Below are 56499 nucleotides of genomic sequence, written 5' to 3'. Positions count from 1 at the left end.
CTGAAGTTCCACCTTGACCTGGCTCAAATCTGCCAGGCCCCCAGCAGACTGCGAAATCGCCGCGGCGTTTGCCACGTCCCGGAAATTGGAACTCCCTATGATGTTACCCATACGCATTTTGCAATTGTGCCGCGGTGCGCCTGAATCTAAGTCCCCGATGATCCCCGAGACGAGAATTCGGATCGCGGATCGCGTTTGGAGATTTGTTTTTGAGATTGAGAGCTTCCGCGGCTGAATTGGATTTCGGAGCGCGTAGCGTCGGCGGATTTAAACAAAGTTTGAGGCTGCCGCCCTATGCCGCTCGAAATGCGATGCGTCGGATGGAGCGCGGCGGGCCACAGTGACGCTTCCCAGCGGAATTGGTAATCGACTTCTGGCAGCATTACCGGCGGCGGACTTCGATCTGCTGGCGCCAGAGCTGGAGACGGTCGCGCTCGAGCGGGATTCGGTCGTGTCGCAGGCGGGTGACCAGACCGAACACCTCTTCTTCCCTCATAGTGGCGCCATCTCGGTGATGGTCGACATGGCGAACGGGCAGACGGTCGCCAGCGCCGCGATCGGGCGCGAGGGAGCGGTCGGCACTCTATCCGTGCTGGGGCCGTCCCCTGTAGCCGTTACCGCCATCGTTCGTGCCGCGGGCACCGCCTCGCGGATCCCCGCATCGCGGTTCCACACCGCTTTCGGCCGGAGTCCCGCGATCCGCCACGCAGTCCAGATTCACTTCAAGGCGATGCTGATACAGTTTCAAATCGGCGGGGCCTGCAATGCGCTGCATCCGGTCCAAGCTCGCATGGCACGCTGGCTGCTCCAGCTTCGCGATCGCATCGACGATGACGTCCTCCCGCTCACCCAGGAGGCGCTGTCGCAAATACTGGGTGTGCGACGGCCGACGGTGACGCTCCTGATGCGCAATCTGCGCGCTTCCGGAGCGATCAGATCCGAACGGCGAGGCGAGATCGAGATCGACCAATTGCGGCTCGCAGAGGCGGCATGCGAATGCCGCGATACCATGCGTCTCGAACTCGAAGATATCTTCTCGACGAACCTCGCCTGATCTCTTATCCACCTCCAGGTGCGTTCCTGCCGATCAGACCAAAGACGATCATGACGAGGCTGATGGCGCCGACAGCTCCCGAGGCCTGCCCGACGGTCCGCATCAGGGCGACAGGATCATTGGACCACGGCGTCATGTCCCACATGGACAGGAAGTACAAGACGGCGAGCACCAGCAGCACCGTGCCGAGCAAGCAAAGAAGATCGAGCCCGCACCCTCCTCGGAGTCACCGGATCGGACGGCAGGCACGGTCGAGCAGACCCGTCCCGCCCCCACTGAACAGTCAAAGAAAATGACGGCCGGTGAGGCCGAGCAAGCACCATCCCAGCAAAAGGTGGGGCAGGACTGCGACTAAGCGCGGGGACAATGATTTCGGTTTGCGATTAGGGGGCCGAAAGGCCCCCTTTGAGAGTCCAATCGCGCTCCCCAAAGAGACCAAGAGGGAGGCCGCAAGCGGCCTGCCTGAGAGCCTTCACTTAAGCTTTGTTCCGGCGTCGTTCCGGGTGCATACTGGTTCCATCACCGCACACGGCACCGTTGCGTCGATCGGTGATGAGAACGCCGGTTGCGCTCCCGCCCAATTCACGTAGGGAAAGGAGAGTGCCATGGGACGACGCTCACACTCCCACACATTTGACGACAATCTGAATGCGGAGAGAGCCCGCATCATCGCGGAACTGGAAAACACACAGCCAGGACCGCAACGTGATCTTCTAGAAAGCAAACTGCGCCAGCTCGAAACCGCTTCTAATATAGACGAGTGGCTGACGTCGCCGGGCCTGCAACCTCCTGAAGAATAGGGCCGCCTCAGTTGGTGGCCTCTCGTTTGTGAAAGGGGGTCAGCAGATGCAAGAGTACCGCGCACATGTCATGGACCTCGACGGGCATATCGAGCTTATCATCCAACTGGTTTGCGAGGACGAAACCGCAGCCAAGAAGCGCGCCCGAGCCTTGGCTGACGGGTACGACGTAGAGCTATGGAGCCAAGATCGAAAGGTCGCGGAATTTAAGAGTGAGTAAGGCCGCCTCAGTTGGCAGCTTCTTCCTGCTCGACGACCTCTACGTCGACGTGCGCGATGCCAAGTCCGACCAGGCCAAGCTCGCGTGCCGGCGCCAGCGCCAGGTCGAGGACGCGCCCACGGACGAAAGGGCCGCGATCATTGACAGTGACCACGACCGACTGGCCGCCGCGCGACACCCGCAACTTGGTGCCGAAACGGCAGGCAGCGATGCGCCGCTGTCGGTAGTCGATCGTCGAAGCGCCCGCCGGAGGACGTGCGACTGCCACTTTCGTTGGAGTAGTAGGAAGCCAAACCGGAAAAGGAGCGCTCGCACAGGGCGCCAGGGCTGACAAACAGGCATAGCAGCGCCATCGCTGCTAACGGCGTTTTCATAAGACCTCTCGGGTTTGGAATTAGCAGCCGCCGTCTCTCGAGGCGCAGGTCGGGGCGCCCCCGAGCACGATACGGCCGATGGTCCAGACGTTCGGGCCAGCTATCACAGCCGCGGTGACAGCAACGCCCGCCGCGACCATGCAGCCAATGGTCTCAAACAAGTAATGTTCCTAGCAACCCCAATGGGAATGGGTTGGAAGTTCGTGGCTGGCATCGAGTACCGAGGCATCCACTTCGCGCGTGCCCGCTTAGTGATCGAATAGAGCGTCCCCGCTGCGATGCATGAGTCCGTTTGTGGCCCCGGAGCGGACTTGATCAATATTGAAGTGAATTCTTAAACGCCCGCGAACAACGGGATGTTAAAGGCAGGGCATCTAGACAAGGGCATACTTAGATGACAGGTCGCGTGTTAGCGCTCGCCGTTGCGATATAAGCCGTCGTCCTCGGCTTTGCTGCCGCGACACTGGGATTTTCAGCCGCGACCAATGTCGAGCGCAGGGCTTGCGCGGACCGGAACGCAACCGCGCGCGACGAGGTTGCGGCCTGCACGATCGTGTTGAACGATTCCTCCGATCCGTCGCAGCACGCAAATGCATACCACCACCGCGGTATAGGCTACCTCCGACTTTGGAGTTTGGATCGCGCTATCGCCGACTTTGACGCGGCAATCCAGTTGGATCCGAAGTTCACCTACGCCTACGCAGCGCGCGCTTTGGCTTATTGCTCGAAGGGCGAGCACGGCCGCGGGATAGAGGATGTGGAGCAGGCGATCAGGCTGGAGCCGCAGTCCGCCGAGATGGTTGCAACCCGCGGCACTTGCAACGAGAGCAAGGGCGTGTGGGGAGAGGCCCTTGCGGATTTTACCGCGGCCATCAGGCTGAACCCGAGCAACTATCAGTACTACAATTCCAGGGCCGACATCTATCGGGATCACGACAATGAGCGTGCCGCCCTGGCGGATTACGCCACGGCTATTCGACTGAGCCCCGGCAGCATTGCGTCTTACCGCAAACGCGGCAGTCTTTTCTTCGATAAGAACGAGTTCGACAGCGCGCTTGCAGATTACGATATAGTGATCAAGTTGGATCCAAAGGACAAGACCGCTTACGCGGCGCGAGCCTATCTTTACGAACAGAAGGGGGACATCGCCCGCGCGGTGGCTGACCTCGAACAGGCCAAAAAGCTGGGCTGGAAAAACTAGACGCGGGAGGCATCGTCCACCCGGTGTTACAATAGAGCATGGAATCCCTGTCGGCGTGGATCGCAGCATATCTAATCGGCGAGTCCGATGATTGGATACCGCGAACACTATTGGGCTGGACCAGAGTCGGGCTGCTTGCCGGTCTCATCGGGCAGGTTATTTACCTGATCCACGCATGCATCGCGTTGTCGGTCCCGACGATCCTTTGGTTTGGCCTCCCAGCAAATGTATTGGCGCTGGTTGTCATCCGCCGCGCTCTGCGTTGGCGCTACCCCGTCTAGCAAAACTTGAGTGACGGACGGCTTATTGTCCGCTTGTGGCCCGGCCTCGGACCTCGGGCGAGGTCCGCTCTTGCGCCGCTGCCGAGACCAAAGCAGACGTCAAACGCACTCCGATCAGTCGTGTCCCGATTGATCTATGACGACGCGCCCTAACCGGCCGGCGCCTTGCGGCCGATCAGGCCGAACACGATCATGACAATGCTGATGCCGCCGACAGCGCCGGAAACTTCTCCGACCGTGCGCATCAGGGCGCCGGGATCGTTGGACCAGGGCGTCATGTCGCGCATGGACAGGAAGAACAGGACGGCGAGAACCAGCAGCACTCCGCCGACCACGATCAGACGCCAGTTTCGCTTTCGCATGACAGGCTTTCCTCTGGACCGCGCTGAGGCGCAGTCGTGCGACTTGCAGAGGTAGTGTCGTCGATTCCGGTTCGGGTTCGATAAGCCCACGAAATTATGGGGGCTTCCGGCTTCGGCGCGGCAAGGCTTTCTTCAGTGCAACAAGGCTTCCGTCGGAGGTCGCAAGGTCTCACCGGCTGCGATGATGCCATCGTGCCGGTGTTTTGCCCGACGTGTCAAATGGATTTCGCAAAATCGAAAAAAAGAGCAGTGCCGACAAGCCGCCGGCTACTTTGCATGGGGTTGTTTTCGAGATTTTTGTTGTCCGTCCACGGGAGGTGGCGCCGCGTCATTCCGGGGGCGCGCGAAGCGCGAGCCCGGAATCCATGGTGCAGCATGGAAAGGCGGAGAAATGGACTCCAGGCTCGCGCCAAGTGGCGCGCCCCGGAAATGACGAAATCGCCTCAGCTATCCACCTTCAGCGCGGCAATGAAGGCTTCCTGCGGGATGTCGACCTTGCCGAACTGCCGCATCTTCTTCTTGCCTTCCTTCTGCTTCTCCAGAAGCTTGCGCTTGCGCGTGATGTCGCCGCCGTAGCACTTCGCGGTGACGTCCTTGCGCAGCGCGCGCACGGTCTCGCGGGCGATCACCTTGCCGCCGATCGCCGCCTGGATCGGGATCTGGAACATGTGCGGCGGGATCAGCTCCTTCATCTTCTCGACCATGGCGCGGCCGCGGCCTTCGGCGCGGGTGCGATGCACCAGCATGGAGAGCGCATCGACCGGCTCGGCGTTGACCAGGATCTGCATCTTGACGAGATCGGCCGGCTTGTAGTCGGTGAGATGATAGTCGAACGAGGCGTAGCCCTTGGAGACCGACTTCAGGCGGTCGTAGAAATCGAACACGACCTCGTTGAGCGGCAGATCGTATTTCACCATCGCACGGGAGCCGACGTAGGTGAGCTCCTTCTGCGAGCCGCGGCGGTCCTGGCACAGCTTCAGCACGCTGCCGAGATATTCGTCGGGCGTGAGGATCGTGGCCTCGATCCAGGGCTCGTCGATCTCGGCGATCTTGACCACGTCGGGCATGTCGACGGGATTGTGGATCTCGATCTCGGTGCCATCGGTCAGCTTCATCTTGTAGATGACGCTCGGCGCGGTCGCGATCAGGTTGAGATCGAATTCGCGCGACAGCCGCTCCTGGATGATCTCGAGGTGCAACAGCCCGAGGAAGCCGCAGCGGAAGCCGAAGCCCAGCGCAGCGGAGGTTTCCATCTCGAAGGAGAAGCTGGCGTCGTTGAGGCGCAGCTTGCCCATCGCGGCGCGCAGCGTTTCGAAGTCGTCGGCGTCGACCGGGAACAGGCCGCAGAACACCACCGGGATCGCCGGCTTGAAGCCGGGCAGCATGTCCGCGACCGGCTTCCTGTCGTCGGTGATGGTGTCGCCGACGCGGGTGTCGGCCACTTCCTTGATCGCGGCGGTGATGAAGCCGATCTCGCCGGGGCCGAGCTCCTCGACCTGCTGCATCTTCGGCGTGAAGAAACCGACGCGCTCGACGTCGTAGGCCGCGCCGGTGCCCATCATGCGGACGCGGCTGCCCTTCTTCATGACGCCGTCGACGACACGGATCAGAACGACGACGCCGAGATAGACGTCGTACCAGCTGTCGACCAGCAGCGCCTTCAGCGTCGCGTCGCGATCGCCCTTCGGCGGCGGCAGGCGGGTGACGATGGCCTCCAGCACATCGGGAACGCCGAGGCCGGTCTTGGCCGAGATCATCACCGCGTCCGACGCATCGATGCCGATGACGTCCTCGATCTGCTGCTTGATCTTCTCAGGCTCGGCGGCCGGAAGGTCGACCTTGTTCAGGACCGGAACGATCTCGTGGTTGTTGTCGAGCGCCTGGTAGACGTTGGCGAGCGTCTGCGCTTCGACGCCCTGGCTGGCGTCGACCACCAGCAGGGAACCCTCGCAGGCCGCCAGCGACCGCGAGACCTCATAGGCGAAGTCGACATGGCCGGGCGTGTCCATCAGGTTGAAGATGTAATCCTTGCCGTCCTTGGCGCGGTACGAGAGCCGCACGGTCTGCGCCTTGATGGTGATGCCGCGTTCGCGCTCGATATCCATGGAATCGAGCACCTGCTCCTTGCCCGCCATTTCGCGGTCGGACAGGCCGCCGGTCATCTGGATCAGGCGGTCGGCCAGCGTCGATTTGCCATGGTCGATATGGGCGACGATGGAGAAATTGCGGATGTTGGAAATGGGGACGGTCGTCATGGGCGCGGGATACCACTCACATCCCCGTGCGGCAACCATATTGCTGTATTTTCAGGGCGTTTCTTCACGCCAAGCTGATTCCATGGCGGCCAAAAACGCGCTACGCAACGCCCCATGTCGACGACCTCAATCCCCTCTGCCAGACCGCGCGCGAAGACCCGGGTGAGCTTTGGCCGCTTCAAGGCCTGGCTGGTTGCCTGCGCGACCCGGCCGGAGGCCCGCCTGTGGCTGGTGATCCAGCTTGCCATCCTGCATGCGGTGCTCTGGACCTTCATCCTGATCAATCTCAAGGCCGCGCAGGACGTTCATATGGACGTCGCAGAAGCTTATGCATGGGGCCAGAAATTCCTGCTCGGCTACGGCAAGCACCCGCCGCTGTCGGGCTGGATCGCCGGCCTCTGGTTCAAGGTGTTTCCGGCGACGGACTGGGCGACCTATGCGCTGGCGATGGCGACCGTCAGCGTCGGCATGGTGATCTGCTGGCTCATTGCGCTGCGGGTGGTGGACGCGAGGCGCGCGTTCCTGGTCGTGGTGATGGTCGCGCTCTACCCGATCTTCAATTTCAAGGGTTTCAAGTACAACGCGGACCTGCTGCAACTCGTCACCCTGCCGCTCGTCGTGCTCGCCTATCTCAATGCGTTCGAGAAGCGGAGCTGGCAGTCCGGCATCTGGCTCGGGCTTGCGGGCGCGCTGGCGCTGATGACCAAATACTGGGTGCTGACCATGATCGGCGCCATCGGGCTCGCCGCGCTGATCCATCCCGACCGGCTGAAATTCCTGCGCTCGCCGGCACCCTGGGTGGCGATCGCGACGCTTCTCGTCGCCATGATCCCGCACATCGCCTGGCTTGCCGATGCGCATTTCGTGCCGCTGACCTATGCGGGGGACACCTACAATCTCGAGGGACACGGGAACTACGTGCGGGAGCTCGTGCTCGGCTATGTCGTGCACAATGTCGCGCTGCTGGCCTTGCCGGTCGCGCTCGCTGCGCTCGCCTTCGCGCTGGTGCCGCCGTGGTTCACGCTGCTGCTGCGCGCGCCCTTGCGCATCGTCACGCGCGCCTGGGCACGTGGCGCCAATCCCGGCGTCAACCGTTCGCAGGCGCTGCACGTCTGGATCATCCAGATCGTCGTTGCGGTCGGCCCGCCGCTCGGCGCGCTGGTCTTCAGCATCTACCTGAAGACCGATTGGGGCATCTCGCTGTTCTTCCTGGTGCCGCTGGCGCTGGTCGCCATCCCGACGCTGCGCGTGCCGAGCGCGACGTTGTTCAACATCGCCGCGATCTGGCTTGTGCTCAGCGTCACGACGCTCGCCGCCTCGCCGTGGATCGAAGCGCGCGAGATGGCCGCCAATGCCGGCAACACGGCGACCTATGGCGCGCGCTCTGAGCTTGCGCGCGAACTGACGCAGGCCTGGCGCACCCGCTTCGGCTCGCGCTGGGCGGTGGTTGCCGGCACCATGGAAACGATCCAGCCGATGGCGTTCTACAGCCCGGATCATCCGAGCCCGTTCACGCCGAACGAGGCCTGGAGCTCGGGGCTGACCTCGCCCGAGGACGTCAAGAAATATGGCTTCATCGGCGTGTTCGATCCGACCGACGGCCGCCTGCCCGCGTTCGAGAAATGGGTGTCGGAAACCGCGCCGAATGCCGAGCGCATGGTGATGACGACACGGCGCTTCACCCACGGCAAGGCCGGCCCGGCGATGACCTGGAACGTCTACATCGCGCCGCCGGAGAAGTGACCGAAGGTCCCGTAGGGTGGGTGAAGCGACTTGTCCGCCGTAGCTCGGCGAGCGAAGGCGGAAGCGTGCCCACCGTTTCTATTGCGATCATCGAGAGATGGCGGGCACGGCGCTAAGCGCCTTCCACCCTACAGCTGAGTGCGTGGCGAGAGACGGCTTTACGTCCCTTCCTCGTTGAACTTGCTCTCGACGAGTTCGGTGATCGCGGCGAGCGCGGCTTCGGCATCGGTGCCGGCGGCTGCCACCGTGATGGTGGTGCCGGGGCCGGCAGCGAGCATCATCAGGCCCATGATCGAGGTGCCGCCGACGGTCTCGCCGCCGCGCGTCACCCACACCTGCGCATCGAAGCGCTCGACGGCCTGGACGAATTTTGCGGAAGCGCGGGCGTGCAGGCCGCGCTTGTTGATGATCAGGAGCTCTTTGGAAATCGCACCCGCGGGCACGCCTGTCCCGGCCTGGCTTCCGAGCGGCGTGTCGTCGCTCATTTGCCGGCGAGCACGCGGCTGGCGATGGTGACGTATTTGCGACCTGCTTCCTGCGCCATCGCGATCGCGTCGGGCAGCGAACGTTCCTCGCGAACCTTCGCGAGCTTCACCAGCATCGGAAGGTTGATGCCCGCGAGCACTTCGACCTTGGGCCGGCTCATGCAGGATATGGCAAGGTTGGACGGCGTGCCGCCGAACATGTCGGTGAGGATCGCAACGCCGTCGCCGGAATCGACGCGGTTAACCGCCTCGATGATGTCGCTTCGACAGAGATCGGAATCATCCTCGGCGCCGATCGTGATCGCTTCGATTTGCTTTTGCGGACCCATGACATGTTCAAGCGCCGCCTTGAATTCATCGGCAAGGCGCCCGTGGGTCACAAGTACTAGACCAATCATCGGAAAACTCCTCGCGGGCGCTCTTGGTGCGCCGCACGAACGCGCCACTTTGACCATCCAGAGCCCTCGCGCAAGAGGGGATGTTGCGTATCTCCCTGAATCTAGACGGATGGATGAGGGGAGCTGCGCCGGTCTATTCGGTCGCGATAGTGGGGTTCATATGGTTACCATTTCCCTTCAAACAATCGCCTGAATGGTTAACCGAAGATGAACTTTTGGTAGTGGTCAAGGCCGCGACAACCAAAGGGAGCGGCGAATAGCCGCTGGCGACCGGGATTCGCGGTATTTCGACACCAAAAATGCGTGTTTTCAGCGCTTCGGGCGGCGGCAGGCGTTCGGCGTCGCTTGCGTCCAGATCGACCACGAGGCCGACAGTCGCATGCTCCACGTAGTCGCATTGACGGATTCCGAGGCCGCGGATTTCGATCAGGCCGGCCAGCATGCTGCTCGGGCGGACTTCAATTTCGTCGCCGACTGTCGCCAGATGGACACGGTCATCACCGACCAGAATCGCCTTTTCGACCACCCCTGCGCGCCCGGCCAGGATCAAATCGAAGGCAAGCCGCGACTTGCCGGCGCCCGAAGGCCCGCGGATCAGCACCGCCAGATGTCCGACTTTGACCGCGGAGGCGTGAACGCTCTGGCCGCCATCGCTCATAGCGCCGGCAGCCTCACCACGAAGTGCGCGCCGGCAACGGTTGGGGTGCCGTCCTCATCCGGCGGGCCTGCGCGGTTCTCGGCCCAGATGCGTCCGCCATGTGCATCGACGATCTGCTTGGAGATCGAAAGTCCGAGGCCGGAGTTCTGGCCGAAGCCCTGATGCGGCCGGTCGGTGTAGAAGCGCTCGAAGATGCGCTCGAGCGCGTCATCGCGGATGCCTGGGCCGTCGTCGTCGACCACGATCTCGATCTCGGCGCGCACGCGGCGGCAGGTGAGGCGCACCTTGCTGCCGCGCTCGGAGAAGGATTGCGCGTTGGAGAGCAGGTTGGCGACCACCTGTCCCAGCCGTGAATCATGGCCGGGGACGGAGAAGTTGTCGCTCGGGCCGCGGCCTTCGAAGCGCGCCTCGACGGCGACGTCGTGGCCGAGCTTGGTCTCATTGGCGACCGACACCAGCGTGCCCAAAAGGCGCCTGAGATCGACCGGAATCGCATCCTGCCGCTGCAACTCGGCATCGAGCCGGCTTGCGTCCGAGATGTCCGAGATCAGCCGGTCCAGCCGCTTGACGTCGTGCTCGATCACCTCGAGCAGGCGTGCGCGGCTGTTCTCGTTGCGCGCCAGCGGCAGCGTCTCGACCGCCGAGCGCAGTGAGGTCAGCGGGTTCTTCAGCTCATGGGCGACGTCGGCGGCGAACATCTCGATCGCCTCGATGCGGCTGTAGAGCGCGTTGGTCATGTCGCGCAGCGCGCCGGAGAGATGGCCGATCTCGTCGCGGCGGCGGGTGAAGTCGGGAATCTCGACGCGGGTCTTGATGCGGCGGCGGACCCGTTCGGCGCTGTCGGCGAGCCTGCGCACGGGCCCTGCGATCGTGCTCGCGAGCAGCAGCGACAGCATGATCATGACGGCAGCCGCGACGCCGCCGACCTTCAGGATCGCGAGGCGTTCGGCGGTCACCATCTGGTCGATGTCGTCGCCCTGCGTCGACAGCATCAGCGCGCCGTGGATCGCGCGCGAGCGCAGCACCGGGACCGCGACCGAGACGATCACCTCGCCGCGCGAATTGACCCGCACCATCGAGCGCTTCTGGCCCTGGAGCGCATCGGCGACCTCCGAATAGCCGTTGCCGTTCTCGGGCCCGAGCTCGCGGTAGAGCGGCAGGTCGCCGCGGTTCAGCCAGGTGCGCACCGCGGTCATGCCGCGCTCGACGATGTTCGGCTTCTCCGCGGAGGGCGGCGGCAGTTCGAAGCGCAACACGTTCTCGAGGTTGCGGCTGTCGAGCAGCAGGCTGCCGTTCGGATCGTAGATGCGGGCGCGCGTCTTGGTCGGCGAGATCAGCGTGCGCAGCACCGGAGCCACGCGCTCCGGATTGATCGGGAAATCCAGCGGCGAATACTCGTCCGAGCCGCCATAGGTCTCGCCCGGCTTGAGGTCGAGGAGCCGGTCTGGATCGATGGTGATCGCGTTGGTCTGCACGGTCGCGGAGGCCGCGATCGCGCCGGCAATGATCTCGGCCTGTACGAGCAGGCTCTGCGCGCGGGCGTCGATCAGGCCGGCGCGGAATTGCGACAGGTACAGGATGCTCGCGACCAGCGCGACGAGGCCGGCGAGATTGAGTGATACGATGCGGCGGGTCAGGCTCGAGAAGGAGAGCGCAAAAAAGAACTGTCCGGCGCGCTTGAGCCAGCTCAGCGGCCGCCAGCCCTGCGCGGCCGGCGTGTCCCCGGCAGCATGATCCGGGACGCCGCGGGCGGCGTCCTCGGTGGTCAGGCTCGAATCAGGCTGCGTTCGGTCAAGCAATGCTTACGCCCGGTTTTGACAGCTCGTGCGATGGGTCCTTCGCATCCTAAAGCCACATCGGTCCCGATGGAATCAGAACCGACCGGGCCCCTTTCGCTTTCGTGAAGCCGCGGTGCGCCTCAGGCTTCCTTGAAACGGTAGCCGACGCCATACAGCGTCTCGATCATCTCGAACTCGTTGTCGACCACCTTGAACTTCTTGCGCAGCCGCTTGATGTGGCTGTCGATGGTGCGGTCGTCGACATAGACCTGATCGTCATAGGCGGCGTCCATCAGTGCGTTGCGGCTCTTCACCACGCCGGGACGGGTCGCCAGCGCCTGGAGGATGAGGAATTCGGTGACCGTCAGCGTCACCGGCTCGTTCTTCCAGGTGCAGGTGTGCCGTTCGGGATCCATGCGCAACAGGCCGCGATCGAGCGCCTTGGCGTCGTTCTCCTTCGGCACGGCGGTCGGATCCTTCGGCGCCGAGCGGCGCAGCACCGCCTTGACGCGCTCGACCAGCAGCCGTTGCGAGAACGGTTTGCGGATGAAATCGTCGGCGCCCATCTTGAGGCCGAACAGCTCGTCGATCTCTTCATCCTTGGAGGTGAGGAAGATCACCGGCAGGTCGGATTTCTGCCGCAGCCGACGCAGCGTCTCCATGCCGTCCATGCGCGGCATCTTGATGTCGAGGATGGCAAGATCGGGCTGGGTCGTGCGGAAACCGTCGAGCGCCGAGGCGCCGTCGGTGTAAGTCATGATGCGATAGCCTTCGGCTTCCAGCGCGATCGAGACGGATGTGAGAATGTTGCGGTCGTCGTCGACCAAAGCGATTGTGGGCATGAGCCTCTGCTTTCTGCTTTCCGTTTTGGGTCGTGGCTTGAAACGGCGAGCAATCCAGTGATGCGCCGCATACATGGGTCCCGAACTCGGGGTTCGACAAGGTCACCGAGCAATGCAAGCTAGGCTGAAGTGTGACCAAGTTCCACGAAACACGGCAGATTCGCCGCGTTTCGACCCATAACCGGACCCCCGTTTACCCGAAAAAAGGCCCCCCTTGCAACCACCTGAGCCGAGAAAGCCAATGCAGCCGACCCCCGATTTCGACCCCGGAAAGCTCGCCAAATCGCTGTTGCGGCGTTCCCGCCAGGGCGCCCTGGCAACCCTGATGGTCGGCAGCGGCGATCCCTATTGCTCGCTGGTCAATCTGGCGAGCCATCCCGACGGCTCGCCCATCCTGCTGATCTCGCGCCTCGCCGTTCACACCAGGAACATCCTCACCGATGCGAGGGTCTCCCTGATGCTGGACGAGCGCGCCCCCGGCGATCCCCTGGAAGGCGCCCGGATCATGCTGTCCGGCCGCGCCGAACAGGCCGATGCCGAGAAGGAATTGCTCCAGCGCCGGTATCTCAATGCACATCCCTCGGCGGAAGGCTTTGCTTCCTTTAAGGATTTCTCGTTTTTCCGGATCCATCCCACGGGAACCCATCTGGTCGCCGGCTTTGGCCGGATTGTCGACCTCAAGCCTGAGCATTTCCTCACGGACCTCACCGGTGCCGAGGACCTATTGGCCGCGGAAGAGGGGGCGGTCGAGCACATGAACGCCGACCATCGCGACACCATGAAGCTCTATGCGACGAAGCTGCTTGATGCCGCGGAGGGCGACTGGCGCTGCACGGGGTGCGATCCCGAGGGGCTCGACATGCAGGCCGAGCAGACCGCGTTGCGGCTCGAGTTCCCCGAACGGGTCACCAGCGGCACCGAACTGCGCAAGATGCTGGTCAGGCTGGCGGGCGAGGCGCGGGGTAATACCAAATAGTCGAGCGCGGATAGTCGCGCTCGCGCTTGAACGGCGGCGCGGATCGCTGCGACCCATGCTCGGGCCCGGAAGGCCAGGGTCGGCAGCGAGAGTGCTTCATGGCAAGACGTAATCGATTGGCGCTGGTGGCGGGCTTGACGCTCGCGGCTGGTGCACTCCTTTCCACGACCGCCTTCGCGCAGAACGGCGGTCTCGCCGCGCAGAGTGCCAGGATCAACCAGCTCAATCAGGCCGGCAAATACTCGGAAGCGCTTCCTCTGGCGCAGGCCATGGTCGCAAGTCTGGAGAAGAGCGATAACGGTCGCGAGCTCGCCGCCGCGCTGAACAACCTCGGTCAGGTCTATGCCGGTCAGGGCCGCGACGATCTGGCCGAGCCGATCTACAAGCGCTCGATCGCGCTGATGGAAAAATCGCTTGGCCTCGAAACTCCGCTTGTCGCGGCCGAACTGACCAATCTCGCCGCGCTTTATCAGCGGCAGGGCCGCTTTGCCGAGGCCGAGCCGCTGTTCAAACGCGCGCTCGCCGTTCGCGAAAAGGCGTTGTCGCGCGAGCATCCCGATGTCGGCCAGGCCCTCAACAATCTCGCCACGCTCTATGTCAAGCAGGAGCGCTATGCCGACGCCGAACCTTTGTTCCAGCGGGCGCTTGCCATCTATCAGAAGGTCGCTGGACCCGAGCATCCGGCGGTCGCCACCATCCTGAACAACATCGGCCAGCTCGATCGCGATCTCAACCGCGACGCCGACGCCGAAGCGCCCATCAAGCGCTCGCTTGCGATCCGCGAAAAAGTGCTGGGGGCGGATCATCCCGATGTCGCGCGCTCCCTCAATAATCTCGCCGGCCTCTATGAGCACCAGCAGCACTATACCGAGGCCGAGCCGCTCTATCGCCGCGCGCTGGCGATCCGCGAGCGCGCGCTCGGGCCCGATCATCCTGATGTTGCGACCTCGACCAGCAATCTCGCCTATTTCCTCCAGGCATCAGGACGCACCGCGGACGCGTTGCCGCTCGCGGAAAGGACGCTCGCCGGCAACCGTGCGCAGCTGCGCGTCGTGCTGCCGGTCCTGTTCGCCGCGCGACAGCAATCTCTGCTGCCTTCGGACAAGGCCCTCGACGACGCGCTCGCCACAATCCAGCGCGGGACGCAATCCTCTGCCGCGTCCGCCGTGAACAAGCTCGCGGTGCGCCTTGCCGCCGGCAATGACCGGCTTGCCGAACTCGTGCGCCGGGATCAGGACCTCGCGACTGAAGACGAGACGCTCGACAAGGCCATCATTGCCGCGGTGTCGAAGCCGTCCGCCCAGCGCGACGTCGCCGCCGAGCAGCGCAGCCGCGCGCGGCTCGTGGCGATCGCGAGCGAGCGTTCAGGCTTGCAGAAGACGCTCGCCGTCGAATTCCCCGACTACGCCTCGCTCTCCAACCCGCTGCCGCTCGCGGCCAGGGACATTCAGGCGCTGCTGTCGGCCGACGAGGCTATGGTGATCTATTCGGTCGTCGACAAGCGAAGCTATGTCATCGCGATCACGCGCGAGAGCGTCGACTGGAAGGAAATTCCGCTTGGCGCGGACGCGCTGGCGCAGAAATTGTCCGACTTCCGCAAAGGGCTCGATGTCGGCAAGGCGAGCGATGCATCGGGCAAGTCCGGATTGTTCGATCTGGCGCTCGCCAACGAGCTCTATGTCGCGCTGCTCGGCCCGGTCGAGGCGCTGACGAAGGACAAGCGCAGCCTTTTGGTGGTGCCATCGGGCGCACTGACCGCATTGCCGTTTCATCTGCTCGTCACGGAGAAGCCGCAGGCTGCCATTCCCGACAAGATCGAGGGCTATCGCAACGCCGCCTGGCTGTTGCGGCGTCAGGCAGTGGCGGTGCTGCCGTCGGTGGTCAGCCTGAAATCGCTGCGCGCATTTGCGCGCAAGGATCAGGGCGCAAAGCCGATGACCGGCTTTGGCGATCCCGTGTTCAACCCTGCCGAGGCGGGGCCGGCCGACCGGCGCGCGACAAGTGGGAAGATTGCTGCGCGCAGCCTGGCGGCTGGCGCCTATACCGATTTTTGGCGCGGCGCGGGCGTCGATCGCGCGCGGCTTTCGCAAGCGCTGCCGCAACTGCCCGACACCGCGGACGAGCTCAACGCGGTGGCGAAGGATGTCGGCGCCGCCGCGGCCGACATCCATCTCGGTCGCGACGCCAGCGAAACAACGCTCAAGCGTGCAGCGCTTGCTCAATACAGCATCATTTATTTCGCGACCCATGGCCTCGTCGCCGGCGACGTCAAGGGACTGGGCGAGCCGTCGCTCGCCCTCTCAATTCCCGACCAGCCCTCCGAGCTCGACGACGGTCTGCTCACCGCGAGCGAAGTCGCGCAGCTCAAGCTCAATGCGGATTGGGTGGTGCTGTCGGCGTGCAACACGATTGCCGGCGACAAGCCGGGCGCCGAGGCGCTGTCGGGATTGGCGCGCTCATTCTTCTACGCCGGCGCCCGCGCGCTTCTGGTCTCGCATTGGGCAGTCGATTCCGAAGCTGCCACCCGCTTGACCATTTCGACCTTCGATCTGCTCAAGAGCGAGCCCGGAATGGGGCGCGCTGAAGCCTTGCGACGCGCGATGCTGGCCTATCTCGACGACGCATCGTCACCGCGCAATGCCTATCCCGCTATCTGGGCACCGTTCGCACTCATCGGCGAAGGCGCGGTGCAATAGACCGCGCGGTGATTGTGCGTCGCAAAAATCCGGGATAACGCTGAATCACGCGTTTGGTTGCGCGACCATTTGCGATTTTTCGAGGCGTCTGCACAGAGCTGACATGCGCGACGTTTGGCGCGGTCCTTGAATAAACCAATTCCTGCGGGATCGGCTTGGCAACGCCAGCGTTCATCATTATTAGGTCGCCCAACCGAGGCCGGATGGCCTATTATTCACGGTAACCGCGATGGCGCCAAAGCTTGGTCGCGCTGAATGTCGCGGGTTCTAGGAGGATCTTTCGTGCAAGAGACGGGCGTGCGCAACGGTGCCTTCGGCGCCGACAAATTCGGCTTAAAGAAGCTCAAACAAGTTCACTGGAACCTCGGCGCGCCGCAGCTTTATCAATATTCGCTTTCTGCGGGCGAGGCGGTTCTGTCTGCGGACGGTGCGCTGTGCGCCGACACCGGCGAATTCACGGGCCGTAGCCCGAAAGACAAGTTCACGGTGCGTGATGCCACCACCGACAAGAAGATGTGGTGGGGCGGCAATCAGTCGATCACCGCAGAACAGTTCGAGGCGCTCTATCAGGACTTCCTGAAGCACGCCGAAGGCAAGACGCTGTTCGCGCAGGATCTCTATGGCGGGGCGGATCCGGCCTACCGGATCAAGACCCGCGTGTTCACCGAGCTCGCCTGGCACTCGCTGTTCATCCGCACGCTGCTGATCCGTCCCGAGGCGGTCGAGCTGTCGAGCTTCACGCCCGAGCTCACCATCATCGACATGCCGAGCTTCCGCGCCGATCCGAAGCGTCACGGCGTGCGCTCGGAGAACGTCGTCGCGATCGATTTCGCCCGCAAGATCGTGCTGATCGGCGGCTCCTACTATGCCGGCGAGATGAAGAAGTCGGTCTTCACCACGCTGAACTATTACCTCCCGGAGCGAGGTGTGATGCCGATGCACTGCTCGGCCAATGTCGGCGCCAATGGCGATGCCGCGATCTTTTTCGGCCTGTCCGGCACCGGCAAGACCACGCTGTCGGCCGATCCCAACCGCACGCTGATCGGCGACGACGAGCACGGCTGGGGCCCGAACGGCGTCTTCAATTTCGAGGGCGGCTGCTACGCCAAGTGCATCAAGCTGTCGCAGGAAGCCGAGCCTCAGATCTATGCCGCCTCGACGCGCTTCGGCGCGGTGCTCGAGAACTGCGTGCTCGATGAAGACACCCGTGTGGTGGACTTCGACGACGGCTCAAAGACCGAGAACACGCGCTCGGCCTATCCGCTCGAATTCATCCCGAACGCTTCGCGCACCGGCCGCGCGCCGCAGCCGAAGAACGTGGTGATGCTCGCCGCCGACGCCTTCGGCGTGCTGCCGCCGATCGCAAAGCTCTCGCCGGCGCAGGCGATGTATCACTTCCTCTCCGGCTACACCGCCAAGGTCGCCGGCACCGAGCGCGGTCTCGGCAACGAGCCGCAGCCGGAATTCTCGACCTGCTTCGGCTCACCCTTCCTGCCGCTCGACCCGTCCGTCTACGGCAACATGCTGCGCGACCTGATCGCCCAGCACAATGTCGACTGCTGGCTGGTCAACACCGGCTGGACCGGCGGCAAGTACGGCGTCGGCTTGCGCATGCCGATCAAGGTGACGCGCGCGCTGCTCACCGCGGCGCTCGACGGGTCCTTGCGCAACGTCGAATTCCGCACCGACAAGTATTTCGGCTTCGCAGTCCCCACCGCGCTGCCGGGCGTGCCGAGCGAGATCCTCAATCCGGTCAACACCTGGAAGGACAAGGACGAGTTCGACAAGACCGCCCGGGCCCTCGTCGGCATGTTCCAGAAGAACTTTGCCAAGTTCGAAGCCCAGGTCGACGCCGAGGTGCGTGCGGCCGCGCCGGACGTGAAGCTCGCGGCGGAGTAACTTCGTTCAGTTGAATGCAAAGGGGCGGCCGCGAGGCCGCCCTTTTTGTTTGAGCGAGCGGGACTCTATCGCCTCTCCCCGCGTGCGGGGAGAGGCCGACGCGCGTAGCGCGGCGGGTNGGGGGCTCTCCGCGAGTCCGTCTATGACCGTGATTGTGGAAGCAGGCCCCTCACCCCAACCCTCTCCCCGTAAGAACGGAGAGAGGGAGAGGAGAGAGCTCACGCCTTGAAATACGCGATCTGCGTCGTGGTCGCGAGCAGGCGGCCGCTCGGAGACCACAGCTCGCCGTTCTGATCGCCGTAGCTGCGATGAAATATCTTTGCATCCGCCGTCGCGAGCACGCGGGTGATGTCTTCGGCCGCTAGGCTCTCGGCATCGGTATGGAAATAGGTCGTCAGCGACACCGTGCCGAACGGCACCAGCTCGCGCCGCGCGTGGAAGATGCGGCCGAAGAAGGCGTCCGACATCGACATCAGCGACAGCATGTCGAGCTTGCGCGGCGTGCGGTCGCTGATCCAGACCTTGGAATAGGTGCTTGCAAGCTCCGTCTGCGGCGGGCCGATCCGCATCTCGCCCTCGACGAAGCGGAATTCGTACTGGTTGGCCCAGGACGCGGCGATCTTCGGAAAGGGCAGCGTCTCTTCGAATGATTTTGCGTCCGGGCGTCTCGCGACCTCGTGCGACCAGGACTGCCTACGCTCGGCGAACACCGCGGTGGCAAGCGTCGCGACCTCGCCGCCGCCCTGCGACAGTTCGACGCTCCAGTGCTGGCTGGAGCGGTTGGCCTTGACCAGCCGCACGTCCAGATCGAACGGCCCCTTCGCGATCGGCGCGCAGTAATTGACGGTGACGGCCAAGGGATCGCCGGCGCGCTCCGGATGATCGATCAGAGCGCGCAGAATGGTCGCAGCGGTCGCACCGCCAAAGGGGCCGACAAAGGCCCAGTAGTCGTCGCTGGTATGCCCCTGCCAGCTGCTGTCGCCGGCAGTGATGCGCGTCGCTTCGTCGAAGGGGTGCGGGAGTTTGGCGTGCATTTCATTCCTCGATGCCTGCCCGATCGTCATTGCGAGCGCAGCGAAGCAATCCAGAATCTTTCCACGGAGGCAGTCTGGATTGCTTCGCTGCGCTCGCAATGACGTTGTTTGAGGTCACGGCGTCAGCATCGCTGACAGCGCCTCTTGGGGATGATGACAATCATATCATCATCCTTCGCGACGGATGCAATAACCTCGCGGGTACTGCAGATTTCGCACCGTGAAAAATCAGCCGGTCGCGTCGCGCAGATCCGGCAGCAGGGGCGTGGTCGGATTCACCGGCACGTTCCAGATCTCCTCGGCATATTCGCGGATGGTGCGGTCCGAGGAGAACCAGGCCATGCGCGCGACGTTGAGGATACTCGCACGCGTCCACGCCGGCGCCACCTGCCAGCGCGCGTCGATGCCGCGCTGCGCCTCGTAGTAGGAATCGAAGTCGGCGCTGACCATGTAATGGTCGAGATGGCGCAAGGCGTGCGCGATGGATTCGAAACGTCCGGGATCGCCGGGCGAGAACTCGCCGGTCGCGATCGAATTGATCGCGCGCAACAGCTTTGGCGACCGCCGGATCACGTCGGCGGCATCCAGCCCCTGCTTGCGGCGGATCATCACGTCGCCGGCCTCCATGCCGAAGATCGCGATATTCTCAGGCCCGACATGGTCGCGGATCTCGATATTGGCGCCGTCGAGCGTGCCGATGGTGATGGCGCCGTTCAGCGCCAGCTTCATGTTGCCGGTGCCGGAGGCCTCCATGCCGGCGGTCGAGATCTGTTCGGACAGGTCGGCCGCAGGAATGATCACTTCGGCGAGGCTGACATTGTAGTCCGGAAGGAAGGCGACCTTCAGTCTGCCCTCGATCGCGGGATCGTTGTTGACGATGTCGGCGACGTCGTTGATCAGCTTGATGATCAGTTTGGCGTAGCGATAGCTCGCCGCCGCCTTGCCGGCGAAGATCTTGACCCGCGGCACCCAGTTGCCGGTCGGATCGTCCTTGATCGACTGGTACAGCGCGACCGTCTCGATGATGTTGAGCAGCTGGCGCTTGTATTCGTGGATGCGCTTGATCTGCACGTCGAACAGCGCGCTCGGATCGACCTTGATGCCGAGCCGCTCGCCGATCAGGCGCGCCAGCGCCGTCTTGTTGTGATGCTTGACGGCGCGGAATTTGCGCTGGAATTCGACGTCGCTGGCGCGGGCCTCGATCAGGCTGAGCTGCGTCGGATCGTCAAGCACGACCTCGCCGCAGGTCTCGCGCAACAGGTCGGTCAGCTTCGGGTTCGCCAGCATCAGCCAGCGGCGGAAGGTGATGCCGTTGGTCTTGTTGGTGATGCGGCCGGGATAGAGATGGTTGAGATCGTGGAACACGGTCTCGCGCATCAGGTCCGAATGCATCGCGGAGACGCCGTTGATGCGGTGCGAACCGACGAAGGCGAGCTGGCCCATGCGCACGCGCCGGCCGCTCTTCTCGTCGATCAGCGAGACCGATGCACGGAAATCGATGTCGCCGGGGCAGCGCGCTTCCGCAAGCGCCAGATGCTGCACGTTGATGCGGTAGATGATCTCGAGATGCCGCGGCAACAGTCGCTCGAACAGCTCGACCGGCCAGGTCTCCAGCGCCTCGGGCAGCAGCGTGTGGTTGGTGTAGGACAGCGTTGCGACGGTGATCTTCCAGGCTTCGTCCCAGCGGAAATTGTGGTCGTCGACCAGGATCCGCATCAGCTCGGTGACGGCGAGGCTCGGATGGGTATCGTTGAGCTGGACCGCGACCTTCGTCGACAGGCTGCGCAATTGTCCGTCGGATGCGAGATGCCGCCTGACGAGATCCTGCAGCGAGGCGGAGACGAAGAAATATTCCTGGCGCAGCCGCAGCTCGCGGCCCGCGGGGCTCTCGTCGTTCGGATAGAGGAATTTGCAGATGGCCTCCGCGCGCGCCTGCTCCGAGCTCGCGCTGACATAGTCGCCGGAGTTGAAGACGTCGAGCTTCAGCGGATCGGGCGAACGTGCCGACCACAGCCGCAGCGCATTGACGTGCTGGCCGCGCCAGCCGACGATCGGCGTGTCATAGGCGATGGCCTGCACCGTTTCGGCCGGATGCCAGATCGCGCGGTCGCGGCCCTTGTCGTCGACATGCTCGACGCCGCCGCCGAAATGGACGTGATAGATCACCTCCGGCCGCTGCAATTCCCAGGGATTGCCGAAGCTCAGCCACTCGTCCGGATATTCCTGCTGCCAGCCCTGATTGATGATCTGGCGGAACAGGCCGTAATCGTAGCGGATGCCGTAGCCGATCGCGGGGATCGACAGCGTCGCCATGCTCTCCATGAAGCAGGCGGCGAGCCGGCCGAGGCCGCCATTGCCGAGCGCGGCATCCGGCTCGCATTTGCGCAAATCGGGCAGCGACACGCCGAGATCGCCGAGCGCGACCTCGAATATCTTGAGCAGCCCCATATTGTTCAGCGCGTCGGTGAAGAGGCGGCCGATCAGGAATTCGAGCGAGAGATAATAGACGCGCTTGCGGCCCGCATCGTAGCTGTGCTTCTCGGCGGTGAGCCAGCGATGCACGATGCGGTCGCGCAGCGCGAGCGCGGCGGCCTGGTACCAGTCGTGCCTGGTCGCCATGCCCGCGTCCTTGCCGACGGCAAGGCGCAGCTTCGCCAGGATCGCGCCCTTGATCTCCGTCAGCGCGAGCTCGTCGATGGGCTGGCCGGGAGCGGGAAAATTGGGCTGGAACGATGGATCTTGCAAAGCCGTCACTTCCTGGTCGACTACTGAACTCAGAGCTTACGCGTCCTGCCTCGGCGCCGGAACCACCGCCGGCGCGTCCCGTGCACTGCGCTGGCGTAATTTTATGCAAGGAATGGGCCGGTTTGGGAACCCGGAAGCCCACGGAGAATTCCGAATTCGGTGCTAGATTGCGGACCAATTCAGCCATCAGTGTGGAGGAAGCGCCCATGAGATTGCTGATCGAAATCGCCGCCGCAGCCTTGCTCGTCGTCTGCATCACCGCGTCCAGCGCCGCCTTCGCCGCCGGCAATTCGAATCGCAGTGCCGATGCCTCGCGCTGCGGCTTTACTGTTCCGCAAAATGCGTCCCCCGCCGTGCGCTGCGCCGCCATCAAGCGCCAATGCGGCGGCAAGTTCTACGCGAGCGCGTGCGGGGACAGGTTGATGTCGGCGGCGAATTGAGCGTGACGGCGAAGCACTAATTGTCCCCGCATCGTCGTCGCGGCGTTCGCCGTAACGACATCGTGGGGGCGCTGGAACAAATTAAGAACAATTTAGCAAGTCTTTGATATATCATTGTGATTCGGCACGTTGCCGACACAACATCTAGGGTCTGTCCGACTTCGCGAGGACTACATGTCCACCATTGCCTTCGATCAATTCGCCCTTACCCGGATTGCCGATTTCGCGCGGTCGCTGTCGCGGCTGCATCAGGCGGCGCGGCGTTACGCAGTCGATGACGACCAGTTCGACCGCGAGTTCAACGCGGTCTGCCAGTCGATCTGGGGCTACACCATCGACGACGTCAGCGATGACCTGTTCTCGGCCGACGATCATCTGTTCCTCGACACGCTCGATGAAGCGCATGCGCGCATCTTCGCGGCCGAGCAGGGCTACGACCTCGTCGACGACCAGGGCATGCTGACCGACTGGTGGGGTTTCTGCTGGATGATCCTGGCCGAGAAGCGGGGCCTGCTGACGCCGGACAACCGCGCCGCTGCACGCGCCGCGATCGAGGAGAAATATCTGGCGGCGCCGAACGTGATCGGCGTGATCATCGGGCGGTAGCGCAACATCCTCCGTCATTGCGAGGAGCGAAACGACGAAGCAATCCAGACTGTCACCGCGCCGGCGTTTCTGGATTGCTTCGCTACGCTCGCAATGACGGCGTGGTTACAGTTGCGGCTAATCCAGCCCCGCGCGCTTCGCCGGCTTCTGCGCCTGCGTCTTCGGCACCGTCACGCCGGGCGGCGTCTCGCGCACGATCTCCGTGGCGGGCGCATCCGCGGCCACTGTCTCGGCGCGGACCGGGGCGACCTTCATTTCACCGAGACGGGCGCGGACCTGGGCGGTGAGGCCGGGAAAGGAGGCGACCGGCGTGAACTCGGCGGTCTGGTCGATGCCGAGGCGCACGCCGGTATAGGCGACGAGGCCGTCGGTGGTCGCGATCACGTCGCCGGCCTTCAGCGAAGAGTCGAGCGCAAGATCGACCGGGGCGAGGCCGACCGGCTCACGGCCGTTGCAGGTGCAGTCGGATCGCAGCGCCTTGCGGTAGGCGAACGCGTTCTCGCTGTCGGCGTAACGCTCACCGGTCTGCGCATAGGCGCCGTCGATGCTGGAGCCGAAATAGACCTTTGTCGCGGTGGCGGGACAGAAGGCTTGACACATCTGCGCGGGCGAGGCGACGCCGCGCATCAGCGGAAAATATTTGCCGTCGCACGTGCGCACGCAGAAGGCCGGGCCTGAGCCGCCGGCCGCTGCCGTCCGCGCCGGCGGCATGTTCTGCTGCTGGACGGGCGAATTCTGCTGGCCGGTGAAGGGATCGGAGTAGGAGCCCGACTGTTGCGGGCGTTGCTGCTGCAGTCCGCCGAAGAAGAAGTCGAACAGGCCCTCGGCCGAAACCGGAGCCGGAGCCGCAAGCATGGGAACCGCAAGGAGGGCGGCCACACACATCGCGCGACGCTGCCGCCGCGATTGGGACAACTCTGTACGCAAGGCTCACTCCACCACGCTACTGAACCGGGCCGGGACCTTTTCGAGGTCGCAGCACCTGATTCACCATAATGCGCGATGGTAAATGAGCAGTTGCGCGGAGGCCGTTTCAAGACGAGGCGGTGACCTCTTTAAGGCCGGGCACAGCTTCCGACGGATAGTTGCTTCCGGGTCACGCCCGGGCATGACGAGCGCAGAGAGTTTCGTCGCGTCAGGCCTTCAGGAACTCCGAAGCCTTGTAGAGCGAGCGGAACGGCAGGCCGGCCTGGCCGAACGTATCGGTGGCGCCTTCCTCGCGGTCGACCATGGTGAGCACCAGCACCACCTGGGCGCCGGCCTCGCGCACGGATTCCACCGCCTTCATCGCCGAGCCGCCGGTGGTGGTGACGTCCTCGACAATCACGACGCGCTTGCCCTCGAGCGTCTCGCCCTTGGCGAGGCCTTCGACCGCAAGCTTGGCGCCGTGCTCCTTCGGCTTCTTGCGCACGAAGAAGGCCGCGATCGGATGGCCCTTGATCCAGGAGATCTGTGCCAGCGCGCCGGCAAGCGGCACCGCGCCCATCTCGAGGCCTCCGATGAAATCGAGCTGATCGTCCTTCAGTGCTTCATAGGTCAGCTCGGCGAGCAGGGTCGCGCCTTCCGGGTCGAGCATGGTCGGCTTGAGGTTGAAGTAGAAATCGCTCTTGCGGCCCGACGCGAGCGTCACCTCGCCGCGGCCGAAGGAGCGCCGGCGGATGATTTCGAACAGGCGGGCGCGGGAGGCAGATTTCGACACGTCGGTCCCTCGGGAGCATTTTGGAGGAGGCGGAATTTATCCCCCGCCGCGGCGACATTCCAGAGGGGGCGCGGCCCGTCAACAAAGATCGGCCGCGCCGGCGGCCGGTCCGCCATTCCCGCACCGCCGGTTGTGGGGCTGCAACCTTCTGGAGTAGGTGAGGGCCATCTGTTGGGCAAGTTACTTGGGGAAGGAAACAGAGAATGACTATCGAGCTCCACACCTGGAACACGCCGAACGGCCGGAAAATCTCGGTCGCGCTGGAGGAAATGGGGCTGCCCTACAAGGTGATCCCGGTGAACATCACCAAGGGCGAGCAGATGGCGCCGGGGTTCCTCAAGCTCAGCCCCAACAACAAGATCCCCGCGATCGTCGACCCCGAGGGGCCGGACGGCAAGCCCGTCAGCATCTTCGAGTCCGGTGCGATCCTGCTCTATCTCGGTGAGAAGACCGGAAAATTCCTGCCGAAATCGCTGGCCGGCCGCATCCCGGTCTATGAATGGCTGATGTGGCAGATGGGCGGTTTCGGCCCGATGCCCGGCCAGGTGCACCACTTCATCGCGCTCGAGAACGAGCAGGACCGCGCCTATGGTCTGAAGCGCTTCATGGCGGAGACACGCCGGCTCTATGGCGTGCTGGATCGCCGGCTCGAGGGCCATGACTTCGTCGCCGGCGACCTCTCCGTTGCCGATTTCGCCATCCTCGGCTGGGCCTGGCGCCATCCCCGCCACAAGGTGGAGCTGGCGGACTTTCCCAACGTCAAGCGCTGGTACGAGGCACTGATGGCGCGCCCGGCGGTGAAGCGGGGGATGGAAGCGAAGCTGGATTGAGCTTCTTCTTACCCTCCCCTGGAGGGGGAGGGTCGATCGCGCGTCGCGCGAGCGGGGTGGGGTGATCTCTCCACTCGGGCACTGTTCGACGGGGAGGGACCTTCACCCCACCCCGCTTCGCATTTCGCTTCGCTGCATGCGAAGCGACCCACGAGCGAGCTTCGCTCGTCTCGGACCCCTCCATGGGACGGTGGCCATCACACGCGTCGCGCCTCGACCGCCATCCGCACCGCGAGGCCCGCCAGCACGGTGCCCATCAGCCAACGCTGCACCAGCATCCAGCTCGGCCGGCTCGCCAGAAACATCGCGATCGATCCTGCGGCGAGCGCGATCATGGCGTTGACGCTGACGCTGATCGCGATCTGGATCGCGCCCAGCACCACCGACTGCGTCAGCACGCTGCCGGCGGTGGGATCGATGAACTGCGGCAGCAGCGCCAGGTAGAGCATTGCGATCTTCGGATTGAGCAGGTTGGTGACGAACCCCATCGCGAACAATTTGCGCGGGCTGTCGATGGCGAGCTTCTTTACCTGGAACGGCGAACGGCCGCCCGGCTTCACCGCCTGCCAGGCCAGCCACAGCAAATAGCCGGCGCCGGCGAAGCGCAGCGCGTCATAGGCAAAGGGAATGGCGAGCAGCAGCGCGGTGATGCCGAACGCCGCACACAGCATGTAGAACACGAAGCCGAGCGCCACGCCTCCGAGCGAGACGATGCCCGCCGCAGGTCCCTGCGTGATCGAGCGCGAGATCAGATAGATCATGTTCGGCCCCGGCGTCAGCACGAGACCGAGGCAGACGAGGGCAAAGCCGAGCAAAGCGGAGGTGTGGGGCATGGGTGAACCTGTGCGGGAGACCGCATGGTTCTAGTATGCGCGACGGGGCCGGACCATCGCGCAATTGCACGGAGGACAATTCGGCTCTCGTGGCGGCGCTCTCCCTCTCCCCGCAAGCGGGGCGAGGTGAAGAGAGATCAGTGCGCCTCGTCCCAGTTCGTCGCCGCGCGTGCGTCGACATGCAGCGGCACCGAGAGCAGCACGGCGGGAAACGGCGCGTCCTGCATGACGTTCTGCACGACGGGCAGCGTCGCCTCGACCTCCGCGTCGGGCACCTCGAAGATCAATTCGTCATGCACCTGCAGCAGCATCTGCGCCGACAGCTTCTTCGCGGCGAGCGCGTCCTCGACGCGCGTCATGGCGCGGCGGATGATGTCGGCGGCGGTGCCCTGCAGCCGTGCGTTGATCGCGGCGCGTTCGTTGAACGCGCGCACCGAGGCGTTCGAGGCCTTGATGTCGGGATAGTGGCACTTGCGGCCGAACAGCGTGGTGACATAGCCATGCTGCCGGCAGAACTCCTTGGTCTCGTCCATATAGGCGCGGATGCCGGGGAAGCGCTCGAAATATTTCTTGATGTAGGCGGACGCTTCCTCGCGGGCGATGCCGAGCTGGTTGGCGAGGCCGAACGCCGAGATGCCGTAAATGATGCCGAAATTGATGGCCTTGGCGCGGCGACGGATTTCGCTCGGCATGCCCTGGATCGGCACGCCGAACATTTCCGACGCGGTCATGGCGTGAATGTCGAGCCCGTCGCGGAACGCCTGCTTCAGGACGGGGATGTCGGCGATCTCGGCGAGCAGCCTGAGCTCGATCTGCGAATAGTCGGCGGACACCAGCTTGTGGCCGGGCGTGGCGATGAAGGCGCGGCGGATCTTTCGGCCGTCTTCGGTGCGCACCGGAATGTTCTGCAGGTTCGGTTCGTTCGACGATAAGCGGCCCGTCGTTGTCGCAGCCAGCGCGTAGGTCGTGTGCACGCGATGGGTCTGCGGGTTGACGTAAGTCGGCAGTGCATCCGTGTAGGTCGATTTCAGCTTGGAAACCTGACGCCACTCCAGAATCTTCTTCGGGAAGTCGTAGCCCTGCTCGGCGAGATCATCGAGCACCTGCGCGGTGGTCGACCATGCGCCCGTCTTGGTCTTGCTGCCGCCGGGCAATCCCATCTTGCCGAACAGAATGTCGCCGATCTGCTTGGGGCTGCCGACATTGACGGGCTCGCCCGCGATCTCCTGGATCTCGGCCTCGACCCGCGCCGCGGTCTGGGCGAATTCGCCCGACAGCCGCGACAGCACCTGGCGGTCGATCGAGATGCCGCGCCGCTCCATGCGGGCGAGCACCGAGACCAGCGGCCGCTCCAGCGTCTCGTAAGCGGCGGTCATGTGTTCGGCGGTCAGACGCGGCTTCAGGACGCGCCACACCCGCAGGATCATGTCGGCGGTCTCGGCCGACAGTGGTGTAGCCTTCTCGATGGGAACCTGGTCGAAGGTGAGCTTGTTCTTGCCGCTGCCGAGCAGCTCGCTCTCCTTCAGCATCGCATGGCCGAACCAGCGCTCGGCAAGCGATTCCAGCGCATGTGAGCCACGGCCGGCGTCGAGCACATAGGAGATCAGCTGCGCATCGTCGTAGTTGCGCAGCGTGATGCCGTGCTGCGCCAGCGCAACGGCGGTGAATTTCACGTCGAAGCCGATCTTGAGGATTCCGGTCGATTCCAATACCGGCCGCAGCGCATCGATGGCGTCGCCATGCTTGACCTGATCGGGCGCGAGGCCGGCGTCGAACAGGCCCGCGCCGCCGCCGGACTGCTTGTGCGCCAGCGGCACGTAACAGGCATCGTTCGGCGCCAGCGCCAGCGCGATGCCGCAGAGATCCGCCTGCATCGGGTCGATCGTATCGGCCCTGGTCTCGATCGCGACGTGGCCGACCTCATGAATGCGTGCGACGAAGGTGTCGAGCTCGGCGCGGGTCTTGATAGTCTGGTATTTGCTGCGGTCGACCGGAAGCTTCTTCAGCGCCTCCTCGCGCGCGGCGGCGAGCGAGATCGGCGCACCCTTGAGGCTCGCGGCTTTGTCGCCCTTGTCGCCGGGCTTTGCCGTTGGCGCAGGGGCAGCGAAGAGATCGCCGGAGGCCTCGGACGATTTGGTCTTGGCGGCGCCTTCGGCCTTGGTGACCCCGCTGCTGTTGGTCGCGTCCGCGTCGACATTGGCAGGGTCGATCTGCGAATAGTCGGCGACGCGGCGCGTCAGCGTGGAGAACTCCATCGCCTTCAGGAAGGCGATCAGCTTGCGCGCGTCGGGCTCGTGGACGGCGAGGTCGTCCAGCGGCACGTCCAGCTTCACCTTGTCGTCGAGCAGCACGAGCTGGCGCGAGATCCGCGCCTTCTCCGCGTTCTCGAGCAGCGCCTCGCGGCGCTTGGGCTGCTTGATCTCGCCGGCGCGGAACAAGAGTTGCTCGAGGTCGCCATATTCGACGATCAATTGCGCGGCGGTCTTGATGCCGATGCCGGGCACGCCCGGCACGTTGTCCGTGGAGTCGCCGGCGAGGGCCTGCACCTCGACCACCTTCTCCGGCGGCACGCCGAACTTCTCGATCACCTCGGGGATGCCGATGCGGCGATCCTTCATGGTGTCGTACATGGTGACGCCATCGGTCACGAGCTGCATCAGGTCCTTGTCCGAGGACACGATGGTCGCGCCCGCGCCGCGCTCGCAGGCCTCGCGCACGTAGGTGGCGATCAGGTCGTCGGCCTCGAAGCCAGCCTGTTCCAGGCAGGGCAGGTCGAAGGCGCGCACCGCTTCGCGGATCAGCGCGAATTGCGGGATCAGATCGTCGGGCGCCGGCGGCCGGTGCGCCTTGTAGTCGGGGTAGATGGTATTGCGGAAGGTGACCTCCGACTTGTCGAACACGATCGCCAGATGGGTCGGCCGATTGTCCGCGGGCATGTCGCGCAAGAGCTTCCACAGCATGTTGCAGAAGCCGAGCACGGCATTGACCTGCAAGCCGTCGGACTTGCGGTTCAGCGGCGGCAGCGCGTGATAGGCGCGGAAGATGTAGGAGGAACCGTCGACCAGGAAGACATGGTCGCCCTTTCCGGCTGCCTTGGCTGCGACCGGTTTGGCAGCAGACTTGTCAGCAGCGGGCTTGGTCGCGGAGGCCGCGTTGGGCGCAGCAGGCTTGGTGTCAGCTTTGGCGGTCGTCTTCGGGGAGGTTTTGGGCATGGCCGCAATGTATGAATTTTTGCAGCCTTTGACAGCCTTGGAGGGGGGATTTTTGGGCTGCTAGTGCCACTATCCCCACTGTCATTCCCCGGCTTGACCGGGGAATCCAGTACGCCGCGGCCTGCGGTCGATAACTGCTGTCTCTGGAATACTGGGTCGCCCGGTCCCGGCTACGCCAAGGCTTCGCCGGGCTTTTCGGTGTTGGGCCGGCAAAGCTTAAGCGAAGACGGAAAGCCGGGCGACGACCGCTAGCAGCTACTCCGCTGCCTGCAACATTGCCCTGGCCTTCTTCGGCGCGATCCAGAAGGCTTCCGGCCGCTCGAACAGGAATTTGGCATTGAGCCGCAGTGCGACCTGCCAGATCACAAACGATCCGACCACGCCGGCGGCGGTCACGATCAGCGACACCGTGCCGATGTCGGGAATGAAGCCGGTGCGGAGCAGCAGCGTTCGGGTCGCGGCCATCGGCAGGAAGAAGGCGAGATAGATCACGATCGAATGCTCGCCGCAGAAGCGCAAGAAGTTCAGCCAATGGGCGCGTGCGAGCAGCGTGCCGATCGTGATGATGGCGCACGCGCCGGCGAAACCGAGCATGAGCGACACGATCTTCCACTCGCTCGCGCCGAGCGCGACGAGCCCGGCGTTGATGATTGCCCATGCCGCGAGCGCGGCAAGCGCTAGCGCGGGATGCTTCCGTGCGCGGTCGGACAGCGCGAAGACGTAATCGGCGAACAGATAGCCCGAATAGAAATACACGAAGCGCGCGCAGAACTCGTCGATCACGGTCCAGCCGGTCGCGATTCGCGCCGTTTCCAGCGCGGCTGCAACGAGCCAGATCGCGAGCGGCGGGATTCGCCGTGTCAGTTTTGTGACGACGAAGAAGATCGGCAGCAGATAGATGAACCAGAGCGTACCAAAGGGCTCGATGAAGGATTCCAGATAGAGCAGGCCGACGTCGCGCCAGCTCGATTCCGCGGCGAAGGCCGGCGCCTTGAAGGCGAACTGGATTGTCACCCAGACGACATAAAAATAAGCGAAATGCACGACCTTGCGGTCGAGATAGATTCGCCAGTCCCGGCCGATCACCAGTGGAAGGAACAGGCCCGAAATCAGGAAGAAATCCGGCATCCGGAACGGCTTTGCGAAGGCCACCAGCACATGCATGAACCCGGTCTCGCCGGCGGCGAGCTCGACCCCCAGCACGGAATGCATCATCACCACCATGACGATGCAGATGCCCTTGGCGTAGTCGACCCAGTCGACGCGCGGGGTAGCCGGGTGCTTGGAGCCTCCGTTCGCGTCCATTGTGCCTGATCGTGCCATGGTGTCCCTTTTCGAAGCGCACGCGGGTTCGGTTCTGTCCGGGCCCGGGGCAGTGTGGGGCCTGGTGGTTTCCGACTTCTTTACCGGTACAAATCGCGTGCCGGCTTCCGAACGCGGGCTCTGGTCCCTCCCATCAGGAAAATGCTAAAACCGCCTTGAGTTGGGGTTCCGTTAACCAAGGCAGACAGGGTCTTCTATGCGAATCGCGATGATCGGCACGGGTTACGTCGGACTGGTATCCGGGGCCTGCTTTGCGGATTTCGGCCACGACGTCACCTGCGTCGATAAGGATCAGGGCAAGATCACAGCGCTCCACCGCGGCGAGATCCCGATCTACGAACCCGGGCTCGACGAGCTGGTCGCGGCCAACGTCAAGGCCAAGCGCCTGAGCTTCACCACCGACCTGTCCAAGCCGGTGGCGGAAGCCGACGCGGTCTTCATCGCGGTCGGTACGCCCTCGCGCCGCGGCGACGGCCATGCCGATCTGTCCTACGTCTACGCCGCTGCCCGCGAGATCGCGCAGTCGCTCTCCGGCTTCACCGTCGTGGTGACGAAATCGACCGTTCCGGTCGGCACCGGCGACGAGGTCGAGCGCATCATCCGCGAGACCAACCCGGAAGCCGATGTCGTCGTCGCTTCCAACCCCGAATTCCTGCGCGAGGGCGCGGCGATCCGCGATTTCAAATTCCCCGATCGCGTCGTCGTCGGCACCTCCGACGAGCGTGGCCGCAAGGTGATGGGCGATATCTATCGTCCGCTGTCGCTGAACCAGGCGCCGCTGATGTTCACGGCGCGCCGCACCGCGGAGATGATCAAATACGCGGCGAATGCGTTCCTCGCGACCAAGATCACCTTCATCAACGAGATCGCCGACCTTTCCGAAAAAGTCGGCGCCAACGTGCAGGAGGTCGCGCGCGGCATTGGCCTCGACAACCGCATCGGCACCAAATTCCTGCATGCCGGTCCGGGCTTCGGTGGCTCCTGCTTCCCGAAGGACACCAAGGCGCTGATCAAGATCGCGCAGGACTATGACGTGAGCTTGCGCATCGTCGAATCGGTGCTTGCGGTGAACGAGAACCGCAAGCGCGCGATGGCGCGCAAGGTAAGCCACGCGCTCGGTGGTGCGCTGCGCGGCAAGACCATCGCCGTGCTCGGCCTGACCTTCAAGCCCGACACCGACGACATGCGCGATGCGCCGTCGATCCCGCTCGTGACGGGTCTGCTCGACATGGGCGCCAAGGTGCGCGCCTTCGATCCCGTCGGCATGGAGCAGGCCAAGCAGGAACTGCCGAACATCACCTATTGCGAAGATGCTTATTCCTGCGCGCAAGGTGCCGATGCGCTCGTCGTCGTCACCGAATGGGTGCAGTTCCGCGGCCTGGACCTCGACCGGCTGAAGAGCGTCCTGGCGCAGCCCGTCGTCGTCGACCTCCGCAACATCTTCCGCCCGGAGGACATGGCCGCCGCCGGCTTCGTCTATGAGAGCGTCGGACGGCCGCCGGTGCAGGGCTGATAGCGACACTATGTTGTCATACCCCGCGAAGGCGGGGTATCCAGTGCGAAGAGATCTTCGGAATGGCCGGGATCTGAGCTGACTGGATCGTCCGCCCAGTGCGCGATGGCGCACAAGGCGCGGACGATGACGGACCGAGACGTTTGCCCCGCACTTTCGACACGCCCCTCCCGATCGACGCCGTGCTCGACGATCTGTCGCGCACGCTGGATCGGCACAACGCCGCCGTGCTGGTGGCCCCGCCGGGCGCCGGCAAGACCACGCGGGTGCCGCTGGCGCTGCTGGATGCGCCCTGGGCCGCGGGCAAGAAGATCATCGTGCTGGAGCCGCGGCGCATCGCTGCGCGCGCCAGCGCCGATCGCATGGCAAAATCGCTCGGCCAGCGCGCCGGCGACACCGTCGGTTATCGCGTCCGATTCGGCTCGAAGATTTCGCGAGCAACGCGCATCGAGGTGGTGACCGAGGGCATCTTCACCCGACAGATCCTCGATGATCCCGAGCTCTCGGGCGTGGCCGCCGTCCTGTTCGACGAATTCCACGAGCGCTCGCTCGACGCCGATCTCGGCCTCGCACTGGCGCGCGATGCGCAACTCGGCCTGCGCGAGGATCTGCGCATTCTCGTGATGTCGGCGACGCTCGACGGCGCGCGTGTCGCAAAGCTCCTCGGGGAAGCGCCCGTCGTCGAGAGCGAGGGCCGCGCTTATCCCGTCGAGACGCGCTATCTCGGCCGTAAGGCGGATGCGCCGGTGGAGCGGCAGATGGCGGATGCGATCGCGTCCGCCCTGCGCGCGGATAGCGGCTCGGTGCTGGCGTTCCTGCCGGGCGCGGCCGAAATCCGCCGCACCCAGAATTTTCTCGCCGAGCGCGTGCAGGATGCGAGCACCGAGATCGTGCCGCTGTTCGGTGCGCTCGATGCCGCTGTGCAGGACCGCGCGATTGCGCCGGCGCCCAAGGGGGCGCGCAAGGTGGTGCTGGCAACCTCGATCGCGGAGACCTCGCTCACCATCGAAGGCGTGCGCATCGTCGTCGATTCCGGCCTCGCCCGCGTGCCGCGCTACGAGCCCGACATCGGCCTGACCCGGCTCGAGACCGTGCGGGCCTCGCGCGCGGCGGTGGACCAGCGCCGCGGCCGCGCCGGCCGCACCGAACCCGGCGTCTGCTACCGGCTCTGGGATGAGCCGCAGACGGCCTCGCTCGCGCCCTACACCCAGCCGGAAATCCTCAGCGCCGACCTGTCGTCGCTGGTGCTCGATCTTGCGCAATGGGGCGTTGCCGATCCCGCGGCGCTGTCGTTTCTCGATCCGCCGCCGCAGCCGGCCTGGAAGGAAGCGAAGGGCCTGCTCGCCGAACTCAACGCGCTCGATGGCGATAGCCGCATCACAGCGGAAGGCAAGAGCCTGCGCGCGCTGGCGCTGCCGCCTCGGCTCGCGCGCATGATCGTGGATTCGCATCGCGCCGGCGCCGGCGAGGCGGCGGCCGAGATCGCCGCCATCCTCACCGAGCGCGGGCTCGGCGGCGACAGCGTCGATCTCGAGCACAGGCTCGATCAGTTTCGCCGTGACCGTTCGCCGCGCGCCTCGAGCGCCCGCGATCTGGCCCGACGCTGGGCGTCGCAGGTGGCGGGTGCAGAGAAGGCCGCGCCCGGGCAGGATGATCTCTCGACCGGCCTGATGCTCGCCTATGCCTTCCCCGACCGCGTCGCGCGCAACCGTGGCAATGGCAGCTTCGTGCTCGCCAACGGCCGCGGCGCCGCGGTCGAGCAAACCACTTCGCTCGCCCGCGCGCCCTACATCGCCGTCGGGGAAATGACGGGGACGGCGGCGAGCGGGCGTATCCTGCTCGCCGCGCCGATCACGCAGGACGACTTCGAGCGGCATTTCGCCGAGCATATCGAGACGGCCGACGAGATCTCCTTCGATCGCGGCGCGATGGCGCTGCGGGCGCGGCGCAAGCGCGCCTTGCATGCGATCACGCTGTCGGAAGCGCCGCTCGCGATCTCGCCGTCGGAAGCGACCGCGCGGGTTTTCGCCGACGGGCTGATCGCCGCCGGCCTCGACCGGCTGCCCTGGTCGAAGGCCGCCAAGCAATGGCGCGACCGCGTGATGTTCTTGCGCAAGGCCGAAGGCGAGAGCTGGCCCGATCTCTCTGACGACGGGCTGATCGCGCGGCGCGACGACTGGCTGGTGCCGGCGCTCTACGACAAGATCGCCTTGAGGGATGTTTCCGCCGGCGATCTCTCCGATGCGTTGATGGCGCTGCTGCCCTGGGAGCTGCGCGCGCGGCTCGATCGCGAGGCGCCGACCCATTTCGAGGCGCCGACCGGCTCCATGCTCGCGATCGATTATGAAGCCGAGCAGGGGCCGACCATCGCGGTGCGTCTGCAGGAATTGTTCGGCCTCAACACCCATCCGTCGATCGCGGCCGGCAAGGTACCGCTGGTGCTGGAATTGCTGTCGCCGGCACAGCGTCCGGTGCAGGTGACGCGCGATCTTCCCGGCTTCTGGCGCGGCAGCTACAGCGCGGTGCGCTCGGACCTGCGCGGTCGCTACCCGCGCCATCCCTGGCCGGACGATCCCGCAAGCGCGCTGCCGACGCGGCGGGCGAAGCCGCGCGGCACGTGAAATTCAGGCGCCGCATTAACCGATCGCTCATCCTTTTCGCCAAAATGGCACCGTTTCGGCGGCGCCCGTGCTCGCGGGCCGGCGCGTAGCGTGGTGAAATCGAACTTTCGGTCCCGAGTGGTGTGATGCGTAACATAATGATCTTCGCGGCCATCATGATCGGCCTCGGCACATTCATGGCGCAGATGGCGGACAAGATGAGCTCCGCGTCCGCGACGTCAGCGCCGCGCACGACGGTCGCCCTCGCATCCACGCCGCAGGCCGGCAATCGCGGCTTCAGCATCCCCCGCGACGCCCGCGGCCATTTCCAGACCGAAGGCCGGATCGATGGCCAGCGCATCGGCTTCATGATCGACACCGGCGCCTCCGTCGTCGCGCTGAACGAGACCTCGGCCGCCCGCTTCGGTCTGCGGCCTTCGCGCGGCGACTACAACGCGACCGTCTCTACCGCCAACGGCACCATCAAGGCCGCCCGCACCCGCATCGCCATGTTAGAGGTCGGCGGCCTCATCGTGCGCGACGTCGACGCCATGGTGCTGCCGGACGAGGCGCTGTCGGAAAACCTGCTCGGCCTCTCCTTCCTGTCCCGCCTGAAGCGTTTCGAATACGCCAACGGGCAGATGGTGCTGGAGCAGTAGAAGGCTTTGAACGCCTGCCGTAGCGCGGGCGTACAAGTCCAATCGGCGTTCTGGACTTCCTGCCTCCAATCGTGTCCGGGGCGGCGCAGCCGGCTGCGGGTAATGTTTTCGCGCGTTACCAAACTGCCGCAATTGTAAGCCATAAGCTGCCCATCCCGCCTTTCGCTGCGGCCCGGCATTCGCTAAGGCTGCAGTGATTTTTCGCTCTGTTTCACGAGATAGACTCAATGTTTCCCAAGCCGAAGCCCGCACTGCTGCCCAACACCTATGCCTTCGAATCCGAGCCGATGGTGAAGGCCACGGGCTTCCGCGAGTATGACGCCCGCTGGTTGTTCAACAAGGAAATCAACCTGATGGGCGTGCAGGCGCTCGGCATGGGGCTGGGTGCGTTGATCGCCGAGCTCGGGGGCAGCCAAGAGATCGTCACCGGCCATGATTTCCGCGGCTATTCGGCCTCGATCAAATATGCGCTGATCTCGGGCCTGATGGCGGCGGGGTGCAAGGTGCACGACATCGGGCTCGCGGTGACGCCGATGGCGTATTTCGCGCAGTTCGATCTCGACGTGCCCTGCGTCGCCATGGTCACGGCTTCCCACAACGACAATGGCTGGACCGGCGTCAAGATGGGCGCGAACCGTCCGCTGACCTTCGGTCCCGACGAGATGACGCGGCTGAAGCAGATCGTGCTCAACGCCGAGTTCAAGAACAGGGCCGGCGGCTCCTACCAGTTCCACGAAAACTATCCGGCGCGCTACATCGCCGATCTCACCAACCGCCCGAAGCTGAAGCGCAGGCTCAAGGTGGTTGCGGCCTGCGGCAACGGCACAGCCGGCGCCTTCGCGCCACAGGTGCTGGAGGCGATCGGCTGCGAGGTGATCCCGCTCGACACCGAGCTCGACCACACCTTCCCGAAATACAATCCGAACCCGGAAGATCTCGAGATGCTGCACGCGATCCGCGATGCGGTGCTGCATCACAAGGCCGATGTCGGCCTCGGCTTCGACGGTGACGGCGACCGCTGCGGGGTCGTCGACAACACCGGCGAGGAGATCTTTGCCGACAAGGTCGGCGTGATGCTGGCGCGCGACATGTCGGCGATCCACAAGGATGCGCAGTTCGTGGTCGACGTGAAGTCGACCGGGCTCTTCATCAGCGATCCGGTGCTGCAGAAGCAGGGCGCGAAGACTGCCTATTGGAAGACCGGCCATTCCTACATGAAGCGCCGCACCAACGAGATGGGTGCGCTCGCAGGCTTCGAGAAATCCGGCCACTTCTTCTTCAACAAGCCGTTCGGTCGCGGTTATGACGACGGCCTCGTCTCCGCGATCGCGATCTGCGACATGCTCGACCGCGCGCCCGGCAAGTCGATGGCTGATCTGAAGGATGCGCTGCCGAAGACGTGGTCGTCGCCGACGATGTCGCCGCATTGCGCCGATGAGGTCAAATACGGTGTCATCGACGCCGTGGTGAAGCACTTTGAAGGCTTGCAGGCGAAGGGCGCGAAGATCGGCGGGCAGTCGATCCGCGATCTCGTCACCGTCAACGGCGTTCGCGTCACCGTCGAGGACGGAAGCTGGGGTCTGGTGCGCGCTTCCTCGAACAAGCCCGAGCTCGTGGTCGTCGTCGAGAGCCCGGTCTCCGAGCAGCGCATGCGTGACATGTTCGAGATGGTCGACAGCGTGCTGCGCACGCATCCCGAGGTCGGTGAGTACAATCAGAAGATCTGAGGCGCGCCGGCGTCACCACATACACTGCGTCATGCCCCGCGCAGGCGGGGCATCCAGTACGCCGCGGCCTTTCCGTATCCCATCGCTGTCTCTGGGATACTGGATCGTCCGCCTTCGCGGACGATGACAGCATCAAAGACGGCTGGCTTCTTCCGCGTGGTGAGGCGCGAGCCCTAGACTAAGTCGCCACCACCGCCGGAATCGGCAGCGCAGTCACCGACTTGATCTTCTCCATCGCAAAGCGCGAGGTGACGTTCTTCAGCGGCACGGCGCTGATCAGCTTCTTGTAGAAGACGTCATAGCTCTGCATGTCGGCGACGACGACGCGCAGCATGTAGTCGACGTCGCCGGCCATCCGGTAGAACTCCATCACCTCGGGCATGGCGCTGACGGCTTCGGCGAACTTCTTCAGCCAGGCGTCGGAGTGATCGGAGCTCTCGACCGAGACGAACACGGAGATGCCGAGGCCGATCTTGTTCTGATCGACGAGAGCCACGCGTTTCAGGATCACGCCGTCGGCCTCCAGGCGCTGGATGCGCTTCCAGCAGGGGGTGGAGGACAGTCCGACCCGGTCGCCGATCTCGGCAACCGACAGGGAGGCGTCTTCCTGGAGCACCATCAGGATCTTGCGATCGATGGCGTCGAGGCGGCGGCTGGTTTCAGGGATCTGGACGGCGAGGTCAGTCATTTGAAGAACTTTGTTCCATTTCAGGGGCTGATTTTCCTGATATAGAGAAAATCTTTCTCTAGCAAGCCCCTAATCTCGGGTCCGGCTGGAACCAAGTACCCGTCATTCACGCAAAAGCTCTTCAACTTCAATACGTTGCGGGGCGGCCTGGCCACCACCGAAGCGGGTGCATTTCAGCGCCGCCGCCGCCGCGGCGAATCGCAGCGCCTCCAGCACACCGCCGCGCTCGGCGAGGCGAAGCGTGAAGGCGCCATGGAAGGCATCACCGGCGCCGAGCGTGTCCACGGCCTCGACCGGGAAGGCCGGCGTCTCCTCCAGTTCGCCTGCCTCGTTCAGCCAGATCGTGCCGCGCGGGCCGCGCGTAGCGGCCAGGAAAGCCGGCGTCAGCCGCGCCAAGGTCCGCAGTGCTTCCCCGTCGTCGGCAACGCCTGCGGTCTCCTGCACCTGCTCGCTGGCGAACAGGAGATGCGAGGCCACCGTGAGCAGGCCGTCGGTCAGCGCCATCGCGCGGTCGACGCCGACGATGACGGCAATGCCGCGCCGGCGCGCCTCGGCGCAGAGATCGCTGCAGAACGCCGCGCAGCGGCTTTCGACCAGGACCGCCCGGCAGTCGGCGAGCAGTTCATCGGCGTCGGGCAACTTCACGGTCCACAGCGCCGGGTCGCGATAGATGGTGAGCGTCCGCTCTCCGGAGGGCTCGATCATGATGGCCGAGACCGGCGTCGTCAGGCCCGGCATGCGCACGATGTGTCTGGTGTCGATCCCGTCCTGAGCCATCCTATCGAGAATGAAGCCGCTCGACGTCTCCCGTGCATCGCCCATGGGGCCTGCGAACGCGACGCGGCCGCCTAGCCGCGCAATCGCGATCGCGGCATTGAGCGCGTTGCCGCCGCAGACTTCCGAGAGATGGCTGGCGTTGGCCTTGCTGCCGCGCACGGGCACGCTCTCGACGCGAAAGGTGAGGTCGCGCACGGGAATGCCGATGCAGAGGATGCGCGGCGCGATCTCCGTCGAAGCCACAGGCCGTCGCCGCTCAAGCACCGCTCTTGTCGCGCAACCAGCGCCCGAGCAGATGATGCGCGATGGCAAAGGGATGCGGGCCGGCGAGCCCATCGGGATGGGTCCGCGTCAGCATCAGGGCTGCCTCGTCGCGCGTGACCCAGCGTGCGTCCTCGAGCTCCGTATGGTCGACGACGATGTCCTCGTTCAGCGCCCGCGCGCTGCAGCCGATCATCAGCGACGACGGATAGGGCCAGGGCTGGGTCATGTAGTACTCGACATCCGTGCAGCGGATGCCGGACTCCTCGAAAATTTCGCGGCGCACGGCGTCCTCGATGGTCTCGGCCGCCTCCACGAAGCCGGCGAGGCAGGAATACATGCCCGGCGGAAACTGCTTCTGGCGGCCGAGCAGGCACTTGTCGCCGGAGGCGACCAGCATGATCACGACCGGATCGGTGCGCGGGAAATGCTCCGCCTTGCAAGCAGGGCACTCGCGCTTCCAGCCGCCTTCCTTCATCGCGCTGCGCGTGCCGCAATTGGCGCAATAGCCATGGCGCTGATGCCAGCTCACCATCGATTTCGCCATCGCGACCGCCGAGAGCTCGTCGGGGAGGATCGCGCCCTGCATCGCCATGCCGCGCAGCTCGGTGACGGTATAGTCCTCGCGGCCGACCAGCTTCTCGGCCGCCGCCTGCGACAGGCCCATGCCGAACACCGCCGCGCCGTCGCGCAGGCCGAGGAAGATCGTGCCGGGATTGGCACCGCAGTTCAGCGCCTCGTCGATCGACAGCAGCGCGCGCACGCGCTCGCCGTCGCGCTTCACCAGCAGGGAGTCGCGGTAGATGACGTAGGCGCGCGACGACGGCTTCTGCTCCATCGCGAACAGCTTTTCGTCATCGCGGCGCAGATGCGCGGCGCGATCGAGGACGTTGGTGACGAACGCCGGTTGCCCCAGCGGAAACGAGTCGAATGCTGACATTTGTTGTTCTTTCAACCCAACCAGATCTTGCGGCGAAGCGCGCTGATGAAATTCTGAACCTCTGCGGCGTCATGCGCCAAGGGTGGCATCACGCCCCACACCGGCCGCGGCCAGGCGGCATCGCCGGTCCGGCGCGCGATGATGTGGACGTGGAGCTGCGGCACGAGGTTGCCGAGCGCTGCGACATTGAGCTTGTCGCATTTGGTGATCTCCTTCAGCGCGCGCGAGACGCGGGAGATTTCCGTCATCAGCTGCGCCTGCTGCACCTCGTCGAGGTCGATGATCTCGACTGTGTCGGGGCGCCGTGGCACCAGCAGCAGCCAGGGGTAATTGGCGTCCTTGATGACGAGTACCTTCGACAGCGGCAGGTCGCCGATGTCGATGGTGTCTTCTTTCAGGCGGGAGTGCAGCGACCAGGCGGGTTCGGGCATGAAGGGGGTTCCGGACTGCCCGACAGGGACGGGCTTGTTGGCTCCGACCATACGATACCGAGTTTGTCAGGGGAAGGATGGGTGCTCCGCGGGTATCGCATACTCGATCGTCGTCCCCGCGAAGGCGGGGACCCATAACCCCAGGGAATTGCTACCGCGCGAGCTGGCAACCCCTGAGTCTTCGCCAAACTCAATCCTGTGGTTATGGATTCCGGGCTCGCGCTGCGCGCGCCCCGGAATGACGGAATTACGCCTCCGCCAGCACGCGCGCGTTGGCGCGGACCGAGGCTTCGCTGACGCGGATGCCGAGGCCGGGGCCATCGGGCACCACGACGTGGCCGGCGCGGTTTGCAACACGTTCTTCGAGCACATCCTCGGTCAGCACGTGATGCGGCATGTAGAATTCGCAGCCGAGCGAGATGCCGGGCGTTGCCGCGATCAGTTGCGTCCCGGCGGCTAGCCCAATGCCGCCCTCCCAGAGCGTGCCGCCATAGCCGGGCAGGCCCGCGATGTCGGCGACCGCCATGATCGCCTGTGCCTCGAACAGGCCGCCGGCCTTCATCAGCTTGATCGAGACGGCATCGGCGGCCTCGCGGCGCACCACCTCCATCATGTCGCGGCGATCGAAACAGCTTTCGTCGGCGAGCACCGGCGTTTCCAGCGCCGCGGTGAGCTGCGCCATGACGTCGAGATATTTGCGCGGCACCGGCTGCTCGATGAAGGTCGGCGCGAACTGCTCGACATCGCGCAAAATTTTGATGGCGCCGAATGGCGCCAGTGCCTGGTTGTAGTCCACACGCAGATCGATGCGGTCGCCGAATTCTTTCCGGATCGCCTCGAGATGATCAAGGTCCTCGCGGTGCGGCTTCACGCCGGTCTTGACCTTGTAGATGACATTGCCGTCCGGGACCATCTTTCGCATGCGCTCGAGATCGGCGGCGAAATCCGGATCTGCGATCGAGAAGGAGAGGGGGATCGTGTCGCGCACGCGGCCGCCGAGCAGATCGGCGACCGAAAGCCCTGACGACTTGCCGACGATGTCGAGCAGCGCCATCTCGATCGCGACTTTCGCCTCGGCATGTCCGACCAGCGCGCGGTCGAGCTCCGCCATCAGCGCGCGGATGCGGCGGACCGGCTTGCCCAGCACGATCGGCCGCAAATAGATGTCGAGCGCGGAAAATGTCGCCTCGGGCGTGCCAGTGAACACTTCCCATGGCGCCGCTTCGCCCCAGCCGGCAATTCCGTCGCTCGCGGTCAGCTCGATCAGCACGCGCTTGACCGTGCCCTTGACGTTGCCGACGCCCTGCAGGCGCGCCATCTTGATCGGGCTCTCGATCAGGAACAGCCTGATCCGTTCGATGATCGCTTCGGTCATGTCAGGCCTCCATTGACGTGCCAGACCTGGCCGGTGACGTAGGATGCTTTTGGCGAAGCCAGGAAGGCGATGATTTCGGCCACTTCCTCCGGCCGCCCGCGGCGACGCATCGGGATCAGCGCTTCCGTCGCGGCGATCTGCTCGGGCGACAGCCTGCTCTCGCTCGGCCTGTCCTTGAGGATGAGGCCGGGCGCAACCGCATTGACGGTGATGCCGTCCTTGGCGAGCTCGACCGCGGTGAGGCGCACCAGAGCCTCCAGTGCGGAGCGGCTCGCGGCGGTCGCCGCGAACGGCGCGAAGTCGGGCCGGATCGCGTGCGCCACGAACGAGGATACCGCGATGATGCGCGCGTCGTTCCCGGCGCGCAGCAGCGGCAGCGCGGCTTCGACCAGCCGCGTGAAGGCCAGCGCGGACTCGTCCATCGCCCGGCGGAATTCGTCCGGCGGCGTGCCGATGGCGCTGCCGCGGCGGGCATGGCCGCCGACCAGGATCAGCGCATCGAGCCGGCCGAAGGCGGATTGCGCGGCGGCGATGGCATCGGTTGCCGCAGCCTCCTCGGCGAAGTCGCCGAGGCACTTTGCGACATTCGCACCCCGCGCTTCGGTGTCCGCGGCGGTGGCATCGAGGCCGGCCGCGTTCGAGCGCGTGTGCAGGAGGAGGCCTGTGCCGGGTGCCGCCAGCAACTTTGCCGTGGCGCGGCCGATGCCGCTGGCGGCGCCGGTGACGAGATAGACGCGATTGATATCAGGCATCATGGTGTCGCGTTGGCCGGCGGCAGCGCGCCGGTGCGGTGGAAATGGCTGAGGAACGCGCGTGTCGCGGCCTCGCGCGGCGTGTCGATCACCTGCCGCGACGGACCTTCCTCGACCACGACGCCGTCGCGCATGAACACGACGCGCTCGGCAACCTCGCGGGCGAAGGCGATTTCGTGGGTCACGATCACCATGGTCATGCCCTCGGATGCCAACCGCTGCATGACGTTCAGCACCTCGCCGACCAGCTCGGGATCGAGCGCGGAGGTTGCCTCGTCGAACAGCATTACGTCCGGCTCCATGGCGAGCGCGCGCGCAATCGCAACGCGCTGCTTCTGTCCGCCGGAGAGTGTTGCCGGATATTGGTCCGCCTTCTCCGCGAGCCCGACTTTTGCGAGCTGCGCACGCGCCAGCTTCTCGGCGTCCGCCTTGGCCATGCGGCGCACCGTGACCGGTCCCTCCATCACGTTCTGGAGTGTCGTCATGTGCGGGAACAGGTTGAAGTGCTGGAACACCATGCCGGTGGTGGCGCGGAATTTCGCCAGTGTCTTCACGTCCGGTGCCTTGGTGCCTTGGCCGAACTGGAAGTGGGTGTCGCCGACGCGGACGCTGCCGCCGTCGGGCACGACCAGCAGATTGATGCAGCGGAGCAGCGTCGACTTGCCCGAGCCGGACGGGCCGATCAGCGCCACGACGCCGCCCTTGGCGACGTCGAGGCTGATGCTTTTGAGGACCTCGTTGCTGCCAAAGCTCTTGCGCAAGCCGCGGATCTCGATCTTGCAAGTATTCTTGCAAATATCTTTGGACGTCTCGCTCATTCGCTGACTGCCAGTCGCTTCTCGCCGCGCCGGACGATGATGGTCAGGGGAATCAGGATCGCCGCATAGGCGACCGCGACCGCCGTATAGGTCTCCAGCGGCCGGTAGCTGTCATGGGCGGCGACCTGGCTCTGGTAGACGAGGTCGGGCACCGCCAGCACGGACACCAGCGATGTGTTCTTGAACTGGATGATCGACTGGTTCATCAGCGCCGGGATCATGCGCTTGATCGCCTGCGGCAGCACGATGCGCCGCATGGTCTGGCCCGGCGTCATGCCGAGCGCGGCGCCGGCTTCCGACTGGCCGCTGTCGATCGAGACGATGCCGCCGCGGATGATCTCCGAATAGAACGAGCCGCCATAGAGCGAGAGCGCCAGTGCCGAGGCCGTGATCGGCGTCATCTCGACGCCGGCCAGGATCGGCAGCGCGTAATAGAACCAGATCAGTTGCACCAGGATCGGCGTGCAGCGGAACGCTTCGATGAAAGCGAGCGCGATCAGGCGCACGCCTTTGAGGCGCGACAGGCTGCCGAAGGCGCCAAGCAGGCCGAACAGAAGTCCGCAGACGACGATGACGATGGTGAAGCCGACGGTGACGCCGAGCCCATTGAGGAAGAGCCAGCGATAGCTCCAGAGGATGCCGAAGTCCCACTGATACATGCGTACTTTACTCAACCGCTCGAAAGCTTGGGACACTGGCGCCGCGCATTCGCTGCACCTCGCCCGCTTGCGGGAGAGGTCGGCGCGAATCGCCGGGTGAGGGCTCTTTCCTCATTGGGAGCCTCTCTGCGGAGGCACCCCTCACCCCAACCCCCTCCCGCAAGCGGCAGAGGGAGCGCAGCAAGGATGTTGAGGCAGCGGCGCTCATCGCACCTTACAGCGAAACGCCCGGCGGAATATCCGCCTCCGTCACGCCCACCAGCTCCATGTTGGTCAGGATCGCGCTGCGGATGAAGCCGAGGCCCTTGTTGAAATCGATCCAGGTGTTGACGTAGTCGCGCCAGGTCTTGTCGTTCTCGCGCCGGAAGCCGGCGTTCGAGGTGGTGGCGAAGATCGGCGTCGGCAGCACGAACTGGCCGAGCGAGGGGTTCTTCTTCAGAACGGTCAGCGACAGCATGGTGATCAGGCACTGCGCGTCGACACGGCCGGTCTGCAGCGCGGCGGTGGCGTCGTCCGCAGTCTTGAGCCGCGAGATCTGCGCCTTCGGCGTCAGGCGGCTGACGACCTGGTCGTGCGAGGAGCCCTGGTCGACGGCGATCTTGATGTCGGGCGAGTTCAGCTCGGCCCAGGTCTTCGGCTTGAAGTCCTTCTTGCAGAGAATGCCGAAGGCGTTGTTGAACACCGGCACCGAGAAGTCGACCACCAGCGCGCGCTTCGGGGTCGGGTTGAGGCCGAAGAAGATGTCGATCTTGTTGGACTGAAGATCGAGCACCGAATTGCCCCAGGTGGTCTCGGTGATCTCGAGCTCGGCCTCCATGTCGTCGGCGAGCGCTTTGGCGATGTCGATGTAAAAGCCCTTCCACTGGCCGGTCGCCAGATCCTTCATATAGTAGGGCGCGCCGCCGCCGACCGCGCCGATCCGCATCTTCTTGGTGCGGCGGATGCGGGCAAAGGTCGATTCATTGGGATCAGCCGCAGTCTGGGCCACAGCCGGCGACACCAGCGCGCCCGCGGTCACCGCCGCGCCGACGGCACCAAGTCCGACAATCGATGCAACATCACGACGTGTAACCATTGGGATCAATCGCTTTTCTAGTTGGGTGGAGTTCCGGCATCGTTCATATCAAGGCGCTACCGGCAGCGAAAGCACAGCCTGTCGGCTGAGCAGATCGGAAATTGCCCGGATGCTGGGCAAGTCCAAGCCCTTATCAGGTGATACCCGCTTGCTTTCCAGTCCTTTTGGCCCCAAATAGGGATCGGGAGATTGGCGGTGGACGAGCCACTCGCCAACCGGGTCAGGTCCGGAAGGAAGCAGCCCTAACGAGGTCCGGATCGGGTCGCTCGTCAGTCTCCTACCTATTTTTTCGAGCGAATTGCGCTGGCGGCAATGGCCGCCCGCGCGCTCCTGTCCGCAAAAGCCAGCCGAGAGACATTTCATTGCGGATCGATCGATGACCGACGCTGGCGCCCCCCCTAATACCGACAGCGCCGGCCAGGCTGGCACGCCCTACCGGGTGCTGGCGCGCAAATACCGTCCCTCCAGCTTCGACGACCTGATCGGCCAGGAGGCGGTGGTCCGCACCGTCTCCAACGCGTTCGAAACCGGGCGCATCCCGCAGGCCTGGATCCTCACCGGCGTCCGCGGTGTCGGCAAGACCACCACTGCGCGCATCCTCGCCCGAGCGCTCAACTACGAGATGCCGGACGGCTCGGTGAAGGGCCCGACCATCCACATGCCGACCTTGGGCGTGCACTGCCAGGCGATCATGGAAAGCCGGCACATGGACGTCCTGGAGATGGACGCCGCCTCGCATACCGGCGTCGACGACGTCCGCCAGATCAATGACAGCGTGCGTTACGCACCGGCCAGCGCCCGCTACAAGGTCTACATCATCGACGAAGTCCACATGCTGTCGACGGCGGCCTTCAACGCGTTTCTGAAGACGCTGGAGGAGCCGCCGGAGCACGCCAAATTCGTGTTCGCGACCACCGAGATCCGCAAGGTTCCGGTGACCGTTCTGTCGCGCTGCCAGCGCTTCGATTTGCGCCGGGTCGAGGCCGACGTGCTGATGAAGCACCTTGCCAATATCGCGGCGAAGGAGAGCGTCGAGATCGAGCCGGAGGCGCTCGGCATCATCGCCCGCGCGGCGGAAGGTTCCGTGCGCGATTCGCTATCGCTGCTCGACCAGGCGATCGCGCATGCGGCCGGCCAGGTGAAGGCCGATGCCGTCAGGCAGATGCTGGGGCTTGCCGACCGTACCCGCGTCATCGACCTCTTCGATTCGCTGGTGCGTGGTGACATCGCGGCCGCGTTCAAGGAGTTCCGCGACCAGTACGATGTCGGCGCCGATCCGATCGTCGTGCTCTCGGATCTTGCCGAATTCGTCAACTTCGTCACCCGCGTGAAGATCGTGCCGGCGACGGCCGACAACGTCGCCTATGGCGAGACCGAGCGGCTGAGGGCACGCGATTTCGCATCGAAGATCTCGATGCGCGTGCTGTCGCGGATATGGCAGATGCTGCTCAAGGGCATCACCGAGGTGCAGGCCGCGACGCGGCCCGCCGCTGCCGCCGAAATGGTGCTGGTGCGCATCGCCTATGTCGCCGACCTGCCGACGCCGGACGAAGCGATCAAAATGCTGGAGCAGAACGGCGGCGGCTCACAGGCCGCGGGCGGCGGAAGTGCGGCGCGCAGTGCGCCGGCCGCACCGGTTGCCTCTGCACCGGTTGCTTCCGCGGCGCCGGCCCGCATGCCGACCTCCTCGCCGTCATCTTTCGGCGGCGGAGCCCGGCCGCAGATGGCCGCGCCCACGCCGGATCCGCAAGGTGCCGCACCTGCGCTGCGCATCACGAGCTTCACCCAGCTCGTCGCGCTTGCCGGCCAGAAGCGCGATCTCATGACCAAGGGGGCGCTGGAAGGCGACATGCGCCTCGTCCGTTTCGAGGAGGGCCGGCTGGAGGTCGCGCTCGAGCCCAACGCGTCCAAGACCACGATCACCGAGCTTGCGCGCAAGTTCGAGCTTTGGACCGGCCGCCGCTGGACCGTGATCGTCTCCAACGAGCAGGGCCAGCCGACGCTGCGGTCGGTGAACCAGGCCGCCAAGCAGGAACATGCGCGCACCGCCGAGGCCGATCCGCGCGTGCAGGAGGTGCTGTCGCGCTTTCCCGGTGCAAAGGTCGTCGAGGTCCGCAGGCTTGCCCCCGAGGCGCCGGAATCCAATATTAACTCAGACTATGGCAGTGATGATCCGGTCGACGGTTCCGACAGCGACGATCTCTGAGCCAGCTTTCCAAGGACGAAACCGATGGCTGATTTTCTCGGCATGATGAAGCAGGCGGCGCAGCTGCAATCCAAGATGCAGGCGATGCAGGAGGAACTCGGCAATGTCGAGGTCGAGGGCATCTCCGGCGGCGGCTTGGTTGCGGTGCGCATGACCGCGAAGATGGACGTGAAGGGCGTCAGGATCGATCCCTCGCTGATGAAGCCGGAAGAGCGCGAGGTGCTGGAGGACCTCCTGGTCACCGCATTGAGCGATGCCCGCCGCAAGGCGGAAACGGCGATGCAGGAAAAGATGCAGTCCTTGACCGGCGGGCTCGGCCTGCCGCCGGGGCTGTTCGGCCAGTAACATGGGCGCGGTTGCAGGTCCTGAAATCGAGCGGCTGGTTCAGCTTCTCGCGCGGCTGCCGGGCCTCGGTCCGCGCTCGGCGCGGCGCGCGGCGCTGCATCTGATCAAGAAGCGCGAAGCGCTGATGATGCCGCTGTCGGGCGCCTTGCAGGTCGCGCTCGACAAGGTTCAGGTCTGCAAGACCTGCGGCAACATCGATACGCAAAATCCCTGCACGGTCTGCACCGATCCGCGGCGCGATCCCTCCATCATCGTCGTCGTTGCCGACGTCGCCGATCTCTGGGCACTGGAGCGGGCCAACGCGACGCAGGGCCGCTATCATGTGCTTGGCGCGACATTGTCGCCGCTGGACGGCGTCGGCCCGCAGGATCTCACCATTGATGCGCTGGTCGCGCGTGCGCATGATGCGCAGGTGCACGAGATCATCCTTGCCCTGAACGCGACGGTCGACGGCCAGACCACCGCGCATTACATCACCGACCTCTTGCAGGACGCCAACGTAAAAGTAACCAGGCTGGCCCATGGTGTGCCGGTTGGCGGCGAGCTTGATTATCTCGATGAAGGCACGCTATCGGCCGCGATGCGGCAGCGGACCCTGTTCTAGCAATCCAGACTTTACGGAACGGACGACATGACGAAACGATTCGCCACACGCTTGGCTTTGGCCGCGACGATGATGATGCTGGTCACCCCGGCCATTTCGGCGCAGCAGGACGACGAGGCGCCGCCGCCGTCGAAGCCCGGCAAGCCGATCAACACCGGCGACGTGCTCTCGGGCGAGCTGAACGCGATGAAGGTGCGCGACGTCAAGAATGCCGGCAAGCGGATTGCGATGTACCAGATCACCTCCGAGCCGCGCCGTCTGCCGCCGCCGAACGGGCTGTGCAATCTCGAGACCGGACCCGAGACCTTCCAGCTCGTCACCTCCAGCGATGCGCAGGCGACGCAGTTGAAGTCGTTCGTCGGCAAGGAGATCTCGGTCAAGGTCGACGAAATCGCCTGCGCCAGCGATGCCGGCCAGATGAGCGAGGCCGTGATCACGAAGTGGAGCTTGATCAAGAAGCAGTAGGTTCGAACTGCCGTGGGGTGGGCAAAGCGAAGCGTGCCCACCGCTTCTTCGGCTTCTCGGTGCGATGGTGGGCACGGCGCGTTGCGCCATTGCCCACCCTACGGCCGCGGAGTCTAAACCCGCACCGGGCCCAGCGTCTCGAAATGCCTGCGCTTCTGCAAATACGCGAGCAGGATCAGGCTGGGCACTGCGACCACGACGCAGATCATGAAGAACAGCGGCCAGCCCGTCAGTTTAGCGACGAATCCCGCGCCGGACGAGAGATAGGTGCGTCCCACCGCCGCGAGCGCGGTGAGCAGCGCATATTGTGTGGCGGTGTGCAGCGGGTTCTGGCACAGCGCTGAGAGGTAGGCGACGAAGATCACGGTGCCGATGGCGCTGGTGAAGTTCTCGCAGGTGATGGCGAATGCGAGCGCCCACTGGTTGGTGCCGACCAGCGCGAGCCAGGAGAACGACAGGTTCGCAATCGCCTGCACCATGCCGCCGATCCACAAGCTCGTCGCCAGAGAATAGCGCCGCGCGACGAAACCGCCGGCAAAGCCGCCGATCAGTGTTGCGGCAAGGCCCACGCCCTTCACGATCGCCGCGTAATCGTTGCGGGAAAAGCCGAGGTCGATCACGAACGGCGCAGTCATGGTGCCGGAGAACGCGTCGGTGAACTTGAACAGCACCACGAAGGCGAGCGCGGCGAGAGCATCTTTCCGCGACAGGAACTCCGAGAAGGCGCCGATCGCCGCGTGCAGCACGCGCGCGAACGCCGTCTCGGTCTGCGTCGCCGCTTCGGCCCGCACTGATTGCTCAGGCTCGGTCGCAGCCAGCGCCGTGATCGTGCCGATCAGCACCATGGCCGCCATCACCACATAGCCCCACATCCAGGCGGACGACTTCGGAATGCCGGTGCCCTCGAAGCCGGAGACGATGAACAGCGCACCGGCAGTCGAGACCAGCATGCCGATGCGGTAGGCTGCGACATAGGATGCCATGCCGGCGGCCTGCTCGCTCTCGGGCAGGCTCTCGACGCGGAAGGCATCGACCACGATGTCCTGCGTCGACGATGTCGTTGCGACCAGCAGCGCGCCGAGCGCGACGTAGAACGGCGAGCGCGCCGGATCGGTCAGCGCCAGCAGCACGATCGAGACGATCAGCAGCAGTTGCGAGAACAACAGCCAGCCGCGGCGGCGGCCGAAGGCGCGGGTGAACAGCGGCACATGCAGCGCATCCACCAGCGGCGCCCACAAAAATTTCAGCGTGTAGGGCGTCCCGACCAGCGCGAACAGCCCGATGGTTCCGAGATCGACGCCGGATTCCCGCATCCACACCAGCAGCGTCGATCCCGACAGCGCCAGCGGCAGACCGGAGGAGAAGCCCAGAAACAGCACGATCAGCACCCGCGGCTGCATGTACACGGCAAGGCTGTCGCGCCAGGAGGCGGCGGGGGCATCGGCGCCGGCGGTTGCCGGGGCGGTTCCGGAAGTCGCGTCGGGTGCGGTCATGGGGAGGTGTTAGCAGATTCTGGCCTAAAAGACTCCCGACGCAGTCAGTGAGGCGGAAGCTCTCAACACCCTCTCGGTGTCATCGTCCGCCTTGTGCGCAATTGCGCACTGGGGCGGACGATCCAGTACCCACCAGCGCTTCGGCTCAATCACGACCGCCGCGGCGTACTGGATGCCCCGCCTTCGCCCGGTCAAGCCGGGCGACGACAGCGAAATTGGGGCGACAGCGTACCGGATATGAGAGGAGAATCACTCCCCCGCCTGGAGCTTGCGCGGGAACAGCTCGGGCGTGTTGGCCACCAGCCGCGGCCCCTCCGGCGTGTCGGTCTTGCTGAAATCGAGCTCTTCGATCCGTCCCGCGCGCTTCTCGATCTTGTCGGCGGAGATCAGGACCTGGCGCACGTCCTCGTTCACGTCGGAAAAATGCTTCTGCAGTTTCAGCACGCGGTCGCGCAGGCGGCCGAGATCGTCGCCGAGCTTGATCACCTCGGTGCGGATCTGGTCGGCGGCATCGCGCATGCGCGCGTCCTTCATGATCTGCTGCATCACCTGGATCGCCAGCATCAGAAGCGAGGGCGACACGAGTACGACACGAGCCCGATAAGCCTTCTGGATCACGTCGTCGAAGCCGTCATGGATCTCGGCGTAGACCGATTCCGACGGCACGAACATCAGCGCCATCTCCTGGGTCTCGCCGGTGACGAGATATTTTTCGGCGATGTCGCTGACATGCTTCATCACGTCGCCGCGCAGCCGCTGCGAAGCAATCCGCCGCTCCTCGTCGGTGCGGGCGTCGTGCAGCGCGGTCATCGCTTCCAGCGGAAATTTGGCGTCGATGCAGAGCGGCCGCTGATCCGGCAGAAACACCACGCAGTCCGGCCGTTTTCCCGTCGAGAGCGTGAACTGGAACTCGTAGGAGCCCTTCGGCAAGCCGTCCTGGACGATCGCCTCCATCCGCGCCTGGCCGAAGGCGCCGCGCGACTGCTTGTTGGCGAGCACGTCGCGCAAGGTCGTCACCTGCGTGGTGAGGTCGGTGAGGTTCTTGTGCGCGTTGTCGATGATGCCGAGCCGCTCGTGCAGCGCGCGCAGGCTCTCCATGGTGTTGCGAGTCGAGTGCTCCATCGACTGGCCGACGCGGTGGGTCACCGAATCCAGCCGCTCGTTGACCGCGCGCGCCATCTCGGCCTGGCGGCCGGCCAGTGCCTGAGTCATGGCATTGACTCGGCCCGACGCCTCGCTCTGAGCGTGCAGGACCTGGCTCAGGCGCTCCTCGAGTTCGTCGGCCCGGATCGCGTGCGCCATCGCGAGTTCCGCGCCGCGCCGCCCCGACCGCGCGATCACGACGGCAATCACCACCAGCAGGAGGAGGACCAGGACGCCGAAGCCGATCAGCGCATCGATGGTGCGCACCGGCCAGTCGCCAGCCATGAAAATGATCTCGTTCATGCCAGCCCTTCTAGCCGATTCGCGGGGACGTGCGAACGAAGAGGGAACGCTTATGGTTAATACCTCCCTAATTTTTATGGTTAACGAAGCCCTAAGTTTTATGGTTAGCGGAACGTTAACGGCGTTCCCCGCTGCATTGACCGCATCTCGCGCGGGGCTTAAATCGCCGCCATGGCCTTAAGAGAAATCATCATCCTGCCCGACAAGCAGTTGCGTCTGGTCTCCAAGCCGATCGAGAAGGTCACGCCGGAGATCCGCAAGCTTGCCGACGACATGTTCGAGACCATGTACGACGCGCCCGGCATTGGCCTCGCGGCGATCCAGGTCGCGCAGCCGCTGCGCCTGATCACCATGGACCTCGCCAAGCGCGACGAGAACGGCGAGACCAAGCACGAGCCGCGCGTCTTCATCAATCCCGAGATCATCGCCTCGTCCGAGGAGCTGTCGGTCTACGAGGAAGGCTGCCTGTCGATCCCCGAATATTACGAGGAGGTCGAGCGGCCTGCGAAGGTGCGCGTGCGCTTCACCGATCTCGACGGCAAGGTGCATGAGGAGGACGCCGAGGGCCTCTACGCCACCTGCATCCAGCACGAGATCGACCATCTCAACGGCGTGCTGTTCGTCGACTATCTGTCGAAGCTCAAGCGCGACCGCGTGTTCAAGAAGTTCGAGAAAGCCGCCAAGCGCGCGGAGTGAGTAAGGCTCGGTCCTCTCACGCCGTCATGGCCGGGCTTGACCCGGCCATCCACGCCTTGCTTGCTTTGCCGAAGAACGTGGATGCCCGGGACAAGCCCGGGCATGGAGAACCGGAACTCTCACCGAAACGCCGCCACATGCCCCTTCGCCTGATCTTCATGGGTACGCCCGATTTCTCCGTGCCGACGCTGCTCGAGCTCGTCGCGCATGGCCACGAGATCGCGGCCGTCTACACCCGCGCGCCGAAGCCGGGCGGGCGGCGCGGCCTGCAATTGCAGTCGACGCCGGTCGAGGAGGCGGCGCGAAAGCTCGGCGTGCCCGTGCTGACGCCGAAGACGTTGAAGACGCAGGAAGCGCTCGACGAATTCCGCGCCTTTGGCGCCGATGCCGCCGTCGTCGTCGCCTATGGCATGATCCTGCCGCGGGCGATCCTCGATGCGCCAAGGCTCGGCTGCTACAATCTGCATGCCTCGCTCCTGCCGCGCTGGCGCGGTGCGGCGCCCATCAACCGCGCGATCATGGCCGGCGATGCCGAGAGCGGCGTGATGGTGATGAAGATGGACGTCGGCCTCGACACTGGTGACGTCGCGATGGCGGAGCGTCTTGCGATCACCGACAACATGACCGCAGTGGACCTGCACGATCGCCTTTCCCGGCTCGGCGCCGATCTGATGGTGCGCGCCATGGCCGCGCTCGCACGCGGCGGACTCCAGCTCAAGAAGCAGAGCGAGGACGGCGTTACCTACGCCGCCAAGATCGACAAGGCCGAGGCGCGGATCGACTGGAGCAAGCCTGCACGCGAGGTGCTGCGCCACATTCACGGCCTGTCGCCGTTTCCCGGCGCCTGGAGCGAGCTTGCGGACGTGAGCGAGAACGCACGCGTGAAGATCCTGCGCTGCGAACTCGCGAAAGGCTCGGGCGCCCCCGGCGACGTCCTCGACGACCAGCTCACCATCGCCTGTGGCGAGGGCGCCATCCGCATCATCGAGCTGCAGCGCGAAGGCAAGGCGCGGATGCAGGCTGCAGACTTCTTGCGCGGCGTGAAGGTCGAGCCGCCGATGCGGCTTGCCTGATGCCCCGCTACAAGCTCACCATCGAATATGACGGCGCGCCGTTCTGCGGCTGGCAGGTGCAGGAGACGCTGCCCTCGGTGCAGGGCGCGCTCGAGAGAGCCGTGAAGGCGATGACCGGCGCGGATGTGCGGGTGCACGGCGCCGGCCGCACCGATGCCGGCGTGCATGCGCTCGGCCAGGTCGCGCATGTCGATATCGAGAAGCAGTTCGCGCCGGATCGCTTCCGCGATGGGCTCAACGCGCATCTGCGCCCGGATCCGGTGGCGGTGCTCGATGCCGAGATCGTCGGCGAAACCTTCGAGGCGCGCTTCTCCGCCATCAAGCGCCACTACCGCTACCGCATCGTCAATACCCGCGCCAATCTCGCGCTCGACGTCGGCCACGCCTGGCGCGTGCCGCGCAGGCTCGACACCGCTGCGATGCATGCGGCCGCGCAACGCCTGATCGGCAAGCACGATTTCACGACATTCCGCGACACCGAATGCCAGGCCAAATCACCGGAGAAGACGCTCGATCAGCTCGACGTGCTGCGCGACGGCCGCGAGGTGACGATCCTCACCTCCGCACGCTCCTTCCTGCACAGCCAGGTGCGTTCGATGGTCGGTTCGCTCGTTTGGGTTGGCGAAGGCCGCTGGACCGCCGACGATCTCTCCGCAGCGCTTGCCGCGCGCAACCGCGCCGCCTGCGGCATCGTCGCCCCGCCGGAGGGGCTGTATCTGGTGCGGGTGGATTATTGACCCTTCGCCTCTCCCCGCTTGCGGGGAGAGGCCGACGCGCTTCGAGCGATGCGAAGCATCGTCGGAGCGCGGCGGGTGAGGGGGACTCTCCACGAGTCCAACTCGTACCGTGTTTGAGGAGGCAGCCCTTCACCCCAACCCTCTCCCCGTAAGAACAGGGAGAGGGAGGAGCGTCATCCAAAATACCGCGCAAGAATCCCGCGATACACCTTGGTCAGCTGCTCCAGATCCACCACCGGCACGCGCTCGTCGACCTGGTGCATGGTCTGGCCGACCAGGCCGAACTCGATGACCGGGCAATAGCTCGAGATGAATCGCGCATCCGATGTGCCGCCGCTGGTCGACAGCTCCGGCTTGCGGCCCGTCACCTCCTCGATCGCGGAAACCGCGAGATCGGTGAACGGACCGGGCTTGGTCACGAACACGTTGGAGTTCGATGGCTCCCAGACGATGCGGGCGCGGATGCGGTTGCCGCAGGCTCTTGCCAAGCGCTGTTCGACCAGCTCGCGCAGGCTCGCCTGCGTGTGGTTGTCGTTGTAGCGGATGTTGAATTTTGCGCGGGCCTGGCCGGGGATGACGTTGTAGGCGCTGTTGCCAACATCGACCGAGGTGAATTCGAGATTGGAAGCCTGGAACTGCGCGCTGCCATGGTCCAGCGGCTCGTCGGAGATCGCAACGATCAGCCGCGAGATATCCGGCACCGGATTGGCTGCGCGATGCGGATAGGCGACGTGGCCCTGCACTCCGTCGACGTAAAGCGTGCCGGATTGCGAGCCGCGGCGGCCGACCTTGATGGTGTCGCCGAGCACCTCGACATTGGAGGGTTCGCCGAGCACGCAGTGATCGAATGTCTCGCCGCGCTCGGCTGCCCACTTCAAAAGCTTGATCGTGCCGTTGATGGAGACGTCTTCCTCGTCGCCGGTGATCAGGAACGAGATCGAACCTTTTCCGTCGGCGCGCGGCTTGCCGCCCTGCGCGGCGAGATGCTCCAGCACAGCGGCGACGGAGCAGGCGATACCGCCCTTCATGTCGACCGCGCCGCGGCCGTGCAGGAAACCGTCCTTCACCTCGCCGGAGAACGCGCCGACGCTCCAGGCGCTTTCGTCGCCGGGCGGCACCACGTCGGTGTGGCCGGCGACGGTGATGTGCGGCGCTTCAGTGCCGATCCGTGCGTAGAGATTGTCGACGTCGGCGGTTCCGGGCTCGCTGAAGGTCACGCGGTGGCAGGTGAAGCCGGCCGCCGTCAGGACCTGTTCGAGCACTCCCAGCGCGCCGGCGTCGGCCGGGGTTACCGAGGGGCAGCGGATGAGATCGCGGGCAATCGAGAGAGCATCGGTCATGTGCTCCGCTTAACATGCATGCCGCCGGGCGGGCTAGCTGTGGAATCTCAACAGGTCGTCCTCCGGGAGACGGAGGCGGCTGATGGGTGGTTTGGCTTGCAAACTACCGTGTGGGCGATGCCAGTTGTAGTGCTGAAGCCAGATTGGCAGGTTTTTGGCGCGCTGGTCTGAGGTGTCGTAGGAGCGAGCGTAAGCCCACTCGCGCAGCGCTGTCTGGATGAAGCGTTCGGCCTTGCCGTTTGTTTGGGGCCGATATGGTCTGGTGAAGATGTGCCTGAGGCCGAGCTTCCCGCACGCTCTGGCGAAGGCCTTGGCACGGTAGCAAGAGCCATTGTCGGTCATGATGCCGGTGACCTTCATACCGAGGCTGCGGTAGTAAGCGACGGCTTCCCTGAGGAAGGCGATGGCACTTTCCTTTTTCTGATCACGCCGGATCTGGGAGAAGGCCAGGCGCGATGCATCGTCGATCGCCACGTGGACGAACTCGTGGCCGGCGCCGCGGCTTTCACCCTTCTGACGATCGTGCGTGATGCGGTGGCCGGGTCTGACGAACCTGCCGAGCTTCTTGATGTCGATATGGATCAGCTCGCCGGGCTGCTCGCGCTCGTAGCGGCGCACCGGCTCGGCCGGCTCCAGATCGCGTGTCCGGCTTAATCCCAGGCGGCGGAGTATGCGGCTGACGGTGGCCCGTGACAGCCCAACCTCGGCTGCGATCTGCTTGCCGGTGTGGCGCTGCCGGCGCAACGCCTCGACGGCCTCGCACGTGGCCCGCGGGGTTTGGCTTGGCGATGAAAGGGGTCTGGAGGAACGATCACGCAATCCCTCGACACCTGCTGCGCGGAACCGCTCGACCCATTTGGCTACCGTTTTCGGTGTCGTGTTGAACTGGTCAGCCGCGGCAGCCTGGCTCAGTCCGTCCTCGACCACGCCTCGCACCATCGCCTCTCGACCTGTGGGCGTCAAAGGCGCATTCTTGTGGACGTTCATCTGGTCTCTCCGTGGAAACGTTGAAGCTTCGCAACCTCAGCTTCCTCGGTTCAGACCAGATGGACAACCTCCTGAGACACCAAAGCTA

At 64.8% G+C, this 56499-nt stretch carries 50 protein-coding genes, 1 other RNA gene and 1 pseudogene; 22 read left to right on the top strand and 30 right to left on the bottom strand.

From position 1 onward, the window contains the following. Window positions 1–340 precede the first annotated feature (340 nt). Complete coding sequence (locus AXW67_RS15180; RefSeq protein WP_027553544.1) at window positions 341–1054, top strand: Crp/Fnr family transcriptional regulator; 714 nt, start codon at window positions 341–343, stop codon at window positions 1052–1054. Window positions 1055–1058: 4 nt separating this feature from the next. On the opposite strand, the gene AXW67_RS15175 is transcribed toward AXW67_RS15180, so the two are convergent. Then, window positions 1059–1247 (bottom strand): hypothetical protein, encoded by a 189-nt coding sequence (locus AXW67_RS15175; protein ID WP_063678531.1) that lies wholly within the window; start codon window positions 1245–1247, stop codon window positions 1059–1061. A gap of 412 nt (window positions 1248–1659) precedes the next feature. Between AXW67_RS15175 and AXW67_RS40505 the strand changes: the two genes are divergently transcribed. Then, the gene (locus tag AXW67_RS40505; RefSeq protein ID WP_082907896.1) at window positions 1660–1854 is read left to right on the top strand and encodes a hypothetical protein; all 195 of its coding nucleotides are present in this window, start codon (window positions 1660–1662) and stop codon (window positions 1852–1854) included. 227 nt (window positions 1855–2081) lie between these two features. Here the strand turns inward: AXW67_RS40505 and AXW67_RS15165 are convergent. Then, window positions 2082–2406 (bottom strand): annotated as a pseudogene (locus AXW67_RS15165) (septal ring lytic transglycosylase RlpA family protein); the annotation flags it as partial. A 62-nt stretch (window positions 2407–2468) separates the two neighbouring features. After that, entirely contained in the window at window positions 2469–2609 is a 141-nt protein-coding gene (locus AXW67_RS42730; protein WP_161491259.1) for a hypothetical protein, read from the bottom strand. 395 nt (window positions 2610–3004) lie between these two features. Here AXW67_RS42730 and AXW67_RS15160 point away from each other — a divergent pair, with 395 nt between their 5' ends. Next, on the top strand, window positions 3005–3649 hold the full coding sequence (locus tag AXW67_RS15160; protein WP_145927631.1) for a tetratricopeptide repeat protein: 645 nt from the start codon (window positions 3005–3007) through the stop codon (window positions 3647–3649). 430 nt (window positions 3650–4079) lie between these two features. On the opposite strand, the gene AXW67_RS15150 is transcribed toward AXW67_RS15160, so the two are convergent. Together AXW67_RS15150 and lepA are read right to left on the bottom strand one after the other, a co-directional pair. After that, window positions 4080–4292: a hypothetical protein gene (locus AXW67_RS15150; RefSeq protein ID WP_063678528.1), complete on the bottom strand. Its 213-nt coding sequence runs from the start codon at window positions 4290–4292 to the stop codon at window positions 4080–4082. Between the two features lie 443 nt (window positions 4293–4735). Further along, window positions 4736–6547: a translation elongation factor 4 gene (gene lepA, locus AXW67_RS15145; RefSeq protein WP_027552092.1), complete on the bottom strand. Its 1812-nt coding sequence runs from the start codon at window positions 6545–6547 to the stop codon at window positions 4736–4738. Between the two features lie 114 nt (window positions 6548–6661). Between lepA and AXW67_RS15140 the strand changes: the two genes are divergently transcribed. After that, window positions 6662–8290: a glycosyltransferase family 39 protein gene (locus AXW67_RS15140; protein ID WP_063678527.1), complete on the top strand. Its 1629-nt coding sequence runs from the start codon at window positions 6662–6664 to the stop codon at window positions 8288–8290. A gap of 158 nt (window positions 8291–8448) precedes the next feature. On the opposite strand, the gene AXW67_RS15135 is transcribed toward AXW67_RS15140, so the two are convergent. The 5 genes from AXW67_RS15135 to AXW67_RS15115 all read right to left on the bottom strand — a co-directional run bounded on the left by AXW67_RS15135 (window position 8449) and on the right by AXW67_RS15115 (window position 12451). After that, window positions 8449–8775: an HPr family phosphocarrier protein gene (locus tag AXW67_RS15135; RefSeq protein WP_063678526.1), complete on the bottom strand. Its 327-nt coding sequence runs from the start codon at window positions 8773–8775 to the stop codon at window positions 8449–8451. Beyond that, window positions 8772–9173 (bottom strand): PTS sugar transporter subunit IIA, encoded by a 402-nt coding sequence (locus tag AXW67_RS15130; protein WP_024339151.1) that lies wholly within the window; start codon window positions 9171–9173, stop codon window positions 8772–8774. Before AXW67_RS15130 ends, AXW67_RS15135 begins: the two co-directional genes overlap by 4 nt. Before the next feature lie 133 nt (window positions 9174–9306). Next, complete coding sequence (locus tag AXW67_RS15125; RefSeq protein ID WP_063678525.1) at window positions 9307–9831, bottom strand: HPr kinase/phosphorylase; 525 nt, start codon at window positions 9829–9831, stop codon at window positions 9307–9309. After that, the gene (locus AXW67_RS15120; RefSeq protein ID WP_063678524.1) at window positions 9828–11630 is read right to left on the bottom strand and encodes a sensor histidine kinase; all 1803 of its coding nucleotides are present in this window, start codon (window positions 11628–11630) and stop codon (window positions 9828–9830) included. The genes AXW67_RS15125 and AXW67_RS15120 overlap by 4 nt, the downstream gene beginning before the upstream one ends. A gap of 119 nt (window positions 11631–11749) precedes the next feature. Continuing rightward, window positions 11750–12451, bottom strand: coding sequence for a response regulator transcription factor (locus AXW67_RS15115; RefSeq protein WP_027552097.1), 702 nt, complete (start codon window positions 12449–12451; stop codon window positions 11750–11752). 241 nt (window positions 12452–12692) lie between these two features. Between AXW67_RS15115 and AXW67_RS15110 the strand changes: the two genes are divergently transcribed. The 3 genes from AXW67_RS15110 to AXW67_RS15100 all read left to right on the top strand — a co-directional run bounded on the left by AXW67_RS15110 (window position 12693) and on the right by AXW67_RS15100 (window position 18022). Further along, the gene (locus AXW67_RS15110) at window positions 12693–13427 is read left to right on the top strand and encodes a HugZ family pyridoxamine 5'-phosphate oxidase (RefSeq protein WP_063678523.1); all 735 of its coding nucleotides are present in this window, start codon (window positions 12693–12695) and stop codon (window positions 13425–13427) included. A gap of 98 nt (window positions 13428–13525) precedes the next feature. After that, entirely contained in the window at window positions 13526–16123 is a 2598-nt protein-coding gene (locus AXW67_RS15105; RefSeq protein WP_063678522.1) for a CHAT domain-containing tetratricopeptide repeat protein, read from the top strand. Between the two features lie 282 nt (window positions 16124–16405). Further along, window positions 16406–18022: a phosphoenolpyruvate carboxykinase gene (locus AXW67_RS15100; protein WP_063678521.1), complete on the top strand. Its 1617-nt coding sequence runs from the start codon at window positions 16406–16408 to the stop codon at window positions 18020–18022. A 218-nt stretch (window positions 18023–18240) separates the two neighbouring features. Here AXW67_RS15100 and AXW67_RS15095 read toward each other — a convergent pair whose 3' ends face one another. After that, entirely contained in the window at window positions 18241–19056 is an 816-nt protein-coding gene (locus AXW67_RS15095) for an acyl-CoA thioesterase (RefSeq protein ID WP_063678656.1), read from the bottom strand. Between the two features lie 228 nt (window positions 19057–19284). After that, window positions 19285–21801, bottom strand: coding sequence for a glycogen/starch/alpha-glucan phosphorylase (locus AXW67_RS15090; protein WP_063678520.1), 2517 nt, complete (start codon window positions 21799–21801; stop codon window positions 19285–19287). 206 nt (window positions 21802–22007) lie between these two features. Between AXW67_RS15090 and AXW67_RS15085 the strand changes: the two genes are divergently transcribed. Continuing rightward, the gene (locus AXW67_RS15085; RefSeq protein WP_063678519.1) at window positions 22008–22241 is read left to right on the top strand and encodes a hypothetical protein; all 234 of its coding nucleotides are present in this window, start codon (window positions 22008–22010) and stop codon (window positions 22239–22241) included. A 174-nt stretch (window positions 22242–22415) separates the two neighbouring features. Beyond that, window positions 22416–22847, top strand: a complete 432-nt coding sequence (locus tag AXW67_RS15080; RefSeq protein ID WP_027552104.1) for a hypothetical protein — start codon at window positions 22416–22418, stop codon at window positions 22845–22847. A gap of 117 nt (window positions 22848–22964) precedes the next feature. Here AXW67_RS15080 and AXW67_RS15075 read toward each other — a convergent pair whose 3' ends face one another. Both AXW67_RS15075 and pyrE read right to left on the bottom strand, forming a co-directional pair. Then, window positions 22965–23732, bottom strand: coding sequence for a DUF2865 domain-containing protein (locus tag AXW67_RS15075; protein WP_035684711.1), 768 nt, complete (start codon window positions 23730–23732; stop codon window positions 22965–22967). Window positions 23733–23982: 250 nt separating this feature from the next. Beyond that, window positions 23983–24546, bottom strand: a complete 564-nt coding sequence (gene pyrE / locus AXW67_RS15070) for an orotate phosphoribosyltransferase (RefSeq protein WP_063678518.1) — start codon at window positions 24544–24546, stop codon at window positions 23983–23985. Between the two features lie 203 nt (window positions 24547–24749). On the opposite strand from pyrE, the gene AXW67_RS15065 reads away from it, so the two are divergent. Continuing rightward, complete coding sequence (locus tag AXW67_RS15065; protein ID WP_063678517.1) at window positions 24750–25376, top strand: glutathione S-transferase family protein; 627 nt, start codon at window positions 24750–24752, stop codon at window positions 25374–25376. Between the two features lie 197 nt (window positions 25377–25573). Here the strand turns inward: AXW67_RS15065 and AXW67_RS15060 are convergent, their stop codons facing one another. The 3 genes from AXW67_RS15060 to AXW67_RS15050 all read right to left on the bottom strand — a co-directional run bounded on the left by AXW67_RS15060 (window position 25574) and on the right by AXW67_RS15050 (window position 30726). Continuing rightward, window positions 25574–26209: a LysE family translocator gene (locus tag AXW67_RS15060; protein ID WP_063678516.1), complete on the bottom strand. Its 636-nt coding sequence runs from the start codon at window positions 26207–26209 to the stop codon at window positions 25574–25576. 137 nt (window positions 26210–26346) lie between these two features. Further along, window positions 26347–29421 (bottom strand): DNA polymerase I, encoded by a 3075-nt coding sequence (gene polA / locus AXW67_RS15055; protein WP_063678515.1) that lies wholly within the window; start codon window positions 29419–29421, stop codon window positions 26347–26349. Window positions 29422–29676: 255 nt separating this feature from the next. Further along, a complete protein-coding gene (locus tag AXW67_RS15050) occupies window positions 29677–30726 on the bottom strand; it encodes an acyltransferase family protein (protein WP_063678514.1) in 1050 nt (349 codons plus the stop codon). A 214-nt stretch (window positions 30727–30940) separates the two neighbouring features. Between AXW67_RS15050 and AXW67_RS15045 the strand changes: the two genes are divergently transcribed. From AXW67_RS15045 to AXW67_RS15030, 4 genes are all read left to right on the top strand, one after another. Further along, window positions 30941–32257, top strand: coding sequence for a UDP-glucose dehydrogenase family protein (locus AXW67_RS15045; protein ID WP_063678513.1), 1317 nt, complete (start codon window positions 30941–30943; stop codon window positions 32255–32257). 143 nt (window positions 32258–32400) lie between these two features. Continuing rightward, complete coding sequence (gene hrpB / locus AXW67_RS15040) at window positions 32401–34878, top strand: ATP-dependent helicase HrpB (protein ID WP_063678512.1); 2478 nt, start codon at window positions 32401–32403, stop codon at window positions 34876–34878. A 125-nt stretch (window positions 34879–35003) separates the two neighbouring features. Beyond that, entirely contained in the window at window positions 35004–35516 is a 513-nt protein-coding gene (locus AXW67_RS15035) for a TIGR02281 family clan AA aspartic protease (RefSeq protein WP_063678511.1), read from the top strand. Between the two features lie 227 nt (window positions 35517–35743). Beyond that, on the top strand, window positions 35744–37243 hold the full coding sequence (locus AXW67_RS15030; protein ID WP_063678510.1) for a phosphomannomutase/phosphoglucomutase: 1500 nt from the start codon (window positions 35744–35746) through the stop codon (window positions 37241–37243). A gap of 178 nt (window positions 37244–37421) precedes the next feature. Here the strand turns inward: AXW67_RS15030 and AXW67_RS15025 are convergent, their stop codons facing one another. The 9 genes from AXW67_RS15025 to AXW67_RS14985 all read right to left on the bottom strand — a co-directional run bounded on the left by AXW67_RS15025 (window position 37422) and on the right by AXW67_RS14985 (window position 45019). Continuing rightward, entirely contained in the window at window positions 37422–37931 is a 510-nt protein-coding gene (locus AXW67_RS15025; RefSeq protein ID WP_063678509.1) for an Lrp/AsnC family transcriptional regulator, read from the bottom strand. Window positions 37932–38033: 102 nt separating this feature from the next. After that, the gene (locus tag AXW67_RS15020) at window positions 38034–38951 is read right to left on the bottom strand and encodes a sugar kinase (RefSeq protein WP_063678508.1); all 918 of its coding nucleotides are present in this window, start codon (window positions 38949–38951) and stop codon (window positions 38034–38036) included. Between the two features lie 13 nt (window positions 38952–38964). Beyond that, the gene (gene nudC, locus AXW67_RS15015) at window positions 38965–39909 is read right to left on the bottom strand and encodes an NAD(+) diphosphatase (RefSeq protein WP_063678507.1); all 945 of its coding nucleotides are present in this window, start codon (window positions 39907–39909) and stop codon (window positions 38965–38967) included. A gap of 11 nt (window positions 39910–39920) precedes the next feature. Further along, window positions 39921–40340 carry an HIT family protein gene (locus AXW67_RS15010; RefSeq protein WP_027552118.1) on the bottom strand — a complete coding sequence of 140 codons (420 nt, stop codon included), beginning with the start codon at window positions 40338–40340 and terminating at the stop codon, window positions 39921–39923. Window positions 40341–40587: 247 nt separating this feature from the next. Continuing rightward, a complete protein-coding gene (locus AXW67_RS15005; protein ID WP_063678506.1) occupies window positions 40588–41715 on the bottom strand; it encodes a muconate cycloisomerase family protein in 1128 nt (375 codons plus the stop codon). Further along, window positions 41712–42467 carry an SDR family NAD(P)-dependent oxidoreductase gene (locus AXW67_RS15000; RefSeq protein WP_063678655.1) on the bottom strand — a complete coding sequence of 252 codons (756 nt, stop codon included), beginning with the start codon at window positions 42465–42467 and terminating at the stop codon, window positions 41712–41714. Before AXW67_RS15000 ends, AXW67_RS15005 begins: the two co-directional genes overlap by 4 nt. Continuing rightward, window positions 42467–43285: an amino acid ABC transporter ATP-binding protein gene (locus AXW67_RS14995; protein WP_063678505.1), complete on the bottom strand. Its 819-nt coding sequence runs from the start codon at window positions 43283–43285 to the stop codon at window positions 42467–42469. The genes AXW67_RS15000 and AXW67_RS14995 overlap by 1 nt, the downstream gene beginning before the upstream one ends. Continuing rightward, on the bottom strand, window positions 43282–43944 hold the full coding sequence (locus AXW67_RS14990; protein ID WP_027552122.1) for an amino acid ABC transporter permease: 663 nt from the start codon (window positions 43942–43944) through the stop codon (window positions 43282–43284). The genes AXW67_RS14995 and AXW67_RS14990 overlap by 4 nt, the downstream gene beginning before the upstream one ends. 214 nt (window positions 43945–44158) lie before the next feature. Further along, window positions 44159–45019, bottom strand: coding sequence for a transporter substrate-binding domain-containing protein (locus AXW67_RS14985; RefSeq protein WP_063678504.1), 861 nt, complete (start codon window positions 45017–45019; stop codon window positions 44159–44161). Window positions 45020–45203: 184 nt separating this feature from the next. Here AXW67_RS14985 and ffs point away from each other — a divergent pair. From ffs to AXW67_RS14960, 5 genes are all read left to right on the top strand, one after another. Continuing rightward, an RNA gene (gene ffs, locus AXW67_RS14980) (signal recognition particle sRNA small type) lies at window positions 45204–45300 on the top strand. Between the two features lie 95 nt (window positions 45301–45395). Further along, entirely contained in the window at window positions 45396–47225 is a 1830-nt protein-coding gene (locus AXW67_RS14975; RefSeq protein ID WP_063678503.1) for a DNA polymerase III subunit gamma/tau, read from the top strand. Window positions 47226–47249: 24 nt separating this feature from the next. Then, window positions 47250–47570: a YbaB/EbfC family nucleoid-associated protein gene (locus AXW67_RS14970; RefSeq protein ID WP_027552125.1), complete on the top strand. Its 321-nt coding sequence runs from the start codon at window positions 47250–47252 to the stop codon at window positions 47568–47570. 1 nt (window position 47571) lies between these two features. After that, complete coding sequence (gene recR, locus AXW67_RS14965) at window positions 47572–48174, top strand: recombination mediator RecR (protein WP_063678502.1); 603 nt, start codon at window positions 47572–47574, stop codon at window positions 48172–48174. A 27-nt stretch (window positions 48175–48201) separates the two neighbouring features. Continuing rightward, the gene (locus AXW67_RS14960) at window positions 48202–48639 is read left to right on the top strand and encodes a hypothetical protein (RefSeq protein WP_027552127.1); all 438 of its coding nucleotides are present in this window, start codon (window positions 48202–48204) and stop codon (window positions 48637–48639) included. Window positions 48640–48752: 113 nt separating this feature from the next. On the opposite strand, the gene AXW67_RS14955 is transcribed toward AXW67_RS14960, so the two are convergent. Next, entirely contained in the window at window positions 48753–50132 is a 1380-nt protein-coding gene (locus tag AXW67_RS14955; RefSeq protein ID WP_027552128.1) for an AmpG family muropeptide MFS transporter, read from the bottom strand. A gap of 249 nt (window positions 50133–50381) precedes the next feature. After that, the gene (locus AXW67_RS14950; RefSeq protein ID WP_063678501.1) at window positions 50382–51578 is read right to left on the bottom strand and encodes a DNA recombination protein RmuC; all 1197 of its coding nucleotides are present in this window, start codon (window positions 51576–51578) and stop codon (window positions 50382–50384) included. A 171-nt stretch (window positions 51579–51749) separates the two neighbouring features. Between AXW67_RS14950 and def the strand changes: the two genes are divergently transcribed. The 3 genes from def (at window position 51750) to truA (ending at window position 54084) form a co-directional block, all read left to right on the top strand. Next, entirely contained in the window at window positions 51750–52274 is a 525-nt protein-coding gene (gene def, locus AXW67_RS14945; RefSeq protein ID WP_063678500.1) for a peptide deformylase, read from the top strand. Between the two features lie 137 nt (window positions 52275–52411). After that, on the top strand, window positions 52412–53347 hold the full coding sequence (gene fmt, locus AXW67_RS14940) for a methionyl-tRNA formyltransferase (RefSeq protein ID WP_063678499.1): 936 nt from the start codon (window positions 52412–52414) through the stop codon (window positions 53345–53347). Next, entirely contained in the window at window positions 53347–54084 is a 738-nt protein-coding gene (gene truA, locus AXW67_RS14935; RefSeq protein WP_063678498.1) for a tRNA pseudouridine(38-40) synthase TruA, read from the top strand. The genes fmt and truA overlap by 1 nt, the downstream gene beginning before the upstream one ends. Before the next feature lie 173 nt (window positions 54085–54257). Here truA and dapE read toward each other — a convergent pair whose 3' ends face one another. Beyond that, window positions 54258–55424 (bottom strand): succinyl-diaminopimelate desuccinylase, encoded by a 1167-nt coding sequence (gene dapE / locus AXW67_RS14930; protein WP_063678497.1) that lies wholly within the window; start codon window positions 55422–55424, stop codon window positions 54258–54260. Between the two features lie 33 nt (window positions 55425–55457). After that, window positions 55458–56411, bottom strand: coding sequence for an IS481 family transposase (locus AXW67_RS14925; protein ID WP_063675718.1), 954 nt, complete (start codon window positions 56409–56411; stop codon window positions 55458–55460). Between the last annotated feature and the right edge of the window lie 88 nt (window positions 56412–56499).

This window comes from Bradyrhizobium neotropicale, from assembly GCF_001641695.1.
Lineage (GTDB): Bacteria > Pseudomonadota > Alphaproteobacteria > Rhizobiales > Xanthobacteraceae > Bradyrhizobium > Bradyrhizobium neotropicale.
This window is presented reverse-complemented; position numbering and strand designations above follow the sequence as displayed.

What these genes read in the sequence shown, in the direction of transcription:
- AXW67_RS40505 (WP_082907896.1), top strand. Translation starts at nt 1,660, where the DNA reads ATGGGACGACGCTCACACTCCCACACATTTGACGACAATCTGAATGCG.
- AXW67_RS15150 (WP_063678528.1), bottom strand. Translation starts at nt 4,292, where the DNA reads ATGCGAAAGCGAAACTGGCGTCTGATCGTGGTCGGCGGAGTGCTGCTG.
- lepA (WP_027552092.1), bottom strand. Translation starts at nt 6,547, where the DNA reads ATGACGACCGTCCCCATTTCCAACATCCGCAATTTCTCCATCGTCGCC.
- AXW67_RS15140 (WP_063678527.1), top strand. Translation starts at nt 6,662, where the DNA reads ATGTCGACGACCTCAATCCCCTCTGCCAGACCGCGCGCGAAGACCCGG.
- AXW67_RS15135 (WP_063678526.1), bottom strand. Translation starts at nt 8,775, where the DNA reads ATGAGCGACGACACGCCGCTCGGAAGCCAGGCCGGGACAGGCGTGCCC.
- AXW67_RS15130 (WP_024339151.1), bottom strand. Translation starts at nt 9,173, where the DNA reads ATGATTGGTCTAGTACTTGTGACCCACGGGCGCCTTGCCGATGAATTC.
- AXW67_RS15125 (WP_063678525.1), bottom strand. Translation starts at nt 9,831, where the DNA reads ATGAGCGATGGCGGCCAGAGCGTTCACGCCTCCGCGGTCAAAGTCGGA.
- AXW67_RS15115 (WP_027552097.1), bottom strand. Translation starts at nt 12,451, where the DNA reads ATGCCCACAATCGCTTTGGTCGACGACGACCGCAACATTCTCACATCC.
- AXW67_RS15110 (WP_063678523.1), top strand. Translation starts at nt 12,693, where the DNA reads ATGCAGCCGACCCCCGATTTCGACCCCGGAAAGCTCGCCAAATCGCTG.
- AXW67_RS15105 (WP_063678522.1), top strand. Translation starts at nt 13,526, where the DNA reads ATGGCAAGACGTAATCGATTGGCGCTGGTGGCGGGCTTGACGCTCGCG.
- AXW67_RS15095 (WP_063678656.1), bottom strand. Translation starts at nt 19,056, where the DNA reads ATGCACGCCAAACTCCCGCACCCCTTCGACGAAGCGACGCGCATCACT.
- AXW67_RS15085 (WP_063678519.1), top strand. Translation starts at nt 22,008, where the DNA reads ATGAGATTGCTGATCGAAATCGCCGCCGCAGCCTTGCTCGTCGTCTGC.
- AXW67_RS15080 (WP_027552104.1), top strand. Translation starts at nt 22,416, where the DNA reads ATGTCCACCATTGCCTTCGATCAATTCGCCCTTACCCGGATTGCCGAT.
- AXW67_RS15075 (WP_035684711.1), bottom strand. Translation starts at nt 23,732, where the DNA reads ATGTGTGTGGCCGCCCTCCTTGCGGTTCCCATGCTTGCGGCTCCGGCT.
- AXW67_RS15065 (WP_063678517.1), top strand. Translation starts at nt 24,750, where the DNA reads ATGACTATCGAGCTCCACACCTGGAACACGCCGAACGGCCGGAAAATC.
- AXW67_RS15060 (WP_063678516.1), bottom strand. Translation starts at nt 26,209, where the DNA reads ATGCCCCACACCTCCGCTTTGCTCGGCTTTGCCCTCGTCTGCCTCGGT.
- polA (WP_063678515.1), bottom strand. Translation starts at nt 29,421, where the DNA reads ATGCCCAAAACCTCCCCGAAGACGACCGCCAAAGCTGACACCAAGCCT.
- AXW67_RS15050 (WP_063678514.1), bottom strand. Translation starts at nt 30,726, where the DNA reads ATGGACGCGAACGGAGGCTCCAAGCACCCGGCTACCCCGCGCGTCGAC.
- AXW67_RS15045 (WP_063678513.1), top strand. Translation starts at nt 30,941, where the DNA reads ATGCGAATCGCGATGATCGGCACGGGTTACGTCGGACTGGTATCCGGG.
- AXW67_RS15035 (WP_063678511.1), top strand. Translation starts at nt 35,004, where the DNA reads ATGCGTAACATAATGATCTTCGCGGCCATCATGATCGGCCTCGGCACA.
- AXW67_RS15030 (WP_063678510.1), top strand. Translation starts at nt 35,744, where the DNA reads ATGTTTCCCAAGCCGAAGCCCGCACTGCTGCCCAACACCTATGCCTTC.
- AXW67_RS15025 (WP_063678509.1), bottom strand. Translation starts at nt 37,931, where the DNA reads ATGACTGACCTCGCCGTCCAGATCCCTGAAACCAGCCGCCGCCTCGAC.
- nudC (WP_063678507.1), bottom strand. Translation starts at nt 39,909, where the DNA reads ATGTCAGCATTCGACTCGTTTCCGCTGGGGCAACCGGCGTTCGTCACC.
- AXW67_RS15010 (WP_027552118.1), bottom strand. Translation starts at nt 40,340, where the DNA reads ATGCCCGAACCCGCCTGGTCGCTGCACTCCCGCCTGAAAGAAGACACC.
- AXW67_RS15005 (WP_063678506.1), bottom strand. Translation starts at nt 41,715, where the DNA reads ATGACCGAAGCGATCATCGAACGGATCAGGCTGTTCCTGATCGAGAGC.
- AXW67_RS15000 (WP_063678655.1), bottom strand. Translation starts at nt 42,467, where the DNA reads ATGCCTGATATCAATCGCGTCTATCTCGTCACCGGCGCCGCCAGCGGC.
- AXW67_RS14995 (WP_063678505.1), bottom strand. Translation starts at nt 43,285, where the DNA reads ATGAGCGAGACGTCCAAAGATATTTGCAAGAATACTTGCAAGATCGAG.
- AXW67_RS14990 (WP_027552122.1), bottom strand. Translation starts at nt 43,944, where the DNA reads ATGTATCAGTGGGACTTCGGCATCCTCTGGAGCTATCGCTGGCTCTTC.
- AXW67_RS14985 (WP_063678504.1), bottom strand. Translation starts at nt 45,019, where the DNA reads ATGGTTACACGTCGTGATGTTGCATCGATTGTCGGACTTGGTGCCGTC.
- AXW67_RS14975 (WP_063678503.1), top strand. Translation starts at nt 45,396, where the DNA reads ATGACCGACGCTGGCGCCCCCCCTAATACCGACAGCGCCGGCCAGGCT.
- AXW67_RS14970 (WP_027552125.1), top strand. Translation starts at nt 47,250, where the DNA reads ATGGCTGATTTTCTCGGCATGATGAAGCAGGCGGCGCAGCTGCAATCC.
- recR (WP_063678502.1), top strand. Translation starts at nt 47,572, where the DNA reads ATGGGCGCGGTTGCAGGTCCTGAAATCGAGCGGCTGGTTCAGCTTCTC.
- AXW67_RS14960 (WP_027552127.1), top strand. Translation starts at nt 48,202, where the DNA reads ATGACGAAACGATTCGCCACACGCTTGGCTTTGGCCGCGACGATGATG.
- AXW67_RS14955 (WP_027552128.1), bottom strand. Translation starts at nt 50,132, where the DNA reads ATGACCGCACCCGACGCGACTTCCGGAACCGCCCCGGCAACCGCCGGC.
- AXW67_RS14950 (WP_063678501.1), bottom strand. Translation starts at nt 51,578, where the DNA reads ATGAACGAGATCATTTTCATGGCTGGCGACTGGCCGGTGCGCACCATC.
- def (WP_063678500.1), top strand. Translation starts at nt 51,750, where the DNA reads ATGGCCTTAAGAGAAATCATCATCCTGCCCGACAAGCAGTTGCGTCTG.
- fmt (WP_063678499.1), top strand. Translation starts at nt 52,412, where the DNA reads ATGCCCCTTCGCCTGATCTTCATGGGTACGCCCGATTTCTCCGTGCCG.
- truA (WP_063678498.1), top strand. Translation starts at nt 53,347, where the DNA reads ATGCCCCGCTACAAGCTCACCATCGAATATGACGGCGCGCCGTTCTGC.
- dapE (WP_063678497.1), bottom strand. Translation starts at nt 55,424, where the DNA reads ATGACCGATGCTCTCTCGATTGCCCGCGATCTCATCCGCTGCCCCTCG.
- AXW67_RS14925 (WP_063675718.1), bottom strand. Translation starts at nt 56,411, where the DNA reads ATGAACGTCCACAAGAATGCGCCTTTGACGCCCACAGGTCGAGAGGCG.